Genomic DNA, 40771 nt, shown 5'->3' with positions numbered 1-40771 from the left:
AGCCGCTTACGGTGGTTTGCAACCTGCTCCTGCAAGCCGATTGCGAGGGGCCTACCCTCATCTCCTACGCCGCTTGCTGCGGCACACTGATATCGCCTGTCCAGACCTAATTCGGGCGAGCCGGCTCGAACACTTGGCCCAGCACGTTCTCTGAAACTGGCAGACTATGTGCCGAATGGGTGGTCGCCTTGAACTTGCGCTTCTGCCGGCATCGGATGCCCATCTGGCGTCGTAAACGGTCGATGCGGTCGCGCCCCGCCTCAAAGCCCATTGCCGCTAGCTCTGGCTGCAAGCGGCGTGCGCTATAGGTTTCTCGCGTCTTGGCATGCGCCGCCCGGATCGCCAGTTTCAGGCGCTCGTCCCCCTGTTCTCGTTTGGATGGAGGATGTCCACGCCAGTCATAGTACCCGGCACGAGATACAGCCAGAACCCGGCAGGCCAGCGCGACTGGGAATAGCTTGCGGTGCTCCTCTATCCACGCGTACCGGGCAGTGATGCCTGAGCAAAGTACGCGGCAGCTTTTTTTATGACGTCTCGTTCCAGGCGAGCTTCTGCCAACTCTTTGCGCAGCTTGGCGTTCTCAGCTTCCAGCTCCGAGACACTGCGCGCGCCCGGTGCCGGTTGATCGCCACCAGACTTCGCCGCTACCACCCAATTAGCCAATGTACCCTTGGGGATACCTAGCCGCCTGGCCGCCCCTTCAAGACTGAGCCCTTGCTCAAGTACCAGTTTTACCGCCTCAGAACGGAACTCTATTGGATATGTCTTTCTGGTCTTCATTTCACACTCCCGACTGTCAATGGTAACAATCGGAACTGTCCGCTGGAATCAGGCTACCTCAGACTATAGGTCGCATGGGAAAAACTGCCCGCATTAAACCAAGGCAAGGCTTGCGGCCTCCCTATGCGCGAGCCTCCAGCCACACCGACACGCGGAGCTCATGGTCAATACAAATATCGAAGCACCCCCTCCGCGGCCATACGCCCGTCAAAAACAGCGCGCACCACCAGATCGGCGCCGCGCACCATGTCGCCGCCAGCGAAGATCTTGGGATTGCTGGTCTGATAGGGATATTGGCCGCACGCCGCCGCCAGCGTGCGTCCACTGCCCGTAACGGCAATGTCTTGCGCATCGAACCAGGTCGCAGCTTCGGCCTGAAAACCAAACGCGAAAATGACGTGATCACACTCTACGATTTCCTCGCTATCGGGCACAATCTCAGCGTTACGGCGACCTTTGACATCGGGCTCGCCCAAGCGGGTGACGGCCAGCCTCACCGCCAGCGTGCCGCCTATCATCGGCTCAATGGCCAGAGGCTGGCGATTCCATAAAAACTCAACCCCCTCCTCCTTCGCATTTGCGACTTCCCGTTTTGAGCCAGGCATATTGGCCTCGTCGCGGCGGTAGGCGCAGATCACGCGCTTAGCCCCTTGGCGGATGGCTGTGCGATTGCAATCCATCGCCGTATCGCCGCCCCCAAGCACAAGCACTCGCTTGCCTTTCATCGAAATCGCCTGCTCTCCGGCAGGCAGCGTGCCCAAACTTTGCCTCACGTTATTGATTAAGTAAGGCAGGGCCTCAAGCACACCTTGACTGTCTTCGCCAGGAAATTCTCCCTTCATGTACTTATACGCGCCCATTCCCATAAAAATCGCATCGTGCCGTTTCAGCAAGGTTTCAATCGAGACGTCTTTGCCGACCTCCGTATTCAGCACAAACTCAACGCCCATGCCTTCCAAAATTTGCCGACGGCGACGCACGACATCCTTTTCCAGTTTGAACTCAGGGATACCGAAGGTCAGCAGGCCGCCGATTTCCTCATAGCGGTCGTACACCACAGCCTTTACGCCGTTACGAACCAGCACATCGGCACAGGCCAGCCCAGCCGGCCCCGCCCCGATGACGCCCACAGTCTTGCCGCTCCACACCACTTTAGAGGTATCAGGCCGCCATCCCGCCTTGAAGGCTTCATCAGTAATGTACTTCTCGATACTGCCGATGGAGACGGCGCCGAAGCCGCCCTGGCTCAGGGTACAGGCGCCTTCGCACAGCCGGTCTTGCGGACAAACGCGACCGCAGATTTCAGGCAAGCTGTTCGTCTGATGAGACAGCTCTGCCGCCTCGAACAGCCTGCCTTCCTCCACCAGCTTCAACCAATTGGGGATGTAGTTGTGCACCGGGCACTGCCATTCGCAGTACGGGTTGCCGCAAGACAAGCAACGGCCGGCCTGGTCCGCCGCGTCAACCGCGTGCAGCGGCTGGTAGATTTCCTTGAACTCAATCTTACGTACGGAGGCTTCTACTTTGTCGCCCGGATTGCGCGACAGCTTCATGAATTGGAATGCGTCGTTCGTTGCCATATTTCCTCCCAGGCATGGGATAGATTAGGTTGCCGCTCGTGCGAGATCTTTCTTCGGGCGCATCCGCCCCTTCTCCCCAGCCCTCTCCCACGCGGGGAGAGGGGGATAATCCCGCCAAACGCTCTAATAATTAGTCCTTGAGCAAACTTTCCAGCTTGGCGGCCTTAGGCTTCACCAGCCAGAAGTAGTCCACGTAATCGTCGAAGTTCTGCAGCATTGCGCGGCCGGTTTCCGAACCGGTCAGCTCCACATGCTTGGCGATCTTCTCCAGCAGGTAGGCGCGGTACATGCCCATCGCCTCGCCGTTGATCAGGTGGATGTCGATCAGCTCGTTGTTGTAGCGGTAAGCAAACTTCTCGCTCGGGTCGTAAACGAAGGCGAAGCCGCCGGTCATGCCCGCGCCGAAGTTGTAGCCGGTTTCGCCCAGCACGATCACGGCGCCGCCGGTCATGTATTCGCAGCAGTGATCGCCCGCGCCCTCTATCACCGCCAGCGCGCCGGAGTTGCGCACGCCGAAACGCTCGCCGGCGATGCCCGCCGCGAACAGCTGGCCGCCGGTCGCGCCATACAGGCAGGTATTGCCGATGATGATGGATTCACCCGCCTTGTAACCGGCATCCTTGGGCGGATAGATGGTGACGCGGCCGCCGGCCATGCCTTTGCCGACATAATCATTGGCGTCGCCTTCCAGCTCCAGATGCAGGCCCGCCGCGTTCCATACGCCGAAGCTCTGTCCCGCGCTGCCCGTGAACTTGACCTTCAAGCAACCAAATGGCAGCCCTGCCGCGCCGTGCACGCGGGCGATCTCGCCGGACAAGCGCGCGCCGATGGAACGGTGGGTGTTCTCGATCGGGTAGGCCAGTTCCAGCATCTGCTTGTGCTGGATCGCCTGCAACGCGTCCTGCAGGATCTGCTCGGCCAGCTCGCCCTTATCAAAGGAAGGATTGCTGTCCGACACGCAGAAACGCGGCTCGGAATCCGGCACCGCGCCTTGCGACAACAGCGGCCTCAGGTCCAGCCGGCCTTGGCGCTCGCTTTCGCCCTCCAGCACATCCATCAGGTCCATGCGGCCGATCAGTTCTTCCATGCTGCGCACGCCCAGCTTGGCCATCCACTCGCGCGTTTCGCGGGCGATGAACAGGAAGTAGTTGACCACCATGTCCGGCAGACCGGTGAAGTACTTGGAACGCAGCTTGATTTCCTGCGTCGCCACGCCGGTGGCGCAGTTGTTCAAATGGCAGATGCGCAGGTATTTGCAGCCCAGCGCCACCATCGGCCCGGTGCCGAAGCCGAAGCTCTCCGCGCCCAGAATGGCCGCCTTGACCACGTCGAGGCCGGTTTTCAGGCCGCCGTCGGTCTGCACCCGCACCCGTCCGCGCAGGCCATTGGCGCGCAGCACCTGCTGCGCTTCGGACAAGCCCAGCTCCCACGGCGAGCCGGCGTATTTGACCGAGGTCAGCGGCGAAGCGCCGGTGCCGCCGTCGTAACCGGAAATGGTGATCAGGTCGGCGTAGGCCTTGGCCACGCCGGCGGCGACGGTGCCGACGCCAGGTTCGGCCACCAGCTTCACCGACACCAGCGCCGAAGGATTCACCTGCTTCAGGTCGAAGATCAGCTGCGCCAGGTCTTCAATGGAGTAGATGTCGTGGTGCGGCGGCGGCGAGATCAGGCTGACGCCTTCCTTGGCGTGGCGCAGCCGCGCGATCAGCCCGGACACCTTGTCGCCGGGCAGTTGGCCGCCTTCGCCCGGCTTGGCGCCCTGCGCCACCTTGATCTGCAGCACTTCAGCATTGACCAGGTAGTGCGGGGTGACGCCGAAACGTCCGGACGCCACCTGTTTGATCTTGGACATCTTCTCGGTGCCGTAGCGCGCCGGGTCTTCGCCGCCCTCTCCGGAATTGGAGCGGCCGCCCAGGCGGTTCATGGCGATGGCCAGCGCCTCGTGCGCCTCCGGGCTCAGCGCGCCCAGCGACATGCCGGCCGAATCGAAGCGCTTGACGATGGCTTCCACCGGCTCCACTTCGTCCAGCGGAATCGGCTCGCCGGCCAGCTTCAACTGCATCAGGTCGCGCAGCATCGCCACCGGCCGGGTGTTCACCGTATCCGCGTATTGCTGGTAGACCTCGTAATCGCCGTTCTGCACCGCCTGCTGCAGCAACTGCACCACGTCCGGGTTGTAGGCGTGGTATTCCTCGCCGTGCACGTATTTCAGCAGGCCGCCCTGGTTCAAGCCGCGCATCGGGTTGAACGCCAGCCGCGCCAACTGCTTCTGATCGGCCTCGAAGTCGGCGAAATTGGCGCCGGACACGCGCGACACGGTGCCCTTCAGGCACAGCTCCACCACTTCCTCATGGATGCCCACCGCCTCGAACAGCTGCGCGCCGCGGTAAGACGCGATAGTGGAGATGCCCATCTTGGACAGCACCTTGAGCAGGCCCTTGTTGATGCCCTTGCGGTAGTGCTGCAACGCCTCATTGGGACGCAGCTCCACTTCGCCGTTGTTCACCAGATCGATGATGGTCTGGTAAGCCAGATAGGGGTAGACCGCGGTGGCGCCGTAGCCGATCACGCAGGCCATCTGGTGCGCGTCGCGCACGGTGGCGGTTTCCACCACGATATTGGTCTTGCAGCGCAGGCCGGCGTCGATCAGCGCGTGGTGCACCGCGCCGGTGGCGAACAGCGCGTGGATGGGCAGGCGTTGGCCGGTAGCGTGGCGGTCGGACAGCACCACCACCACCGTGCCTTCGCGCACCGCTTCCACCACATGGCGGCTCAAACAGGAGATGGCCTCGCGCAGCGTGGTTTCCTGCGGGTCGTAGCACAGGTCGAAATTGGTGGCCTTCAGGTAAGGTTCCGGCCGGGTGGTGACGCGGGTGAACTTCTCGTGGCTCAGCACCGGGCTGCGCACTTCCAGGCGCTTGGCGTGCTCGGCGCTTTCCTCGAACATATTGCGCTCGGGGCCAAACACCGAGTTCAACGACATCACCACCGCCTCGCGGATCGGGTCGATCGGCGGATTGGTCACCTGGGCGAATTGTTGGCGCAGATAATCGAACGGCGAGCGGACGCGCTGCGAAAGCACCGCCATCGGCGTGTCGTCGCCCATGGAGCCGACCGCTTCCTGGCCGTCCGCCGCCAGCACGCGCAGAATCTGGTCGCGCTCTTCGCGGCTGAGGTTGAACATCTTTTGCAGCTTGGCCAGTTCATCCTTGGACAAGGGCTCGACGCCGGCGTCGTCCTCGATGGACAGCTCCAGATACTTGGCGCTGTCCTTGATCCACTGCCGATACGGCTTGGCGCTTTTCAGTTGCGCGTCGATGTCTTCCGGCATCAGCAGCTCGCCGTTGACCAAGTCCGCGGCGAACAGCTGGCCCGGCTTTACCCGGCCCTTGCGAACCACGTCCTGGGCGCGGTAGTCCCACACCCCCACCTCGGAAGCGATGGTCAGGATATTGTCCTTCGTCAGCACCCAGCGCGCCGGGCGCAGGCCGTTGCGGTCCAGCATGCAGGCGGCGTAGCGGCCATCGGTCAGCACGATGCCGGCCGGGCCGTCCCACGGTTCCATATGCATGGAGTTGAATTCGTAGAAGGCGCGCAGGTCCTTGTCGGTGCTGTCCACGTTCTGCCAGGCCGGCGGCACCAAGAGGCGCAAGGCGCGGAACAGCGGGATGCCGCCCATCAGCAGGCCTTCCAGCATATTGTCCAGGCTCATCGAGTCCGAGCCGTCGGTCTGGACGATGGGGCGCACCGCGTCCATGTCGAGGTGCGGCGAGGCCATGATGCGCTCGCGCGCGCGGGCCCAGTTGCGGTTGCCCTGCACCGTGTTGATCTCGCCGTTGTGGGCGAGGAAGCGGAAAGGCTGGGCCAGCTTCCATTGCGGCCAGGTATTGGTGGAGAAACGCTGGTGGAACACCGCCAGGCTGGACTCAAAGCGCGGATCGGCCAAGTCCAGAAAGAAGCGCGGCAGGTTCTCCGGCGTCACCAAGCCTTTATAGGAAATGGTATGCGGGGACAGCGTGGGCAGATAGAAACAGGGATCGTCTTCCTTGTTGGCTTTTTCCGCCTGGCGGCGCCCCATGTACAGACGGCGCTGGAAAGCCAGCTCGTCCATGCCGAACGGACAGTTCACGAATACCTGGGAAATGGCGGGCAGAGACGCCAGCGCAGTTTCGCCGCAAGCCGCCACATCCACCGGCACAGAGCGGAAACCGGCTACCTCCAATTGCTGCGCCTCCAGATGCTCGCGCAGGCGCGCGAGGCTGCGCTCGCCTATCGCGCCGTCCGAGTGGTGGAACACCAGGCCGGCGGCGTACACTGACTTAAGCGCGATGCCAGCCTCGGCGGCCACTTCGCGCAGGAAGCCGTCAGGCTTGCGAAACAGCAGGCCGCAGCCGTCTCCCGACTTGCCGTCCGCCGCCACCGCGCCGCGGTGGGTCAGCTTGGCCAGCGAGGAAATGGCGGTGGCCACCAGCCAGTGGCTGGGCTTGTCGTCCAATTGCGCGATCAAGCCGAAGCCGCAGCTGTCTTGTTCGAATTCTGGTTTATACAATGTGCCCTGCAGGCGGCGCTGTCTGTCCATTTCTCTGCCCGTTTATACTTTGTAGTGATGCATCCGATTCTACGGGCAAGAACCGCGCAGCCGCAAGCCGCCTTGGCGCGGCGCAACAATCATTTGATTTCAGTCATTTGATGCGCAATGGCTTGTTTTGAATATGTAATTTCACTACTACAGATTTGCTATTTTTTTGTTATTTTGAGACGAAAATTTTCAAAAAAACGACAGAAAAAAAGCCTCTTTATTTGATACAAAACCCCAAAACAGACAATATTTTGGATTTTGTTAGACAAAATTCATAAATTCAAATGAATCGAGACCAGCAGTCCACCCAAACGCTGCAATTCGTTCGCCAACTGGCGGAACAGGCCCTGTCGCGCTCGGCCGGCGCGCCATTGATAGCCGGCAACCAGGTGGAGCTGTTGTATGACAGCGCGGAAAACTTCCCCGCCTGGGAAAGCGCGCTCGCCGCCAGCCAGGAATCGGTCTTTATCGAAATGTATATTTTCGACAATGACCAATTTGGCAGAAAAATACGAGATATCCTGATAAACAAGGCTAAAGCTGGCATCCAGATCTGTCTGCTATATGACTGGCTGGGCAGCTGGCGCGCCCATCTGTCCAACTTCTTCAAGCCCTTGCAGGATGCCGGCGCCGAGGTGCGCGCCTATCACCCCCCCAGCCTGGGCGGCGGACTCAGCCTGCTGGGCCGCAACCACCGCAAGATGATCATCGTGGACCGCCGCGAGCTCTTCGTATCCGGGCTATGCATCAGCTCGAGTTGGCAGGGCAAGCCGGACAAAGGCTTGCCGCCGTGGCGCGACACCGGCCTCGCCCTGCGCGGCCCATTGCTGGCGCCGGCCCTGTCCGCCTTCGCCGACAGCTGGGCCAGTTGCGGCGCGCCGCTGGAGGCGCACTGGCTGCGCGCGGACTATGCCGCGCCATGCGGCGAAACGGCGGCGCGGCTGATCGCCACCACCCCATCCACCGCGCGCATGATGCGGCTGGACCTGCTGGTGGCCAGCTTCGCCCGCCGCACGCTATGGTTGACCGACGCCTATTTCATGGCCACCAGCCTGTATCTATCCGCCTTGCAGCAGGCGGCGCGCGATGGCGTGGATGTCCGGCTACTGGTGCCTCGCTCCAGCGACATCCGCTGGATAGCCACTATCTCGCGCACCCAGTACCGCCCGCTGCTGGAGGCCGGCGTGCGCGTGTTCGAGTGGAACGGACCCATGATCCACGCCAAGACGGCGGTGGCCGACGGCCGCTGGGCCCGCATCGGCTCCACCAACCTGAATCTATCCAGCTGGCTGGTCAACCGCGAGCTGGACATCGCGCTGGAGGACGAAACGCTGGCCTCGCAACTCGCTGATCGCTTCCTGCAGGATCTGGAAAACGCCACCGAGATCGTGCTCAAGCCGGCGCGCAAGCGGCCGGTTCCCACCCCGGTGCGCCAGGAGAAACGCCGCCGCGCCACGCCCAAGGAGCGCGCGCTGAGCGGCGCCAGCGCCGCCGCGCGCCAGGCCGCCCGCCTAGGCGACATGCTGGGCGCCGTGGTGCATGGCAGCCGCAGCCTGGAAAGCAGCGAGGCGCCTGCCTATCTCAGCATAGGCCTCGCCCTGTGCCTGCTCGCGCTGGCCATCGCCTACTTCCCCTGGCTGGCCGCCCTGCCGCTGACGGCCCTGCTCGCCGGCGCCGGCCTGTCCATCATCGCCAGGGCCATCAGCCTGTACCGCGTCAAACGGAGAAAAAAACAACAGTCTGGCCAAGCCGAGCGCGACAACGGACCGGATGATGCGCCGCCTTCGCAGTCCTAATGAAAACAGCCGCTTAGTCTGGGAGACCATCCCCTCGGCGAAGCTCGCGCGCCCTGTCATGCGAACGCATCCGTATTTTTTTGCGCAGCCTGCCGCAACGCGGCACAACACGCCATGCAAAAGGTCTAAAATGCGCGCTTCTTGGGATGTTCTCCAGGCCGGCTGACGTGAAGCAACCATTGGTTGCCAGGTACGGACCGCGGCGCAAAGCGACCCGTTTTACTCGCGCCTCAAGGCCAGCCTCCAGGGCGGCGGCGAAGATCCGTTCTTCGACCCGTGCGTACAGATCTGCGCCCCACGCGCACCGTGCGACATTGCAGCGATGCAGGCCGCCAGGTGACGCCACCCGGCCCCGCCGCAGTGTCCGAGTTACCGCAACTAAGGACTCAGGTATGCGTTTTCATTTCCCCATCGTGATCATCGACGAGGACTTCCGCTCGGAAAACACCAGCGGCTCCGGCATCCGCGAACTGGCCGCCGCCATGGAAGCGGAAGGCATGAGCGTGATCGGCTATACCAGCTATGGCGATCTCACCTCCTTCGCCCAGCAGCAAAGCCGCGCCGCCGGCTTCATCCTGTCGATAGACGACGAGGAGTTCCAGACCGAGGATTCGGCACAGGAAGCGCTGGGCAACCTCTACGGCTTCGTCGCCGAGATCCGCCGCCGCAATCCGGACATCCCGGTGTACCTGTACGGCGAGACCCGCACCGCCCGCCATATCCCCAACGACATCCTGCGCGAGCTGCACGGCTTCATCCACATGCACGAGGACACGCCTGAGTTCGTCGCCCGCCACATCATCCGCGAGGCCAAGAGCTATCTGGACAACCTGGCGCCGCCGTTCTTCCGCGCGCTGGTGGACTACGCTTACGACGGCTCCTACTCCTGGCACTGCCCCGGCCACTCCGGCGGCGTGGCCTTCCTGAAAAGCCCGGTGGGCCAGATGTTCCACCAGTTCTTCGGCGAAAACATGCTGCGCGCCGACGTGTGCAACGCGGTGGACGAACTGGGCCAGCTGCTGGACCACACCGGCCCGGTGGCGGCGTCCGAGCGCAACGCCGCGCGCATTTTCAATGCCGACCATCTGTTCTTCGTCACCAATGGCACCTCCACCTCGAACAAGATCGTCTGGCACAGCTGCGTGGCCGCCGGCGATATCGTGCTGGTGGACCGCAACTGCCACAAGTCGAATCTGCACGCCATCATCATGACCGGGGCCATCCCGGTGTTCCTGATGCCGACGCGCAACCATTACGGCATCATCGGCCCGATCCCGAAATCCGAATTCCATCCGGACACCATCAAGCGGAAGATCCTGGCCAACCCGTTCGCGCGCGAGATGCTGGAAAAGCACCACAACCGCAAGCCGCGCATCCTGACGCTGACCCAGTCCACCTACGACGGCATCCTGTACAACGTCGAGGAGATCAAGGGCTTGCTGGACGGCGAAGTGGATACCCTGCACTTCGACGAAGCCTGGCTGCCGCACGCCTGCTTCCATGATTTCTACCGCGACTTCCACGCGATAGGCGAAGGCCGGCCGCGCTGCGAAGATAGCCTGGTGTTCTCCACCCAGTCCACCCACAAGCTGTTGGCCGGCATCAGCCAGGCCTCGCAAATCCTGGTGCAGGATCCACAGAACCGCCAGCTGGACACCGCCTGGTTCAACGAGGCCTACCTGATGCACACCTCGACCAGCCCGCAATACTCGATCATCGCCAGCTGCGACGTGGCCGCCGCGATGATGGAACAGCCGGGCGGCCAGTCGCTGGTGGAAGAGTCGCTGGTGGAGGCGATGGAGTTCCGCCGCGCCATGCGCAAAGTGGACGAAGAATACGGCCGCGACTGGTGGTTCAGCGTGTGGGGCCCGGACGACCTGTCCGACGACGGCATCTGCGACCAGACCGACTGGACGCTGCGCCCGGACGAGCGCTGGCACGGCTTCGCCGGCATCGAGGACGGCTTCAACATGCTGGACCCGATCAAGGCCACCGTGCTGACGCCGGGCCTGGACGTGGACGGCAGCTTCGAAGAAATGGGCATCCCGGCCGCCATCGTCACCAAGTACCTGACCGAACACGGCGTGGTGGTGGAAAAGACCGGCCTGTACAGCTTCTTCATCATGTTCACCATCGGCATCACCAAGGGCCGCTGGAATACGCTGATCTCGCTGCTGCAGCAGTTCAAGGACGATTTCGACAAGAACCAGCCGATGTGGCGCGTGATGCCGGAGTTCGTCGCCAAGTACCCGCAGTACGAGCGCGTGGGCCTACAGGACCTGTGCCAGCGCATCCACGGCCTCTACACCAAGCACGACGTGGCGCGCCTGACCACCGACATCTACCTGTCCGACATGGAGCCGGCGATGCGCCCGGCCGACGCCTTCGCCAAGATGGCGCACCGCGAGATCGAACGCGTGCCGGTGGAGCAACTGGAAGGCCGCGTCACCGCTGTGCTGCTGACCCCGTATCCGCCGGGCATCCCGCTGCTGATTCCGGGCGAGCGCTTCAACAAGACCATCGTCGACTACCTGCGCTTCGCCCAGGCCTTCAACCGCGAACTGCCGGGCTTCGAAACCGACGTCCACGGCCTGGTGGCGGTGGAGGTGCAGGATCGCAAGGTCTACTGCGTGGATTGCGTCAAACAGTAAGCCGAGCAGGGGAAACAGCCAAGGCGGGAGCGATCCCGCCTTTTTTCATGCCCTGCCGCACCTCACAGCCAGGTTACCAGCCGGTTGCGGCCGGCATCCTTGGCCCGGTACAGGCCATCGTCCGCCCGCGCCAGCGCCGCCGCCGCCACATCGCCGTCCTTCAACAGGGTCAAGCCGGCGGAGCAGGTGTAGAAGAAATCCGGCTTGTCGACTAACGGCCTCGATTGGGCCACCGCCGCCAGCAGCGCCGTCACCATCAGCTCCGCCTCGCGCAGCGCGCGGTCCGGCAGCAGCAGCAGGAACTCCTCCCCCCCCATCCTCCCCAGGCCTTCATTGGGTTTGAGCAAGGGCTGCACCCGCCGCACGAAATCGCGCAACACCTCGTCGCCGGTCAGATGGCCGTGCGTGTCATTGATGCGCTTGAAATGATCGAGGTCCAGAATCGCCACCGCGCCGCTGATCGGCGCGCGCCGCAGCAACGCCTCCAGATGGCCCATGATGTGGGCGCGGTTGCTGATGCCGGTCAGCGCATCGGTCAGCGCCGCGCGCTGCGCGAGATCGCGCGCCACCCTCAGCTCGCGCTCGTCGGCGTGCAGGCTGGAAATATCGCTGCCCACGCACAGCATCCAGCCGTCCGCCTGCACCGTTTCCGTCATCCAGATCCAGCGGCCGTCGGTCAGGTCCGCCTCGAAAGTGCGAAACGGCTGCTTGCCGCGCCGCGAACGGGCCGAGGTGATCCAGGCCTCGATGTCATCGGTGCGGATGCAGCTGCCGTGGCCCTTCTCATAGCCGCGCCGCATCAGTTGCTCCCAGCTGAGCCTCTCGTCCGCGCCGACGCCGAAAGTCGAGCAGAAGGCCGGGTTGGCGAAGCGCAGCTGATCATGCGGGTCGAACAGCGCGATCAACAGCTGGCTTCCCATTTGCAGGGACAGCAGGCGGCCGGCGATATCGGTTTCTGAGCAGGGATCGGACATGTCTCGTCGCTCCGGAAAACACGCTCGGGGCCAAAGATGCGCCCCATGGTTTAACAATAGCCGAGCGCGGCCCGCTGCGGCGTCACTGCCGCGAAGCCGTCAGCAGCCGCAGCGCCAGGCCGCCGAACACCGTGGCCAGCAAATATTGCGGCCAACGTCCTGCGCCGCCGCCGGACAGCGTCCGGCCCATGCGGCTGCTGGCCACGATCACCAGCGCGTTGACGCCAAAGCCCACCAGGTTCAGCACCGTGGCCAGCAGCATGATCTGCAACGCCACCGGGCCGGCCTGCGGCTCCACGAACTGCGGGAACAGAGCCAGCACAAACAAGGCCATCTTGGGATTCAGCAGATTGGTGGCCAAGCCCTGCAGGGCGATGCGCCTCAAAGGCTGACCGGCCCCGGCCGCGCCAGGCGCGCGCAGCACGCTCTTGCTGCGCAAGGTGGTCCACGCCAGATAGAGCAGATAGACGGCCCCGGCGATGCGCACCGCGTCATAGGCCATGGGCACCAACACGAATAGCTGGGCCAGGCCCAGCGCCGCCAACAGCGCGTGGCAATAGGTGCCGAGCTGGATGCCGAACAAGGTGGCGAAACCGGCTCGCAGGCCCTGGCCGGCGCTGCGGCTGGCGATCAGCAACATGTCGGGGCCCGGCGTGGCGGCCAAGGCGAGGCAGGCGAGGGAGAACAACAGCAGCGTGGACAAGGTAGGCATGGGAATCTCCGCAAGGGCTTACGAAGGCGGTCATCATACCGTCATCATGTTGATGCGAACAGTCATTGTTCCGCTCTGGAAAATCCGCAGCCTTTACGGTATATCTGTTTGTCCTAATAGAAGGAAAGACCATGAACTTCCCCACCCTGCTCACCGAGCGGCTGACGCTGCGCGAGATCACGCCGGACGACGCGCCGGCCTTGCTGGCCATTCATGGCGATGCCGAGACCATGCGCTGGTTCGGCTCCGATCCGCTGACTACGCTGGAACAGGCCAGCCAGATGGTGGAAAAGTTCGCCAGCTGGAGAAGCCTGCCCGCCCCCGGCACGCGCTGGGGGGTAGCGCTGCGGAGCGGCGGCCCGCTGATAGGCAGCGTAGGCTTGTTCAAATGGAACCGCGGCTGGCGTTGCTGCACGCTGGGCTATGAGCTGGCGCGCGAACATCACGGCCAGGGCCTGATGGCCGAGGCGCTGCGCTGGCCTGGGGCTTCGACCATATGGAACTGAACCGGATCGAGGCCCAGGTGCATCCGGACAACCTGGCATCCTTGAGGCTGCTGCAGCGCCTGGATTTCCAACAGGAGGGCCGCGCCCGCCAGGCCGGCTTCTGGCTGGGCCGCTACCAGGACTTGATCTATCTATCGCTGCTGCGCCAGGATAGCGCCTTAGCCGCGGCCGAAATCTAGGCGAGACAAACCATGCACCACTACCCGCTGTTTCTATTGATGGCCAGCCTGGCCATCCTGACCCCTGGCCCCGGCGTGCTGAACTCGCTGGGCAACGCGCTGCGCTTCGGCCTCAAGGGCAGCCTGCCCGGCATACTCGGCGTGGCCAGCGGCAGTTTCATCGTCGCGGCGCTGTCCGCCACCGGCCTGGGGCTGTTGCTGGCCGCGTCGGCGCTGGCTTTCACCATGCTGAAATGGCTGGGCGCCGGCTATTTGTTCTATCTGGGCATCAAACTGCTGCGCGCGCCGGCCTTCCGCTTCGACGCGCCCGAGGCCAGCCGGCAGCCGGCCTGGCGGCAGTTCGCCGCCGGCATGCTGCTGCAGATGAGCAACCCGAAATCGATTTTCTTCTTTCTGGCCATCTTCCCGCAATTCATCGCCGCCGGCAGCGCGCACTACGCGCGCGAATTCCTGCTGCTGGTGAGCAGCTACAGCGCGCTGCTGGTGCTGATCCACAGCGCCTACGCGCTACTGGCCCATTCCATGCGCCGCTGGCTGAATAATGAGCGCGGCGGCCACCTGGTCAACAAGGCCAGCGGCGCCAGCTTCCTGCTGTTCGGCAGCCTGCTGGCCGCCTCCAACCGTTAAGCGCTCACCAGCCGTTTTCCAGCACGATATGGCCCGGCGCGTTCTGCCGGGTCATCCGGTAGCCCATCTTCATCAACTGGCGGTGGGTATCCTCCACCATCTTCGGATTGCCGCACAGCATGAAGCGGCTGTGCTCGGGCGACATGTCCAAACCGGCGCGCGCCGCCAGCTCGCCGCTGGCCAGCAGCGCCGGTATGCGCTGGTCCAGCATGCCTTCCGGCGCGTTTCGCGTCACCACCGGCAAGTATTGCAGCTTGCCGCCATGCTCGCCCCATAAGGGATGATCCCGCAGCTCGGCGATCTCGTCCTGGAACGACAGTTCAGCCGCCTCGCGCACGCAATGCGCCAGCACGATGCGCTCGAAGCGATGCCACACCTCGGGCTGCTTCAAGATGGACAGATAGGGCGCGATGCCGGTGCCGGTGGCCAGCAGCCACAAATCCCGGCCATCCGGCAGCCTGTCCGCCTCGAAAAAGCCCATGGCGCGCTTGTCCAGCATGACCTGGCCGCCCGGCTGCAGCCTGGCCAGCCGGGAGCTGAACTGCCCTTCCGCCACCACGATGGAATAAAACTCCAGATGCTCGTCATAAGCCGCGGAACACATCGAATACGCGCGCCACACCTGGCCGCCATGCTCCAGCGGCAGCCCCAGCCGGGCGAACTGGCCGGGAGAGAAGCGGAAGCCGGCCGGCCGCGTCAGCCGAAAGCTGATCAGCTTGTCGGTCCAGCGCTTCATCTCCGTGATGGTTTCCGTGGTGTATTTCTGTCGGATCTCGGCTTCCAGGGCGGCGTCCATCGCGCATTCCTATTGTTGAGTAATTTACTCAACAATTATGCGCCCGCCGCCCTCGCCTTGCCAAGCCACTGCGCCAGCTGCGGATGCAGGCGCTCGCGCGGCACCACGCGCATCTCCTCCAAAGCCAGGATCAGCAAAGCATCCACCTCCGGCCCCAGTTGCCAGCTCCCCGGCAATTCGCCCTGGAACAAGGCGCAGCGTTCGCCTTCCAGCGTCGCCTCGCCCAAGGGCCGCAAAGCCAATTCACTCACGCCCAGCTCCTCGGCCAATTCCCGTTGCGCCGCCTGAAGCGGCGACTCGTCCGGCTCGACTCCGCCGCCCGCGGCGAAATCCAGGCAACCTGGATGGCTGTCGTCGTCCCATGCGCGGCGCTGCCAAGCGTAGCGCTGGCCATCGCTCAACAGTATCAGTACGCTGGTGGCTTGATCCATGCCGCTCATCCCGCTCTCCATCGCAAAACTTCGATGCTATCATCATGCGGGCCGATTTCCATGCTGAACAGGAGATTTGCCATGACCATCGCCCTCGCCCTGCACGGCGGCGCCGGCACCTTGCGCCGCCAGGATATGAGCGTGGAACAGGAACGCGAATACCGCGTCGGACTGGAACGCGCGTTGGAGGCGGGACACGCCGTGCTGCGCGGCGGCGGCTCGGCGCTGGATGCCGTCTGCGCCTGCGTCTGCGCGCTGGAGGACGACCCGCTGTTCAATGCCGGACGCGGCTCGGTGTACAACCTGGATGGCAAGCAGGAAATGGAGGCTGCGGTAATGGACGGCAGCCGTCAGGACGCTGGAAGCGCCGTCGGACTCGCCTGCGTGCAAAACCCGGTGCTGCTGGCGCGAGCGGTGATGGAAGGCACGCCGCACGTGACCTTGGGCTACGCCGCGGCGGAAAACTTTGCCCGCAGCAGCGGCCTGGCCATGCAGCCGCCTGAATATTTCCATACCGACAAGCGCTGGCAGGCTTTGATATTGGAAAAGGAAAGGCTGGCCATGGGCGGCGCGGAAGAGGACATTCCGGAAGACCGCAAGCATGGCACCGTCGGCGCCGTGGCCTTGGACGCTCAGGGCCGGCTGGCTGCCGCCACCTCCACCGGGGGGCGCACCGCCAAATGGCCGGGCCGCATCGGCGACACGCCGGTCATAGGCGCCGGCACCTGGGCGGACGCTCACTGCGCGGTGTCGGCCACCGGCCACGGCGAATACTTTGTCCGCGCCGCTGCCGGCCATGAAATTTCCGCCCGCGTCCGCTATCTGGGCGAGACGCTGGAACAAGCGTGCGACGCCGTGGTGCGGGGGCAGCTGCTGACCATGGGCGGCACCGGCGGCGTGGCGGCGGTGGACCGTCATGGCAGGGTGGCTTTGCCTTTCAATTGCGAAGGCATGTACCGCGCGGCGATAGACGGCGAGGGGCGGCGACTGGTCGCCATTTACGCCGACGACTAACGATAGGCGGCCTGCCATTCCGCCAGCAGCTGCGCGATCAACTCGGCTACAGGCAGCTCCCGCGCCTCGGCCACGCCTTCGCCGCCCCACATCGACATCATGTCGGCGCGGCCGGCCTTGAGCGCGGCCGCCCGCAACGGGCCGGTCAGCGCATTGGTCACCGGATAGTCCGGCAGCCGCTCCTGGCAGCGCGCCATGTCTTCTATATAACGATTGGACAAGCCGCGCGCGTAGCGGCCGGAAAACGCGCGGGTCAGGCAGGTGTCGCCGGCCTTCGCCCTCGCCAGCGCCAGCTTCCACAGCTCGGGAATGCCCGACTCCGGGCAGCGCAGAAAAGCGGTGCCCAACTGGCAGGCCTGGGCGCCATGGCGCATGGCGGCGGCCATATCGCGGCCATTCATGATGCCGCCGGCCGCGATCACCGGCACGGGCAGGTTCTGCGCCAGTTCGTATACCAGCGACAACATGGGCCGCAGCGATTCCCGCTGCTCGCCGATAAAGGTGCCGCGATGGCCGCCGGCCTCCCGCCCCTGCGCGCACACCGCGTCTGCGCCCAGCTCCATCCAGGCCAGGCCCTCCGCCAGATTGGTGGCAGTGCCTATCACCAGGATGTCCGCCGCCCGCAACTCGGCCATCTGCTGCGCCGTCAGTATGCCGAAGGTGAAGCTGGCCGCCGCCGGCCGCAGCTCGATCAGCGCCTGCAACTGCTCGTCGAAAGGCTGGCAGTAGCGCCCCGGCGCGGTCGGCGGCTTCAAGCCCAGCTCTGCGTGCCAGGGGCGCAAGCTCTCCAGCGCCTCGCGCAAGACTGCCGCGTCCGGCGCGGGATCATCCAGTACGAATAAATTGATGCCGAAGGGCTGGCTAGTGCGCGCGCGGATGCGCGCCGCGTCCTCGCGGATTTGCTCCGGCGACAGCATCGCCGCACCCAAAAATCCCAGCGCGCCAGCCTCACAAACCGCCGACACCAGTTGCGGCGTAGTCGCGCCGCCGGCCATCGGCGCCTGTATCACCGGCAGTTTCAACTGCAATCGTTGCCACAATGCCGCCGGCATGGCTTTCTCCTTGAAGTGTTGAAAAACACAGCGCCATTCACCTGCCTCAATCGCGCAACGCTTGCTCCAGATCGGCCAGAATGTCGTCTATGTCCTCTATGCCTATGGATAGACGCAGCACGCCTTCTTCTATGCCCAATTCAACCTTGCGTTCCGCCGGCATGCCGCCATGCGACATGGTATAGCTGTGGTTGACCAGAGACTCCACGCCGCCCAGCGACTCCGCCAGCGCGAACAGTCTCAGCCGCTGCGCGAAGCGGCTGGCCGCATCGCGGCTGTTTTCGCGCAGCCTGATGGTGACGATGCCGCCGAAGCGCTTCATCTGCCGTTTGGCCAGCTCATGGTCCGGATGCGTTTCCAGACCCGGGTAGCACACCTGCGCCACGGCGGCATGGCCATCCAGATAGGCCGCCACGCGCTCGGCGTTGTCGCAATGTCGCTCCATGCGCAAGGCCAGCGTCTTGATGCCGCGCAGCGTCAGGAAGCAATCCTGCGGTCCCGGCACGGCGCCGGCGGCGTTCTGCACGAAACGGATGTCTTGGTACAGCTTGTCGTCGCTGACCGCCGCCAAGCCCAGCAGCACGTCCGAATGACCGCCCAGATACTTGGTGGCCGAATGCACGACGATGTCGGCGCCCTGCGTCAGCGGACGCTGCAGATACGGCGTGGCGAAAGTATTATCCACCGCCACTTTTACACCATGACGATGCGCGATCGCCGACAGCGCCGCGATATCGACCAGGCCCAGCAGCGGATTGGTGGGAGACTCCAGCCACAGCAAGCGGGTGGCCGGCGTGATGGCCGCTTCCAGCCGCGCCGGCTCGGACAAGTCGAGGAAAATCACCCGGATGCCGGCCGGCTCCATCACCTGGGTCAGCAGGCGATAGGCGCCGCCATAAAGATTAGCCACGGCGAGCACCTCGTCGCCAGGCTTGAGGCAGGCGCGCAGCACCGCGTCTATCGCCGCCATGCCGCTGGAAAAAGCCAGGCCGTGGCGCGCCTCCTCCAGGCTGGCCAGGCAGTCCTCCAGCGCGCTGCGAGTGGGGTTGCCGCTGCGGGCGTAGACAAAGGGCATGGCCTCGCCGACATGATCGTAGGCGAAGGCTGAAGTCTGATACAGCGGCGGCATCACCGCACGGTTATGGTCGGCGTTATCGTAGCCCACATGAATGGCGCGAGTGGCGAATTTCACAAAATCTCCTCAAAATCATCGACTTGGCAAAGTCGTCCAACAATCAAACCAAAATCCTGCGCAAATCATGCATTCGCCATGACCGCTTCATCAAGGATTCATCATTTCAACGCAATTGCGAACAAATCTCGGCAACTTGCTCTGATTTTCGCCAACTCTGCGTGGATTTTTACTTTACAGCGAATGGCTTTAGGGCTATTTTGCAGCGTTTCGCATTAAAACCATCGTTTGCATGAAGCTAGAACGCGTATTTGACATCCTGTCCCACCAACTGACCCATCATCCCCGTCCGGACTGCCTGGCGGCGAAATCCGGCAAGGCCTGGCGGCAACTGTCGACGTCTGAAGTCTGGGACACCGTCAACCGCGTCAGCCTGGGTCTGATGGAGATGGGCATCCAGCGCGGCGACAAAGTCGCCATCGCCGCCGACAACAGCATCGAATGGGTGTTGGTGGACATCGCGCTGCAACAAATCGGCGCGGTCAGCGTGCCGCTGTACCCTACCATCACCCTTGATGATGCACGCTATATCCTGACGCACGCCGAGGTCAAGCTGGCCTTCGCCGGCAGTGCTGCATTGCAGCGAAAATTGCACGAGGCGCTGGGCAAGCTGTCCTGCCCGATCTACGGCCTGGCCGACATCGACGGCACGCCGTCCTGGCGCGAGATCGCCGAGCGCGCGCGGCTGGAACGGATGGGCGAACTGGACGCGCTGCGCGATGCCGCGCGCGCCGACGACGTATACACCATCATCTACACCTCCGGCACCACCGGCCGCTCCAAAGGCGTGATGCTGAGCCACCGCAATGTGCTGAGCACCGTGGTGGCCACCGCGGCCTTCACCGGTCTGCCGCAGGGCCGCTGCCGCGCGCTGAGTTTCCTGCCGTTGTCGCACATCTTCGAGCGCGCCGGCGTGTTCTACTACCTGTACAGCGGCACCGGCATCTATTTCTGCAGCGTGGAATGCCTGTCTTCCGCGCTGGCCGACGTCAAGCCGCACACCTTCAGCGCCGTTCCGCGCGTGCTGGAGAAAGTGCACGAGAAACTGGTTGGCAAGGCGCGCGACCTGACCGGCGCCAAGCGCCGCATCTATCAATGGGCCCTGGCCCGCGCCGAGGCATTCGAACCCAATCGCAAACAGTCTCCCATCGAAACGCTGAAGCACGCGCTGGCCGACAAGCTGGTCTATAGCAAGTGGCGCGCAGGCATGGGGGGCGAGCTGATTTCCATCAACGTCGGCTCCGCCGCGTTGCAGCCGCGGCTGGCGCGCATGTTCTGGGCCGCCGGCGTCGCCGTGGCCGAGGGCTACGGCATGACCGAGAGTTCCCCGGTCATCTCCGCCAACCCCTTCACGGCGCGCGGCGTGCGCATCGGCAGCGTGGGTCTGCCGCTCCCCGGCGTGGAAGTGCGCCTGGCCGACGACGGCGAGATCCTGGTGCGCGGCGACAATGTGATGTCCGGCTATTACAAAGAGCCGGAACAGACCGCCGAGGCCTTGCAAGAAGGCTGGCTGCACACCGGAGACATCGGCGTGCTGGAAAACGGCTATCTGCGCATCACCGACCGCAAGAAGGAAATGTTCAAGACCAGCAACGGCAAGTACATCGCGCCGCAAGCGCTGGAGAACAAGCTGAAGGAATCGGCCTTCATAGACCAGATCATGGTGGTGGGCGACGGCCAGAAGTACGCCGCCGCGCTGATCGTGCCGCTGTTCGAGAAGCTTAAGGAATGGTGCGCCGAACACGGCATCGCCTACACCACCGACTGCGAGATGAGCCGCCACCCCAAGATCGTCGAGCTGATAGAGCGCGAAGTGAAACGTTTCAACCGCTGCTTCGGCAACTGGGAACACATCAAGAAGTTCTCCCTGCTGGACAAGCCTTGGTGCGTGGACGCCGGCGAGTTGGCGCCGACCTTGAAGCTGCGCCGCAAGGTCATCACCGAACGCTGCCGCAGCATGATCGAGGGCATGTACGGCATGCCGGAGCCTGCATAAAAGACAATGCCCCGCCAAAGCGGGGCTTGTTTATTTCGGGATGGGCCCATGCGCGCCATATGCTGCATGCCAAACCGGCGCGCAGCAACAGACAAGCTGCCGCGCCCTGCGACTCCAGCCGCGGCCGACTACATCCAATCAGCTGTCAGCCGCCCAGGCCGCTCGGCGGCAATGCGTTTGAACGCCGCCTCACGCCCGCCGCCCCGCCCCCATCACTTCCGGTAGGCAAGCCACTGATCGCGCAAGAGTCCAAAACCCATCACGACAAGCAGGCTGCTCAATACCGTCAACATCACAATCTGTACGCGCTTGGGACCTGATTTTTCCAGCGGAATCGTAGCCGGCAACACGACTTGCACATCCTGCTCGGCCAATACTCTGGACACCATGATCTGCTTCTGCAACTCATTCACCAGGGCGCTATCGAAATAGTACTCGCGCAGAGCGACAAGCTGCTCGTTCGAAAGTCGATGAACTTGCGGACTGATTCGTTCCTGCTCTGCTCGCAGTTGCAAAATCACGGATTGCAGATTGGTCATGGCCTCGCCGCTCTTCGCTCCCTCCTGCAAAGACATCTGTGCATCCAGTCCCGCAAAGCCGCGCAACAGCTGCGCAACCCGGCTGCTCAAAACCTCATTCTGGTCTGGAATCAGGTTACTGACCATTCTGCTGGATTTTCTCAATTGCTCTTGCGAAACATACAAGCGCTGCTGCAAAGCACTCAAGCGCTTGCTCTGCTCTGTGATATGGCTGTCCAGCATTTGCTGTCGCGCCGCGCTTGTCAAAAAGTTGGCCAGCGCCGCTGCCCGTGCTGGATCCGTGTCGGTCACCATCACATCCAGCAGGCCCTCCTTGGTTGGATTCGCCTTAACCGCGTACAACAACGCCAGCATCGCGTCCTTACGCGTTTCCACCTGATAAAGCGTGATCAAGTCGAACTTGTCCACAGCCTTGCCCAAATTCTGCCCATCCAGCAGAATGCTTGCCCCGCCCGCCGCGCCTATCGGACTGGGAATCATCATGAGCGATCGCGCCGCATATTGGTTTGGCAACTTCCAACACACTCCAACCGCGATAACAGAGCATATGGCCGGTACGACCATGAACAATCGCCAATACCTGCGGACAAACAACAACGCATCCCGCAAGCTCAGCTCATCCGGAGTGGATATACGATCCAAATCACAATCTCCTTTTACTCCCAAACCTGCATCAACTACCACCAATCGCTGCCGGCAACAGGATAATGCCAAACCTCTCAATGCAATAGCTGCCAATCGCAAGCGCCATTGCAGCGCCTGCGAATGTAGTGCGCCAACCAATGCGCGTAAAGGAAGTTATTCACGCCGCAGCCCTGCAGCGTTTCTCTATCATGAGCCAGCTGATCCACGCGCGCTGCCGTCATGCCATTTAGACGTTGAACAAGAAGTTCATCACATCGCCATCCTGCACGACATAATCCTTGCCTTCCGCCCGCATTTTCCCGGCCTCCTTGGCCTTGGCTTCGCCACCCAAAGCGATGAAGTCTGCATAGGAGATGGTTTGGGCGCGAATGAAGCCGCGCTCGAAGTCGGTATGGATCACGCCGGCCGCTTGCGGCGCGGTGTCGCCTACGTGGATGGTCCAGGCGCGCACTTCTTTCACGCCTGCGGTGAAGTAGGTTTGCAGACCCAGGAGCTTGTAGCCGGCGCGGATCAGCCGGTCCAAGCCCGGCTCTTCCAGACCCAGCGTTTCCAGGAACTCGACCTTGTCGGCGTCTTCCAGCTCGGCGATCTCGGACTCGATGGCCGCGCACAGCGCAACGACCGGCGCGCCTTCGCGGGCGGCGTATTCTTCCACCTTGGCCAGCAGCGGGTTGTTGCTGAAACCGTCTTCCGCCACGTTGGCCACGTACATGGCAGGCTTGATGGTCAACAAGCACAACGGCTTGATCAGCGCCTTGTCTTCATCGGACAGGCCCAGCGAACGCGCCGGTTTGCCTTCGTTCAGGTGAGGCACCAGCTGTTCCAGCACGGCGATCAGCGCGCGCGCGTCCTTATCGCCGGCCTTGGCCTTCTTGCCTTCGCGAGATATGGCTTTCTCCACCGCGGACAGGTCGGCCAGCGCCAGTTCGGTCAGGATGGTTTCGATATCGGCGATCGGATCCACCTTGCCAGCCACGTGCACGATGTTGTCGTCGTCAAAGCAGCGCACCACGTTGACGATGGCGTCGGTTTCGCGGATGTTGGCCAGGAACTGGTTGCCCAGGCCTTCGCCCTTGGACGCGCCCGCCACCAGGCCGGCGATGTCGACGAACTCGACGATGGCCGGCTGGATCTTTTGCGGATTGATGATCTTGGCCAACTCGCTCAGGCGATGGTCCGGCACTTCCACGATGCCGACATTGGGCTCGATGGTGCAGAACGGATAGTTGGCGGCCTCAATGCCGGCCTTGGTCAGGGCGTTGAACAGGGTGGACTTGCCGACATTGGGCAAGCCGACGATACCGCATTTCAAACTCATGGCTGTTTTCCTAAATTTTCTTGATTCAATCCATTATGGCGGCAGCCCGGCAAGGCGTCAGCCTGTATTCACTTCGCGTCGGTGTGCAGCGTCTTCATCGCCTCGGCCATCTTGCCGGCGATGGCGCGCGGCAGCTCGCGCAGAGAGGCCTGAATGGCCTCGTCCAGCGCCTGCTGCTCCTCGGCGCGCGGCCTCTTCAACACGAAGTTCGCCACTTCCTTCTTGTCGCCGGGATGGCCTATGCCCAAACGCAGCCGCCAGAAGGCAGGCGAACTCAGCCGAGAGGCGATGTCCTTCAAGCCGTTGTGGCCGCCATGGCCGCCGCCCTGCTTGAAGCGGGCGACGCCGGGCGCCAGGTCCAGCTCGTCGTGCACCACCAGGATTTCATCCGGCAGAATCTTGTAAAAATGCGCCAGCGCCAACACGGCCTGGCCTGACAGGTTCATATACGTCATGGGCTTCAGCAGCCAGACGTCCTGCCCTTCTATGCTCACTCGCACCACGTCACCGTGGAACTTGCCCTCGTTGCGCCAGCTTCCCTTGAACTGCCAGCACAGTTCGTCCACCAGCCAGAAACCGGCATTGTGGCGCGTCTTTTCGTAATCCGGGCCGGGGTTGCCCAGGCCCACTATCAGGCGAATACCGGACATGTTTTACATTCCAAATGAAAAAAGCTCGCTGCCCGCCGCATGGGCGCACAACGAGCTCTTCACCGTCACCCGCGCGGGCGACGGCAGCAGTGATTACACACGAGCGAAGTCGATGTGCAGCACTTGCTGTTTGTACGGGTGCATCTGGAACGCGGCAACCTTAACCTGTTCCTTCTGACCGTCGATCACCAGTTCCAGCACGGAGGTGTGAAAGTCGGCGTGCTTGACGGAGTGGTACAGGGTGTTGTGGTCCAGCTCCAGGGAAACAGCGTCCTTGCCAGCGCCGTAAACCACGGCCGGCACTTTGCCAGCGTGACGCAGGCGGCGGCTCGCACCCGTACCCAGATCAGCACGCTTGGCAGCAATCAGTTCGTAAGACATGTCAAAACTCCAGTTTTCAGATTAAAAGCACCCGGCCGCCGCGACCAGCGGGCCAGATGTTTACGGCAGGCAAGCGCCCGTCGCAACCAGTTCCTCGTTGAAGAGGTAAGACACCGATTCTTCGTTGTTGATCCTGCGCAGCGTCTCGGCCAGCAGGCCGGCGATCGAGGCCACCCGGATATTCGGGCAGGCCTTGGCCGCGGCGGTCAACGGGATGGTGTCGGTCACCACCACCATGTCGATGTCTGAATTCTTGATGCGGTCCACGGCCTGTCCGGAGAAGATGGCGTGGGTCGCGTAAGCCAGCACGCGCTCGGCGCCGCGCTCCTTCAGAGCGCTGGCCGCCTTGCACAGGGTGTTGGCGGTGTCGATCATGTCGTCGACGATCAGGCAGGTGCGGCCCGACACGTCGCCGATGATGTTCATCACTTCGGCCACGTTGGCCTTCGGACGACGTTTGTCGATGATAGCCAGGTCCGTATTCAACGCTTTGGCCACCGCGCGGGCGCGCACTACGCCGCCCACGTCCGGGCTGACCACGATCAGGTCATCGAAACGCTGGGCGCGGATGTCCTTCAGCAACACCGGGGTGGCGTAAACATTGTCCACCGGGATGTCGAAGAAGCCTTGGATCTGGTCGGCGTGCAGGTCGACGGTCAGCACGCGGTCGATGCCGGCGCTGGTCAGCATATTGGCCACCAGCTTGGCCGAGATCGGCACACGTGCGGAACGCGGACGGCGGTCCTGGCGGGCATAGCCGAAATACGGAATCGCCGCAGTGATCCGACCGGCGGAGGCGCGCTTGAGCGCGTCGGCCATGGTCAGGATTTCCATCAGGTTGTCGTTGGTCGGGGCACAGGTCGATTGCAGGATGAAAACGTCGCGACCGCGCACGTTTTCCAGCAACTCCACCGCCACCTCGCCGTCGCTGAACTTGCCGACATCGGCACGTCCCAACGAGATATCCAAATGTTTGACTACGTTCTGAGCAAGTTCCGGATTAGCCGTACCGGTAAATACCATCAAACTGTCGTATGCCGCCATGATTCGCTTTGCCTTAGCTGGATAAAGAAAAAGCGTGTAAGAGAGCCTTACACGCTTTTTTCATGCTCTCTCTTATTGGGAGAAAGTCCTGGCTGGGGAGGTAGGGATCGAACCTACGAATGCCGGAATCAAAATCCGGTGCCTTACCACTTGGCGACTCCCCAATAACCTTATTCAGCGCTGTCGAACAGGGGGTGGACATCCAGTCCTTCCGCAACAAAACCCTGATGCTTTTTCGACAACACTCGGTAAACTTTATCGGCTTCGTCTTTCGACTCGAACTCCAGGAAAACACATGCCCCGGATCCGGTCATCAGCGGCGAACCATATTTTCTCAGTTCGCTCAGTACTTCATTCACCGCTGGAAACATCTTCGTCACAACGTCTTGCAGATCATTTCTGCGCTGCTGCGTTGTTTCGAGGATTCGCATTATGCCGACGCGACCAAACTCTGTCAACCGGGTTCCCTGGAAATTTCGGAATATCGCCGCGGTAGGCACATGAACCTGTGGGTGAATTACCAAATACCAGGCCGGCCTCAGCGCAATCGGCTCCAATACCTCACCGACTCCGGTGGCCAGCGCATTTCGGCCGAAGATAAATACCGGCACGTCGGCGCCCAAACGCAAACCCAGCTCCTGCAACCGTTCGCGCGGCCAGTTCAGCCGCCACAGCCGGTTCAGACCGATCAGCACGCTGGCCGCGTCGGAGCTGCCGCCGCCCAATCCGCCCCCCATGGGCGTGCGTTTCTCCAGCCGTATGCTGGCGCCCATCGCGCAGCCGCTTTCCTGCTGCAGCAACCGCGCCGCGCGCACAGTCAGGTCGGTTTCCGGCGGCACGCCCTCGGTCGGCGTCAACAACTCGACAACACCGTCATCTCGCACCGCCAGTTGCAGCGTATCGCCGAAATCAATGAAGCGGAACACCGTCTCCAACAGGTGGTAGCCATCCGGCCGCTTGCCCACCACATGCAATAAGAGGTTGAGCTTGGCCGGGGCGGGAAAGGAATGGAACGCGTGCTGCATATCGACTCTATATAAACGTTTGCGTCTTGGAAAATGTGAAATGGCGGCGCCAGTTTACTGCCAGCTCTGCACGACCACTTTGACGGTCAAACCTTCGCGCTGCATTTCCACGCGCTTGGGATGGCCGGCGTCGCCATCGGCGTCTCGCACAAAGCGAATACGCCAGCCTTGCTGCTCCAGGCTGCCGTCTTCAGCGGCATGGCTGGGCAAGCCAGGCGCCGGCAGGCCGCGTATCCACCAGGCCAGATTGGACAGCGGCAGCGGCCAGCCCATGACTTGCTGGGTGAGGCTTTCCACATCGTCAGCCTGCCAACGCTTGCCGTCGGCCAGCAGAGTGACGCCGTCGCCGTCGCGCAGCACCTTGGCCACGGTATTGCCCAGCGGCGAGTTGATCGCCACCTCGTCGCACGGCGGCTGGTGCCGCCAGTCGAAATTGGCGACATGCCCCTTGCCGTCCAGGCTGGCCGACAGGCGGCCGCTGGCGGTGAACGGGGCATCGACTGGGGTGGAAGCGGAAGCCGGCGCGCGGAACGGCACCTCCCGCGTGGCGCAGGCGCTCAGCAACACCGCCAGCGCGGCGCAGGCCAGCAGTCTCACTGCTTGGCCCCCAGCCGCCGCATCGTCTCCAGTATCACCTCATGGCCCGGATGCGCCGCCAGCTCTTTGTCCCACAAGGACATCGCCTGTTCGCGCAGGCCCTGCCTCCACAACACCTCGCCCAGGTGGGCCGCCACCTCCGGGTCCGGCATCGCGCCATAGGCTTTCTCCAGATACTTGCGCGCCGTCTCCAGCTTGCCCTGCTTGAACGACACCCAGCCCATGCTGTCCTGGATCACCGGATTCTCCGGTTCGGCCTTCAGCGCCTTGTCGATATAGCCGTAGGCTTCTCGGTAACGCGTGGTGCGGTTGGCCAGGGTGTAGCCCAGCGCGTTCAAGGCCTGCACATCGTCCGGCTTGTCCTTCAGGATGGCGCGCAGATCGCGCTCGGCATTGCCGACATTGCCCATTACGTCGGACACCAGCGAACGCTCGTACAATAGCTCGCTGGCGCGCGGCTGCCGGCTCAGCGCCTTGCTAAGCAGGGCATAGGCGCGCTGCGGCTGCTTGGCCTCGCGCGCCAATTGGGACTGCAACAGGACGACCGACACTTTTTCCTGGTCGGTGCCGCCAAGCGGCTCAAGCCGGCTCAGCGCCTCCGTCAACTTGCCCTCGCCCGCTTCCAGCATGGCCAGCCGCGACTGCGCCGGCAAATACTGCTGTCCCGGCCCGACCTGGCCATACCACTCTTCGGCGCGAGCCTTCTCATGCTCGTCCTCCGCGATTTGGCCCAGCGTATAGCGGACGAAATCGGCCTCCTGATACTGCTGTCGCAGCGCGCGCTGCAGCCTTTCGTCCGCGGTTTGCAAATCGCGCATCTGATAGGCCAAGAGGCCCGTCGCGTACAGCAGGTCCGGATTGTCCGGATGATCTTTCAGCAATTCCTCGAAAGCCGTCCGCGCCTCGGGAAAACGCTTGGCGCCGACCAGCAGCCGAGGATAGGCGATCCGCAGTTCCAGACTGGCCTGCGGCCGCCGCGCCAGCTCCCGCTGCAAAAAGGCTGTCGCCGCGTTCATGTCTTTGCGCCGCAGCCTGTCCACCTGCCAAGCGACCGGCAAATCCCATTGCGGCGCGATCTGCGCCAGTCGGTCCAGCTCCCGGTCTACCGCGGCCTGATCGCCATTGTCGGCCGCGGCCGCCAGCACCGCGAAGCGGGCCTCCGGCAAATTGGGATAAGCGGCCGCCAGTTCCGCCACCATTTTATAGGCGTCGGCGGAGCCGCCCTCGGCACGAGAGCTCAAGCGCGCCAACTGCACGAAAATCGCCTGCGCCCTCGCGGGCTCGCGGCGCAGCAGCTCTTCGATCAGCGGCTTGCTTTCCGCCAGCTTGCCGCTGCGCATCAGCGTAATGAACAACTGCTCGCGCGCCGGCAGCGACTCGGGGTCCAGCTCTATCCACAAGCGCAGCGCGTCGCTCGCCTCTTTCAACTGTCCCGACAACAGGCAGAATTCGGCCGCGCGGCGGGCCATGCGCGGATCGCGGGTTTGCCTGGCCAGATCCAGATAGGTCAGGCCCGCCGGACCGGCCGCGCCGCGTTGCGCGGCGATCTCCCCGGCCAGCACGCCATAGAGGATTTCCGGCGTCAGCGCCACATCGGGCAGCTTGGCCTCTTCCTGCGGCGCCGTTTCATTGGACTTGCCGCTCTCGGCCGCGCTGGGCTGCGCGGGAACCGGCGGAGCGATAGGCTTGGTGCTGGCGCATGCGGCCAGCGACAAGGCCAGCAGCAAGGGTAAGGTTCGTTTCAGCGGTTTCATTCGCATTGGAGTCAAGTTGCCTGCTCAAAGCCTGTTGAACGCGTAGAATAGCATGTCCGGTTTTCCTGTTCGCGCCATTTACCGAATCGCATTTTCACCATGCCAGAACTGCCAGAAGTCGAAACTACCCGCCGCGGCGTCGCGCCGCACCTGGAAGGCCGCACCCTGCGAGGCGCCATCGTGCGCAACGCCAGCCTGCGCTGGCCGGTGCCGCCCGACTTGTCCGCACGCCTCGCCGGAGAAAAGGTGTTGGCCGTGCGCCGCCGCGCCAAATATCTGCTGCTGGAGTGCGAGAGCGGCACGCTGCTGATCCATCTGGGCATGTCCGGCAGCCTGCGGCTGATGCCGGCCGGCGCGCCGCCGCAAAAACACGACCACCTAGACCTGCAACTGGACGGCCAAGTGCTGCGCTATCGCGACCCCCGCCGCTTCGGCGCGGTGCTGTGGCATGTCGGGCCGATAGAGCTGCACCCGCTGCTGAAGGCGCTGGGGCCGGAGCCGCTGTCCGACGCTTTTGACGGCGCCGCGCTGTACGCGGCCACGCGCCGCAGAAATTGCGCTGTCAAATTGGCCATCATGGACAACCACGTGGTGGTCGGCGTCGGCAACATCTACGCCAATGAGTCGCTGTTTTACGCCGGCATGGCCCCGGACCGAGCCGCCAGCGCCTTGACGCTGCAGGAGTGCGAGCGACTGGCCGGCGAAATCAAGGCCGTCCTGAAGCGGGCGATAGACGCGGGCGGCAGCACCTTGCGTGATTTCGTCGACAGCGAGGGCAAGCCGGGCTACTTCCAGCAAAGCTATATGGTGTACGACCGCCACGAGGAGCCGTGCCGCCGCTGCGGCTCTCCCATACGCCATATTCGGCAAGGCCAGCGCAGCACTTACTATTGCCCGCTGTGCCAGCCGTGATAGAGTGGCGGCCTGTCATCGCAAAGTCTCGAAAACTTAAAGAAACCTTGAAGTCTACCGACACTACACCCATCGTCGCCCGCTTCGGCCGCGTATTGCGGCTGCTCGCCCATCTCGCCATCGGCGTTTTCATTGTCGCGACCCGCTATTCCCGGCTGGCCCAGGCCGAGCGCGCCGTGGTCACCCGCCGCTGGGCGCAGCAGGCGCTGAAGATAATGGGCGCCGTCGTCACCGTGCGCGGCATCAATCCCGGCTTCTACCCGCCCAATACGCTGCTGGTGGCCAACCATGTCTCCTGGCTGGACATCATCGCGCTGAACAGCTGCACCGTGTCGCGCTTCGTCGCCAAGCGCGAGATCCGCAAATGGCCGCTGATAGGTTGGCTGGCCTATGTGGCAGGCACGCTGTTCATAGACCGCGGCAACCGCCGCGACGCCAGCCGCGTCAACCAGATCCTGGCCGAGGCGATGCAGAACGGCGGCTGCATGGCGGTCTTCCCCGAATCCACCACGTCGGATGGCAGCGGCCTCCTGCCGTTCAAGGCTTCGCTGTTCGAAGCTGCTCTGCTGGCGGGCGGCACGGTCCAACCGGTATCGTTGCGCTATCAGCGGCCCGACGGCAGCCTGCTGCGCGAAGCGGCCTATATCGACGACATCTCGCTGCTGCAAAGCATGCGGCTGGTGCTGTCCGTGCCCAGGATTGAGATAGAGATTTGCTACGGGAAGCCGCTGAAGGCCGGCGATGCCGGTCTGGACAACCGCTTCCAACTGGCCGAGGAAGCCCGCCGCGAAGTGGCTCGCGGCCTGGGCCTGCAGTTGGAGGAGGCTCCCGCGCCGCAAGCCGCCCCCGCCGTGGAAACAGGCGCCTGAACCGCCGCTAGCGTCCCGCCGCCAACGCGATCTCGCGATAGGCCTGGCACGGCAGCGAAAACAGCTGCTTGTCGCCCAGGCGCAGCGCGGACAGACTGCCTCCCCACAGGCAACCGGAATCGATCGCCAGGATATCCTCATCCAGATGCACGCCCAGCGCCGACCAGTGGCCGCAAACAATGGGCGTGCCGCCATGGCGGCGATTCGGCGCCTCGAACCATGGCACCAGATTGGCCGGCGCGCCGTCCAGCTCGCCCTTATAGCTCAAGTCCAGCTCGCCGTCCCGCGTCAGGAAGCGCATGCGGGTCATGGCGTTGACGATCAGCCGCAGCCGGTCCGCCCCCTTCAAATCGTCGCTCCAGCGCGTGGGCTTGTTGCCGTACAGCCGGCCCAGAAACTCGCGGTGGCGGTTGCCGGACAGGCCGAACTCCACCTCCTCCGCCAGTCTGAGCGCTTTGGAAATCGTCCACTCCGGCAACAGGCCGGCGTGCACCATCGCGTAGCCCTGGCCCTCCAGCATCAGCGGCTGGCAGCGCAGCCAGTCCAGCAGCACCTTGCCGTCGGCCGCGTTCAGAATGTCTTCTATGGTGTCGTCTCGGTGCAGCTTGCCGAAGCCTTCCGATACCGCCAACAGATGCAGATCGTGATTGCCCAGCACCATCTCCACCTGATCCTGGTGCTGGAACACCCAGCGCAGCACGTCCAGCGACTGCGGGCCGCGATTGACCAGATCGCCGGTCAGCCACAAGGTGTCCTTGCCGGGATTGAAATCGATCATGCGCAGCAATTTCTGGAAGGGATCGAAACAGCCCTGGATGTCGCCGATTGCGTAGATGGCCATATGATTTCCTCATGATGCGGATCGGGTTTGGGATTCCATCCGCGATAAGCCATGATACCCCATGCTACAATGCACGGCCTCGATTACCGATTTGCTACGCCCGTCCGGGTCCTATCGCCATGTCCGCTCCCCTGCTCAATCCGCCGCAACGCGCGGCCATCCATTATCTAGACGGCCCCTTGCTGGTGCTGGCGGGCGCCGGCTCGGGCAAGACCCGCGTGATCACCTACAAGATCGCCCATCTGGTGCGCGAGGGCGGCATTCCGGCCCGGCACATCGCCGCCATCACCTTCACCAACAAGGCGGCGCGCGAAATGCTGGAGCGGGTGAGCAAGCTGATGACATCGGCTGAAATCCGCGGCATCACCGTCTCCACCTTCCACTCGCTCGGCATGCACATCCTGCGCCAGGAGGCGCCGCATCTGGGCTACAAGACCCAGTTCTCCATCCTGGACGCCTACGATGCCGGCAAGATCATCGCCGACATCCTGAACACCACCTCCAAGGATGAAATACGCAAGGTGCAGAGCCAGATATCCTTGTGGAAGAACGACCTGAAAACGCCGGACGACATGCTGCTGGCGGCCCAGGACCAGTGGGAAAGCATCTGCGCCAAGACGTATCTGGCCTATCAGGACACGCTGACCGCCTATCAGGCGATGGACTTCGACGACCTGATCCGACTGCCGGTACAGCTGTTCCGCACCCACCCGGAAGTGCTGCTCAAATGGCAGGGCAAGCTTCGCTACCTGCTGCTGGACGAATATCAGGACACCAATACCTGCCAGTACCAGATGGTGAAGCTGCTGGCCGGCGTGCGCGGCCTGTTTACGGCGGTGGGCGACGACGACCAGTCCATCTACGCCTGGCGCGGCGCCAATATGGAAAACCTGCGCCTGCTGCAGCAGGATTTCCCGCAGCTTAAGGTGATCAAGCTGGAGCAGAACTACCGCTCCACCGCGCGCATCCTGCGCGCCGCCAATAGCGTGATCTCCAATAATCCCAAGCTGTTCGAAAAGCAGTTATGGAGCGAGCTGGGCCTGGGCGAACCCATACACGTGGTGCAATGCAAGGACGAAGAGCACGAGGCGGAAACCGTGGTGCAAAAACTATTGGCCCACAAGTTCGAACACCGCACCGACTTCAAGGACTACGCCATCCTGTACCGCGGCAACTACCAGGCGCGCATTTTCGAGCAGGCGCTGCGCAACCAGCGCATCCCCTACCAGATGGCCGGCGGCCAGAGCTTCTTCGACAAGCCGGAGATCAAGGACCTGCTGGCCTATATGCGGCTGATCACCAATCCAGACGACGATCCCGCCTTCATCCGCGCGCTGACCACGCCCAAGCGCGGCGTCGGCGCCGGCACGCTGGAGAAGCTGGGCGCCTGGGCAGGCCAGTACGGCAAGAGCCTGTTCGCCGCCGCCCACGACGCAGGCCTGCGCGTGCAAATACAGCAGGCGCAGCTGGCGCCGCTGGAGCAGTTCTGCGAATTCATCAGCCAGCTGCAGTACCGCGCCACCCGCGAGCCAGCCGGCAAACTCGCGCTGGAGTTGCTGCAAGCCATAGGCTACGAAGCCTGGCTGTACGACAGCGAAGACAGCCCCAAGATAGCCGAGACCAAGTGGAAGAATCTGCTGAAAATGGTGGACTGGCTGTCGCGCAAGGGTGAGGCCGACGGCAAAAACCTGATCGAGCTGACACAGACCATCGCGCTGATCACCATGCTGGAAGGCCGCGATGAGGGCGAGGTGGACGCGGTGAAGATGTCCACGCTGCACGCGTCCAAAGGCCTGGAATACCCGCACGTGTTCTTGGTGGGCTGCGAGGAAGGCATCCTGCCGCACAGCGAATCGGTGGAAAACGGCATGGTGGAGGAAGAGCGGCGGCTGATGTACGTCGGCATCACCCGCGCTCAGCGCAGCCTGACGCTGAGCTATTGCGTCAAGCGCCGCCGCGCCGGCGAATGGCAATTCATCGAACCGTCGCGCTTCATCAGCGAGATCGACGGCGAAGACCTTCGCCATTTCGGCAAGCCCGGCGCCGAGCCGCTGGTCAGCAAGAGCGAAGGCAAATCCCGGCTGGCCAATCTGACAGCGATGCTGGCCGGCAAGGACAAATCCGGCGAAACGCCTCAAGGTTGAACAGACAAGAAAAATGGCGCCGCGAGGCGCCATAAAGAAGAATGAGGAACATCTCTGGGTGAAGCGAGGCTGGGGAACCTCACCTGACTGGCAGGCTTGACCGGCCTACTCGTCAATCAGATGTTCCTATCATGCCTGAAGCCGCCGCAGCCGCCACCTGTCCTTTTTAACTGGTCACATTCATTGACTTTTGGTGCAATGCGGTATAAATGAAAACGCCCCATGGACAAACCATAGGGCGTTTTTACCATATCTTCGAATTATTTTGAATTATTGACCATGTACTCGATGGCGGCGCGGAATTCCGCATCGCTGCCAGTATAGCCGCCCTTAGGCGGCATCGCGTTCAGCCCCTTGGTCGCGATCTTCACCACCTCGTCCATGCCGGGCTTCAAACGCGCTGCCCAGGCCGCCTTGTCGCCGAACTTGGGCGCGCCCGCTACGCCGGCGGCATGGCAAGCCACGCATACGCTTTCATAAATCTTCTTGCCGACCACTGCCGGATCCGCCGCAGCGACCGCGCCGCCCGCGCCGCCCACCGGCGGTTCGGTGAACTTGGCGCCGCCGGCATTGCCCATATAGGCCACCGCGCGCTTCACTTCATCATCGGTCAGGTCCGGGGAGCCGCCTTTGGCCGGCATCGCGTTGAAACCGTGCAAGGCGTGGTCCACCAGCATGTCCCACCCCTTGGCGATGCGCGGCGCCCATGATCCAGCGTCGCCGAACTTCGGCGATCCAGCCAGGCCGGTGCCGTGACAGGAAATACAGATCGCCTTGAATACCTGCTCGCCGGTGCGCATGCCCGGCGGCGCGTCGCTGGCTTTGGACTCGCCTGCCGGTTTCAGACGAGCCGCGATGGCTTCCTTGGTCATCACTTCCGCATCTACATTGAACCCACTTGTGGCAAGCTTGGCCAGGAGCCAAATCGCTACAACAAGAAAAACAACGATGCTGACCAGAACCTTTACGATCTGGCCGGGGGCCATTCCGTTCTCATTACTCATCCCAAGCCTCGTCTGAAAATAATGACAATTAAAACCGGCTAATTATAAGGTATGCCCATTGGGGTGGCAAAAAACCTTACTCTGGACTCGGAATAGATTCTTATTGTATGATGCTCTCCTTAAGTGGAAATGCACGTTGCACCCGTAGCTCAGTTGGATAGAGTGTCAGTTTCCGAAGCTGAAGGTCACAGGTTCGATCCCTGTCGGGTGCACCAATAAAATCAAGGGTTTGCAAGCTCCAGGCTGCAAGCCCTTTATTTTTTCGCCGCGCGCGAAGGATGGCTCCACGATGGACGCGCGCCGCTCATCCCATCCCCGCCGTCTGCAGACGAATCTTTTTTGCGCATCAAAGTTTGATATAGATCATCGGCCGTCGACTTTTTCAGGAAAATAAATGATGGCGTTCTGCAACAGCCATCCCTATTCGCCCGTCCGCCGAATCGCCAGCCTCTTTCCAACATCTTAGACCACGCGCGCGCTCATGACGCCGTCCCGGCGCAAAACGCGCGCCCGGCCAGCCGCGCATGGACTGGCTGGCCGAGCCGCGATCAGCCCATCAGCGAGGCGCTCTCCTGTTCGTCGCCGTCCTCTTCGCCAAGGAAGCCGCCGCTCTGATGCGCCCACAGCCTGGCATACAGACCGCCGCGCGCCAGCAGCTGCTGATGCGAACCCTCCTCCACCACCTGGCCTTTATCCAACACGATCAGCCTGTCCATCGCCGCGATGGTGGACAAGCGGTGGGCAATCGCCACCACGGTCTTGCCCTCCATCAAGCGATACAAGCTGCTCTGTATGGCCGCCTCCACCTCGGAGTCCAGCGCGCTGGTCGCTTCATCCAGCAACAGGATGGGCGCGTCTTTCAGCATGACGCGGGCGATGGCGATGCGCTGCCGCTGGCCGCCGGACAGTTTGACGCCGCGCTCGCCGACATGCGCGTCGTAGCCTCTTCGTCCCTTGGGATCGCTCAGGCCCTGGATGAAATCGTCAGCCTCGGCCTTGCGCGCCGCCTCCACCATCTCCGCATCGCCGGCATCCGGCCGCCCGTACAACAGGTTCTCGCGCACCGAGCGGTGCAGCAGCGAAGTATCCTGCGTCACCATGCCCACCCTGGCGCGCAGGCTGTCCTGCGTCACGCCTGCGATGTCCTGGCCATCGATCAGGATGCGTCCGCCGTCCAGGTCGTAAAAGCGCAGCAGCAAGTTGACGATGGTGGACTTGCCGGCGCCGGAACGCCCCACCAGGCCTATCTTCTCGCCGGGGCGTATCGTCAGATTCAGGCCGGCAATCACATTGCGCTCGCCGCCGTAGGAGAAGTCCACATTGTCGAAGCGGACCTCGCCGCGCGGCACCTCCAGCTTGGCTGCGTCCGGCTTGTCCACCACGGCGACCGAACGCGACAAGGTGGCGATGCCGTCCTGCACCGTGCCGATGTTCTCGAACAGGCTGGACATTTCCCACATGATCCAGTGAGAAATGCCGTTCAGCCGCAGCGCCATCGCAGTAGCGGCCGCCACCGCGCCGACATCCACCTTGCCTATGCTCCACAGCCACAGCACGGAGCCGGTGGCCAGCCCCACCAGCAGCATGCTGGTCAGCTGGTTGACGATCTCGAAGCCGCTGACCAGCCGCATCTGGCGATAGGCCGTGGACAGGAACTCCTGCATCGCGCCCTTGGCGAAACGCGCTTCGCGCTGGCCGTGCGAGAACAATTTGACCGTGGCGATATTGGTGTAGGCGTCGGTGATGCGGCCGGTCATCAGGCTGCGCGCGTCAGCTTGATGACTGGCGGCCTTGCCCAAGCGCGGCACGAAGAACCACAGCGTGGCGACGTACATGGCCAGCCAGCCGAAAAACGGAATCAGCAGCACCATGTCGAAATGACCCAGCACCGCGATCATGGTGACGAAGTAGATGACGACAAACACCAGGATGTCAGTGATGATCAGCACCGTGTCGCGCACCGCCAGCGCCGTTTGCATGACCTTGGCCGAAACCCGGCCGGCGAACTCGTCCTGATAAAAGCTCAGGCTCTGGCCCAGCAGGTGGCGATGGAAGTTCCAGCGCAGCCGCATCGGGAAATTGGAAAACAGGCCCTGGTATTTGCTCATCGCCTGCAACGCCACCAGCAACACGCTGCCCAGCAGAATGCAGGCCAGCAGCAACAAGTGGCCGCGCTCGCGCTGCCACAGCTGATCGACCGGCATCTTGGCCAGCCAGCTCACGATCGAGCCCATCATGGAAAACAGCAAGGCCTCGAAAGCGCCGATGCAGGCGGTCAGCAGCGTCATGAACAGGATAAGGCCGCGCATGCCCTGCGTGCAGAACCAGATAAAGGAGAAAAAGCCCTGGGGAGGTTGGGCGGGGGGCGCGTCCGGATAGGGGGAGACGCGGCGTTCGAACCAGCCAAACATAAAGATCGCTCCATTCTCCGCCGCCGGGGAGGCGATCGGACAAGGGGTTAAGGGAGCGATGACGTTAGCTTATCCCGCAACAGGATGCAACGGGAAAGTTGTAAAGCGCCCAAGCCCTTCGAACTAGTCGACGCGCTCCACCTTGATATAGACCTCTTCCAGCTTTTCCGACTTGCGGGTCTTCAAATCCACCTTGTGCACTTCGGCCCGGACATTGCCGCGATACACCTGCAGCATCAATTCCGCAGCCTGCCGCGCCTGCGCCTGGGTAGGATGCAACGGTCCCTTGTCGTCTATGCCGAAATGGGGAGAAATCAATTTTAACCGGTACATTTTATTTTCTGATAAAAATCGTGTTTTATCGTCTTTTTATACCGTATGAATTTATGTTTGGCAATAATAACATGAGTTTAATTGATGTCATGAGCTGACATCATGGATGCAATGCATAAAAATAAAGCCAGCAAATCCATGAAAAATAAAATAAATCTTTAATATTCACAGGAAATCACAAGTAATTCTTTTCCGAACAAATGAATAAAACGCATTCAAGAGCCGAAATGGGCAAGAAAAAACCCGGCCGCGCCGGGTTTCATCGTTTGTCCATCGCTCAAGCGGGTCCATCGCTAAACCGCAATGGCCACATCCTGTCCCAGAGCATGGCGGATGCCGGCCAACGCGGCTTCCATCTCGGCGCCAGCCTGGCGCCAGTAGCCCAGGCGGCACAGGCAATCGATACAAACCAGGGCCGCGTCTATCATGAAGCGCTCCGCCACCAGCAATTGTTCGACTTCGGCCAACGGCAACAGCAGATGCTCGGCCACTTCGCCGTCCTGACAGGACGGCTCCTGCCCCGGCGCCAGCCATAAATCATAGGCATAGAGCCATTCGCGATGCAGCCCGCGCGCTACCGGGCGCTGCGCCAGCAGCAGCGAGGCGGGCTGGAGCGGCTGCAGCATGGTGCGGTCTATGCCGGCCTCTTCCCATCCCTCGCGCTCCAGCGCCAGTTCCAAGGTCTCGCCGGCGGCCACGCCGCCGCCCACCAGATTGTCCATGCGATTCGGGTCCACCGCCTTGTGCGGGCTGCGGCGTCCCACCCACATGCGCGTCTCTCCGTCGGCCACGCGGCACAATCCATTGACGTGGACCGCGCGGCTGGTCAGGCCCAGGGGACGGAAAGCGGCTCGCTCCAGCTCGAAGAACGGCGCGCCGTCCTGACGGAAGGCGGTGAAATTCTCGTTGCGCCAGCCATTGAGCCAGCCGGCCTGCTGCCAGCGCCGGGCCGCCAGCGCCATGGCGTGGCTGATGCTGCGATAACTGCCGTCTACGCGGCAGGATATGCCCTGATAGGTCTCTTCGAACAATGCCGGCTCGTGCCCGAGCAGGCGCTCCTTCCACTGCGCGTTGACGCAGCCCATGCGCTCGCCGCCGATGAACAAAGGCGTGAACGGCTGAGCGTCGAAACGGCTGACCTTGCCCAGATAAGCCAGAACGGCATCCACCTGCATGACCACTCCCCCAGCATGTTTTCGGGAAGGCTGCATCTTAGGATGTCTACTGACGCTTGACCATTCTTCCGCGCACAATCATGCCAAGTGTTGCATTCCATCCATCAACTTCAGCGCAAACGATCCGCCAAGCCGGAATCCCGTTGCGGCGCGCGCGCCACGCCATCCAGCCAAGCCGCCTCGCTTCCGGTCACCGCGAAGCGGCTGCGCGCCCGGGTCACCGCGGTATACAGCAAGGCCCGGTTCAACAATGCGCCCGCTTGCTCCGGCAGTTGCAGCCATACTTCGTTGAACTCCGAGCCCTGGCTCTTGTGAACGGTCATCGCGAAAACCGTTTCGTGCGCGGGCAGCCTGGCTGGCGCAAACTCCCGCCAGCCGCCATCCTCCGCCGGGAACAACACCCGCAGGCCGTCGTCCCGCGGCAGCGCGAAGCCGATGTCGCCGTTGAACAGGCCCAGTCCGTAATCGTTCTCGCCTATCATCACCGGCCGGCCCGCGTACCAATCGCGCCCCGCCTGCTTGACGCCGTCTCGCTCCAGCCGCGCCTCGATGCGCCGGTTGCACTCGGCTACTTGTCGGCGCTCCGCCGCCAGCAACATGAAGGACGAGAACGCGCGCTGCGCTTCGTCGGCCGACGCCCCTGCCGCGATGGCGCGCAGATAACCGTCGCGCCGCTCCAGCAGCATGGCGTCCGACACCTCTCCCAACCATTCCGCGTCCTCCCGTGCCGGATCTCGCAGCACGTCCAGCGCCGCCTCGCCCTCGCCGGCGTTGATGCGCCGCGCCAGCTCGCCGATGCCGGAGTCCGCGCCGAAGCGGTGGCTGCGGGTCAGCAGGGCCACGCAATCGGTCAGCGCGCCGCCGTCCTCGCCGCGCGCGTCCGGCTCGCCGCCGCACACTCGATCCAGCCATTGCCGTGTGGATTCACGATACGCCACGCGCTCGCACAACTCGCCCAGCACCGCGCCGGCCTCCACCGACGACAACTGGTCGCGGTCGCCCAGCAAAATCAGTCGGGCCTGCGACGGCAAGGCCTCCGCCGTCCGCGCCATCAGCGAGAGGTCTATCATCGAGGCCTCGTCCACCACCAGCAGGTCCAGCGGCAAAGGGTTGCCGGCATGATGGCGCGGCTGCGCTCGGCCCGGCCGCAGGCCCAGCAGCCGATGCAGCGTCTCCGCCTTGGCCGGCAACTGCCGCCGCACCGCCTCCTCCACATCCAGCCGGTCTCTCGCCGAGCGTACCGACTCCGACAAGCGCGCCGCCGCCTTGCCGGTGGGCGCGGCCATCGCCATGACCAAAGGGCGCGGCGACAGCGCCGCTAGCAAGGCCAGCAGCCGCACCACGGTCGTGGTCTTGCCGGTGCCGGGGCCGCCCGAAATCACCATCAGCCGCTGCCGCGCCGCCAGCGCGGCTGCCATTTTCTGCCTGTCCGGCTCGCCGTCGCCGGCAGCGGGAAACAAACGCGTCAGCAGATCCGCCAGGCCGGCCTCATCGGGAGGCGGCAAGGGCTGCGCCAGGCTGACCAGCGCCGCCGCCAGCCGGTCTTCGTCATGCCAGTGACGGGCGAAGTACAAGCGACCGGCGCCGTCCAGTATCAGCGGGGCGTACTCGCCTGGCGCGCCGACAAGCGGGCTGCCGCGCAAGGACTTCAACTCGGAACGATGCGCCAGCGGCAGACAAACGTGGCCGGACTGGTTGGCATGGCTCAGTTCGCCTATCAGCGCCAGCAAAGTCTCGTCGATATCCGGCGACAGCCGCGAAAACAGCGCGGCAAGCTGAGCGGGCAGCTGCGGGGTCTGCAATTTCATTGTGGAATCCGGGAATGTTTCTTAAAACCTGCCCATGAGCGGCTCCGCGCCATCCTGGCGCGGCAAACCATCCTCAGAAAGCTAGTTTACGGCGCGCCGCCGCCGCGAAAGGCAAACAAGGGCTTCAGCTTGCCCTGGCTGTTCAGCGCCTGGATGGCCTGATTGAGTTTGGGCAGCAAATCGCGGCGCTGCGGATGCAGCCGCAGCATCACCGGCAGGCTGCCGGCCGACTCGGATGGCTGGCAGCGGCTGCCCTCCACCCTCTCGTTCCAATATTGGGCGCGGCCACGCTCAAGCGCCACCGCCTGCACCTGCCCGTGCCGCAGCTTGTCCAGCAACTCGTCCTCGTTGCTGGACACATCGCGCTTCAGGCGCCGGGTCTGGAAGGCCGGCTCCAGCAAGGGGTAGCGCAGGCCGGCCAGCGTGCCCACCGTCCAGCCTTTCATGTCGGCCAGC

31 protein-coding genes, 2 tRNA genes and 2 pseudogenes are annotated in these 40771 nt (G+C 63.1%); 10 read left to right on the top strand and 25 right to left on the bottom strand.

What is annotated here, in order from left to right:
* Nucleotides 1-109 precede the first annotated feature (109 nt).
* The 3 genes and pseudogenes from C2I19_RS15595 to gltB form a co-directional block, all read right to left on the bottom strand.
* Nucleotides 110-780 (bottom strand): annotated as a pseudogene (locus C2I19_RS15595) (IS3 family transposase); the annotation flags it as partial.
* A gap of 164 nt (nucleotides 781-944) precedes the next feature.
* Nucleotides 945-2360, bottom strand: a complete 1416-nt coding sequence (locus C2I19_RS15590; RefSeq protein WP_103903595.1) for an FAD-dependent oxidoreductase — start codon at nucleotides 2358-2360, stop codon at nucleotides 945-947.
* Between the two features lie 130 nt (nucleotides 2361-2490).
* Complete coding sequence (gltB, locus tag C2I19_RS15585) at nucleotides 2491-6939, bottom strand: glutamate synthase large subunit (RefSeq protein ID WP_103903594.1); 4449 nt, start codon at nucleotides 6937-6939, stop codon at nucleotides 2491-2493.
* Nucleotides 6940-7223: 284 nt separating this feature from the next.
* Between gltB and C2I19_RS15580 the strand changes: the two genes are divergently transcribed.
* Both C2I19_RS15580 and C2I19_RS15575 read left to right on the top strand, forming a co-directional pair.
* Complete coding sequence (locus C2I19_RS15580) at nucleotides 7224-8735, top strand: phospholipase D-like domain-containing protein (protein ID WP_103903593.1); 1512 nt, start codon at nucleotides 7224-7226, stop codon at nucleotides 8733-8735.
* A 392-nt stretch (nucleotides 8736-9127) separates the two neighbouring features.
* A complete protein-coding gene (locus C2I19_RS15575) occupies nucleotides 9128-11386 on the top strand; it encodes an arginine/lysine/ornithine decarboxylase (protein WP_103903592.1) in 2259 nt (752 codons plus the stop codon).
* A 62-nt stretch (nucleotides 11387-11448) separates the two neighbouring features.
* Here the strand turns inward: C2I19_RS15575 and C2I19_RS15570 are convergent, their stop codons facing one another.
* Together C2I19_RS15570 and C2I19_RS15565 are read right to left on the bottom strand one after the other, a co-directional pair.
* A complete protein-coding gene (locus C2I19_RS15570; RefSeq protein ID WP_103903591.1) occupies nucleotides 11449-12360 on the bottom strand; it encodes a GGDEF domain-containing protein in 912 nt (303 codons plus the stop codon).
* Nucleotides 12361-12442: 82 nt separating this feature from the next.
* A complete protein-coding gene (locus tag C2I19_RS15565; RefSeq protein ID WP_103903590.1) occupies nucleotides 12443-13072 on the bottom strand; it encodes a LysE family translocator in 630 nt (209 codons plus the stop codon).
* Nucleotides 13073-13203: 131 nt separating this feature from the next.
* Here C2I19_RS15565 and C2I19_RS15560 point away from each other — a divergent pair.
* Nucleotides 13204-13757: pseudogene (locus C2I19_RS15560) on the top strand (GNAT family N-acetyltransferase).
* A gap of 12 nt (nucleotides 13758-13769) precedes the next feature.
* Nucleotides 13770-14384: a LysE family translocator gene (locus C2I19_RS15555; RefSeq protein ID WP_103903589.1), complete on the top strand. Its 615-nt coding sequence runs from the start codon at nucleotides 13770-13772 to the stop codon at nucleotides 14382-14384.
* Between the two features lie 4 nt (nucleotides 14385-14388).
* On the opposite strand, the gene C2I19_RS15550 is transcribed toward C2I19_RS15555, so the two are convergent.
* On the bottom strand, nucleotides 14389-15180 hold the full coding sequence (locus C2I19_RS15550) for a ferredoxin--NADP reductase (RefSeq protein ID WP_199181210.1): 792 nt from the start codon (nucleotides 15178-15180) through the stop codon (nucleotides 14389-14391).
* 35 nt (nucleotides 15181-15215) lie between these two features.
* Entirely contained in the window at nucleotides 15216-15620 is a 405-nt protein-coding gene (locus C2I19_RS15545; protein WP_199181209.1) for an NUDIX domain-containing protein, read from the bottom strand.
* Nucleotides 15621-15692: 72 nt separating this feature from the next.
* Between C2I19_RS15545 and C2I19_RS15540 the strand changes: the two genes are divergently transcribed.
* Nucleotides 15693-16625: an isoaspartyl peptidase/L-asparaginase family protein gene (locus tag C2I19_RS15540; RefSeq protein ID WP_103903587.1), complete on the top strand. Its 933-nt coding sequence runs from the start codon at nucleotides 15693-15695 to the stop codon at nucleotides 16623-16625.
* On the opposite strand, the gene C2I19_RS15535 is transcribed toward C2I19_RS15540, so the two are convergent.
* Together C2I19_RS15535 and C2I19_RS15530 are read right to left on the bottom strand one after the other, a co-directional pair.
* Complete coding sequence (locus C2I19_RS15535; protein WP_103903586.1) at nucleotides 16622-17677, bottom strand: NAD(P)H-dependent flavin oxidoreductase; 1056 nt, start codon at nucleotides 17675-17677, stop codon at nucleotides 16622-16624. The genes C2I19_RS15540 and C2I19_RS15535 overlap by 4 nt on opposite strands.
* 46 nt (nucleotides 17678-17723) lie before the next feature.
* Nucleotides 17724-18869: a trans-sulfuration enzyme family protein gene (locus C2I19_RS15530; RefSeq protein ID WP_103903585.1), complete on the bottom strand. Its 1146-nt coding sequence runs from the start codon at nucleotides 18867-18869 to the stop codon at nucleotides 17724-17726.
* Between the two features lie 232 nt (nucleotides 18870-19101).
* Between C2I19_RS15530 and C2I19_RS15525 the strand changes: the two genes are divergently transcribed.
* Entirely contained in the window at nucleotides 19102-20865 is a 1764-nt protein-coding gene (locus C2I19_RS15525; protein WP_103903584.1) for an AMP-dependent synthetase/ligase, read from the top strand.
* A gap of 212 nt (nucleotides 20866-21077) precedes the next feature.
* Here the strand turns inward: C2I19_RS15525 and C2I19_RS15520 are convergent, their stop codons facing one another.
* The 9 genes from C2I19_RS15520 to C2I19_RS15480 all read right to left on the bottom strand — a co-directional run bounded on the left by C2I19_RS15520 (nucleotide 21078) and on the right by C2I19_RS15480 (nucleotide 28818).
* Complete coding sequence (locus C2I19_RS15520) at nucleotides 21078-22046, bottom strand: GumC domain-containing protein (RefSeq protein ID WP_103903583.1); 969 nt, start codon at nucleotides 22044-22046, stop codon at nucleotides 21078-21080.
* 229 nt (nucleotides 22047-22275) lie between these two features.
* Nucleotides 22276-23367 carry a redox-regulated ATPase YchF gene (gene ychF, locus C2I19_RS15515; protein ID WP_103903582.1) on the bottom strand — a complete coding sequence of 364 codons (1092 nt, stop codon included), beginning with the start codon at nucleotides 23365-23367 and terminating at the stop codon, nucleotides 22276-22278.
* Between the two features lie 68 nt (nucleotides 23368-23435).
* Entirely contained in the window at nucleotides 23436-24017 is a 582-nt protein-coding gene (gene pth, locus C2I19_RS15510; RefSeq protein ID WP_103903581.1) for an aminoacyl-tRNA hydrolase, read from the bottom strand.
* A 93-nt stretch (nucleotides 24018-24110) separates the two neighbouring features.
* On the bottom strand, nucleotides 24111-24398 hold the full coding sequence (rplY, locus tag C2I19_RS15505; RefSeq protein WP_103903580.1) for a 50S ribosomal protein L25: 288 nt from the start codon (nucleotides 24396-24398) through the stop codon (nucleotides 24111-24113).
* Nucleotides 24399-24458: 60 nt separating this feature from the next.
* A complete protein-coding gene (locus C2I19_RS15500) occupies nucleotides 24459-25442 on the bottom strand; it encodes a ribose-phosphate pyrophosphokinase (protein ID WP_011137605.1) in 984 nt (327 codons plus the stop codon).
* A gap of 89 nt (nucleotides 25443-25531) precedes the next feature.
* Nucleotides 25532-25606 (bottom strand) — tRNA-Gln (locus C2I19_RS15495).
* A 6-nt stretch (nucleotides 25607-25612) separates the two neighbouring features.
* Nucleotides 25613-26467, bottom strand: coding sequence for a 4-(cytidine 5'-diphospho)-2-C-methyl-D-erythritol kinase (ispE, locus tag C2I19_RS15490; protein WP_103903579.1), 855 nt, complete (start codon nucleotides 26465-26467; stop codon nucleotides 25613-25615).
* 54 nt (nucleotides 26468-26521) lie between these two features.
* Nucleotides 26522-27064 (bottom strand): lipoprotein insertase outer membrane protein LolB, encoded by a 543-nt coding sequence (lolB, locus tag C2I19_RS15485; RefSeq protein WP_103903578.1) that lies wholly within the window; start codon nucleotides 27062-27064, stop codon nucleotides 26522-26524.
* Nucleotides 27061-28818 carry a tetratricopeptide repeat protein gene (locus C2I19_RS15480; RefSeq protein ID WP_233201217.1) on the bottom strand — a complete coding sequence of 586 codons (1758 nt, stop codon included), beginning with the start codon at nucleotides 28816-28818 and terminating at the stop codon, nucleotides 27061-27063. The genes lolB and C2I19_RS15480 overlap by 4 nt, the downstream gene beginning before the upstream one ends.
* Before the next feature lie 99 nt (nucleotides 28819-28917).
* Here C2I19_RS15480 and mutM point away from each other — a divergent pair, with 99 nt between their 5' ends.
* Together mutM and C2I19_RS15470 are read left to right on the top strand one after the other, a co-directional pair.
* Nucleotides 28918-29730 carry a bifunctional DNA-formamidopyrimidine glycosylase/DNA-(apurinic or apyrimidinic site) lyase gene (gene mutM, locus C2I19_RS15475; RefSeq protein ID WP_103903576.1) on the top strand — a complete coding sequence of 271 codons (813 nt, stop codon included), beginning with the start codon at nucleotides 28918-28920 and terminating at the stop codon, nucleotides 29728-29730.
* Between the two features lie 47 nt (nucleotides 29731-29777).
* Nucleotides 29778-30599, top strand: a complete 822-nt coding sequence (locus C2I19_RS15470) for a lysophospholipid acyltransferase family protein (protein ID WP_103903575.1) — start codon at nucleotides 29778-29780, stop codon at nucleotides 30597-30599.
* Nucleotides 30600-30606: 7 nt separating this feature from the next.
* Here the strand turns inward: C2I19_RS15470 and C2I19_RS15465 are convergent, their stop codons facing one another.
* On the bottom strand, nucleotides 30607-31440 hold the full coding sequence (locus C2I19_RS15465) for a symmetrical bis(5'-nucleosyl)-tetraphosphatase (RefSeq protein WP_103903574.1): 834 nt from the start codon (nucleotides 31438-31440) through the stop codon (nucleotides 30607-30609).
* 119 nt (nucleotides 31441-31559) lie between these two features.
* Here C2I19_RS15465 and C2I19_RS15460 point away from each other — a divergent pair, with 119 nt between their 5' ends.
* Entirely contained in the window at nucleotides 31560-33584 is a 2025-nt protein-coding gene (locus C2I19_RS15460) for a UvrD-helicase domain-containing protein (protein ID WP_103903573.1), read from the top strand.
* Nucleotides 33585-33844: 260 nt separating this feature from the next.
* Here C2I19_RS15460 and C2I19_RS15455 read toward each other — a convergent pair whose 3' ends face one another.
* Nucleotides 33845-34456: a c-type cytochrome gene (locus C2I19_RS15455; protein ID WP_233201216.1), complete on the bottom strand. Its 612-nt coding sequence runs from the start codon at nucleotides 34454-34456 to the stop codon at nucleotides 33845-33847.
* Between the two features lie 270 nt (nucleotides 34457-34726).
* Here C2I19_RS15455 and C2I19_RS15450 point away from each other — a divergent pair.
* A tRNA-Arg gene (locus C2I19_RS15450) sits at nucleotides 34727-34803 on the top strand.
* 333 nt (nucleotides 34804-35136) lie between these two features.
* Here C2I19_RS15450 and C2I19_RS15445 read toward each other — a convergent pair.
* From C2I19_RS15445 to C2I19_RS15425, 5 genes are all read right to left on the bottom strand, one after another.
* Nucleotides 35137-36999 (bottom strand): ABC transporter ATP-binding protein, encoded by a 1863-nt coding sequence (locus tag C2I19_RS15445; protein WP_103903571.1) that lies wholly within the window; start codon nucleotides 36997-36999, stop codon nucleotides 35137-35139.
* A gap of 123 nt (nucleotides 37000-37122) precedes the next feature.
* Nucleotides 37123-37332: a hypothetical protein gene (locus C2I19_RS15440; protein ID WP_103903570.1), complete on the bottom strand. Its 210-nt coding sequence runs from the start codon at nucleotides 37330-37332 to the stop codon at nucleotides 37123-37125.
* Nucleotides 37333-37625: 293 nt separating this feature from the next.
* Nucleotides 37626-38507, bottom strand: coding sequence for an NUDIX hydrolase (locus C2I19_RS15435; RefSeq protein WP_103903569.1), 882 nt, complete (start codon nucleotides 38505-38507; stop codon nucleotides 37626-37628).
* Nucleotides 38508-38617: 110 nt separating this feature from the next.
* Complete coding sequence (gene recD / locus C2I19_RS15430) at nucleotides 38618-40315, bottom strand: exodeoxyribonuclease V subunit alpha (RefSeq protein ID WP_103903568.1); 1698 nt, start codon at nucleotides 40313-40315, stop codon at nucleotides 38618-38620.
* Between the two features lie 86 nt (nucleotides 40316-40401).
* A partial coding sequence (locus tag C2I19_RS15425; RefSeq protein ID WP_199181208.1) for a transporter substrate-binding domain-containing protein occupies nucleotides 40402-40771 on the bottom strand: 370 nt, incomplete at its 5' end.

Source organism: Chromobacterium alticapitis (genome assembly GCF_002924365.1).
GTDB lineage: Bacteria > Pseudomonadota > Gammaproteobacteria > Burkholderiales > Chromobacteriaceae > Chromobacterium > Chromobacterium alticapitis.
The sequence above is the reverse complement of the archived record's forward strand: the minus strand, read 5'-3'. Positions and strand labels throughout refer to the sequence as shown.

Bases quoted from the DNA above. Each gene is read 5' to 3' on its own strand.
- C2I19_RS15590 (WP_103903595.1), bottom strand. From the start codon at position 2,360: ATGGCAACGAACGACGCATTCCAATTCATGAAGCTGTCGCGCAATCCG.
- gltB (WP_103903594.1), bottom strand. From the start codon at position 6,939: ATGGACAGACAGCGCCGCCTGCAGGGCACATTGTATAAACCAGAATTC.
- C2I19_RS15580 (WP_103903593.1), top strand. From the start codon at position 7,224: ATGAATCGAGACCAGCAGTCCACCCAAACGCTGCAATTCGTTCGCCAA.
- C2I19_RS15575 (WP_103903592.1), top strand. From the start codon at position 9,128: ATGCGTTTTCATTTCCCCATCGTGATCATCGACGAGGACTTCCGCTCG.
- C2I19_RS15570 (WP_103903591.1), bottom strand. From the start codon at position 12,360: ATGTCCGATCCCTGCTCAGAAACCGATATCGCCGGCCGCCTGCTGTCC.
- C2I19_RS15565 (WP_103903590.1), bottom strand. From the start codon at position 13,072: ATGCCTACCTTGTCCACGCTGCTGTTGTTCTCCCTCGCCTGCCTCGCC.
- C2I19_RS15555 (WP_103903589.1), top strand. From the start codon at position 13,770: ATGCACCACTACCCGCTGTTTCTATTGATGGCCAGCCTGGCCATCCTG.
- C2I19_RS15550 (WP_199181210.1), bottom strand. From the start codon at position 15,180: ATGGACGCCGCCCTGGAAGCCGAGATCCGACAGAAATACACCACGGAA.
- C2I19_RS15545 (WP_199181209.1), bottom strand. From the start codon at position 15,620: ATGAGCGGCATGGATCAAGCCACCAGCGTACTGATACTGTTGAGCGAT.
- C2I19_RS15540 (WP_103903587.1), top strand. From the start codon at position 15,693: ATGACCATCGCCCTCGCCCTGCACGGCGGCGCCGGCACCTTGCGCCGC.
- C2I19_RS15535 (WP_103903586.1), bottom strand. From the start codon at position 17,677: ATGCCGGCGGCATTGTGGCAACGATTGCAGTTGAAACTGCCGGTGATA.
- C2I19_RS15525 (WP_103903584.1), top strand. From the start codon at position 19,102: ATGAAGCTAGAACGCGTATTTGACATCCTGTCCCACCAACTGACCCAT.
- ychF (WP_103903582.1), bottom strand. From the start codon at position 23,367: ATGAGTTTGAAATGCGGTATCGTCGGCTTGCCCAATGTCGGCAAGTCC.
- pth (WP_103903581.1), bottom strand. From the start codon at position 24,017: ATGTCCGGTATTCGCCTGATAGTGGGCCTGGGCAACCCCGGCCCGGAT.
- rplY (WP_103903580.1), bottom strand. From the start codon at position 24,398: ATGTCTTACGAACTGATTGCTGCCAAGCGTGCTGATCTGGGTACGGGT.
- C2I19_RS15500 (WP_011137605.1), bottom strand. From the start codon at position 25,442: ATGGCGGCATACGACAGTTTGATGGTATTTACCGGTACGGCTAATCCG.
- ispE (WP_103903579.1), bottom strand. From the start codon at position 26,467: ATGCAGCACGCGTTCCATTCCTTTCCCGCCCCGGCCAAGCTCAACCTC.
- C2I19_RS15480 (WP_233201217.1), bottom strand. From the start codon at position 28,818: ATGAAACCGCTGAAACGAACCTTACCCTTGCTGCTGGCCTTGTCGCTG.
- mutM (WP_103903576.1), top strand. From the start codon at position 28,918: ATGCCAGAACTGCCAGAAGTCGAAACTACCCGCCGCGGCGTCGCGCCG.
- C2I19_RS15465 (WP_103903574.1), bottom strand. From the start codon at position 31,440: ATGGCCATCTACGCAATCGGCGACATCCAGGGCTGTTTCGATCCCTTC.
- C2I19_RS15460 (WP_103903573.1), top strand. From the start codon at position 31,560: ATGTCCGCTCCCCTGCTCAATCCGCCGCAACGCGCGGCCATCCATTAT.
- C2I19_RS15455 (WP_233201216.1), bottom strand. From the start codon at position 34,456: ATGACCAAGGAAGCCATCGCGGCTCGTCTGAAACCGGCAGGCGAGTCC.
- C2I19_RS15445 (WP_103903571.1), bottom strand. From the start codon at position 36,999: ATGTTTGGCTGGTTCGAACGCCGCGTCTCCCCCTATCCGGACGCGCCC.
- C2I19_RS15440 (WP_103903570.1), bottom strand. From the start codon at position 37,332: ATGTACCGGTTAAAATTGATTTCTCCCCATTTCGGCATAGACGACAAG.
- C2I19_RS15435 (WP_103903569.1), bottom strand. From the start codon at position 38,507: ATGCAGGTGGATGCCGTTCTGGCTTATCTGGGCAAGGTCAGCCGTTTC.
- recD (WP_103903568.1), bottom strand. From the start codon at position 40,315: ATGAAATTGCAGACCCCGCAGCTGCCCGCTCAGCTTGCCGCGCTGTTT.